The sequence below is a fragment of the Streptomyces sp. NPDC002536 genome (genome assembly GCF_053594995.1).
The window spans coordinates 1-55,364 of sequence record NZ_JBSFWU010000042.1 but is presented as its reverse complement, the minus strand read 5'-3'; the positions used below and the strand labels follow the sequence as shown (position 1 = coordinate 55,364).

Here is a 55,364-nt window from a genome sequence, read left to right as displayed (position 1 = left end):
ATCGACGCACACAGCGTGACGGAACCCGGGGGCCAGTACTGCAGTCGTGCGGCTCCCGCACCCCCCTCCAATGGAATGATTGGACACACGGACATGGGTCCACACCCCGCGGTCGCGGCGATACGCCTGGCGGTCCGCCGCGTACTCCACGACGTCCTCACCCTGACGCCGCCCGCCTCCGTCCCCTCCGCCGCCGGTGACCGGTCGCCGCTCGTCCTGGTCGCCTGCTCCGGCGGCGCCGACTCCATGGCGCTCGCCTCCGCCCTCGCCTTCGAAGCCCCCCGGCTCGGCGTCCGGGCCGGCGGCGTGACCGTCGACCACGGCCTCCAGGAGGGATCCGACCTCCGGGCCTCGGAGGTCGCGATCCGGCTCGCCTCCTTCGGCCTGGACCCCGTGGAGACCGTGACGGTGACGGTCGGCAGGGACGGCGGTCCCGAGGCCGCCGCCCGTGACGCGCGCTACGCCGCCCTCGACGCCGTCGCCGACCGGTACGGCGCCGCCGCCGTCCTCCTCGGCCACACCCGCGACGACCAGGCGGAGACGGTGCTGCTGGGGCTGGCCCGCGGATCCGGCATCCGCTCCCTGTCCGGCATGGCCACCGCCTCCGGCGTCGGCGGCCGCTACCGGCGGCCCTTCCTGGGCCTGGACCGCCAGACGGCCCGCAAGGCGTGCCTGGTCCAGTCGCTGCCCGTCTGGGACGACCCGCACAACGTCGACCCCGCCTACACCCGCTCCCGGGTCCGCCACGAGGCCCTGCCCGTCCTGGAGAAGGCCCTGGGCAAGGGCGTCGTCGAGGCCCTCGCCCGCACCGCCCAGCTCTCCCGGGACGACGCCGACGCCCTCGACTCCTGGGCGGCCGCCGTGGAGCCGTCCGTACGGGACGACGCCGGCGGCCTGGAGGTCGCGGGGCTCTTCGCCCTGCCCCCCGCGGTGCGCCGCCGGGTCATCCGCCGCGCGGTCATCGAGGCGGGCTCTCCGGCCGGTTCGCTCTTCGCCCGGCACATCGAGGAAGTCGACCGGCTGATCACCGGCTGGCGCGGCCAAGGAGCGATCAACCTGCCCGGGCGCGTCGCGGTTCGCAGGCAGGGTGGCAGACTGGTCCTTCGGCAGGGCTGATCCGAACGGTGCCGAGCGGACCTCGGAGCCGGTCTTCCGGAAGCCAGATGAGCCTTAACCAAGCGAGAGTGGCGCGGGTGGACGACAAGGACATGGGCACCGACCTGAAGTCGGTGCTCATCACCAAGGAAGAGATCGACGCGAAGCTGGCAGAGCTGGCCGCGAAGATCGACGTGGAGTACGCGGGCAAGGACCTGCTCATCGTCGGCGTCCTCAAGGGCGCCGTGATGGTGATGGCGGACCTGGCGCGTGCCCTGTCCAACCCCGTCACCATGGACTGGATGGCGGTGTCCTCGTACGGCGCGGGCACCCAGTCCTCCGGCGTGGTGCGCATCCTCAAGGACCTCGACACCGACATCAAGGGCAAGCACGTCCTGATCGTCGAGGACATCATCGACTCCGGCCTGACGCTGTCGTGGCTGCTGTCGAACCTGGGTTCGCGCGAGCCCGCCTCGCTCAACGTCGTGACCCTGCTGCGCAAGCCGGAGGCCGCCAAGGTGGCCATCGACGTCAAGTGGGTCGGCTTCGACATTCCGAACGAGTTCGTCGTCGGTTATGGTCTCGACTTCGCGGAGAAGTACCGCAACCTGCCCTTCGTGGGCACGCTCGCGCCGCACGTCTACGGCGGCTGAACGCGGGCGGCCCCGGCACCACCGGGCCCTGCGGCCGTGCGGGAACCCTTGCCGGGTTCCCGCCGTTGGAGCAGGGCAGGACGGCTTTGTTGACCGTCTCCGGCGGCATCGGGTGACAATGCTGGGGTACCGTCCGAAGGTAAGTCTTTTCTTTTCAAGCTTTCAAGGTCGACTAGGACACCGCACGCACTGGCATCCCGCACCGGGATGACCGTGCCTCACTGTGGCAGGAGGGACGGGGCGCACGCGCCCCGTATGGATGGACGTGAAGCGCTACTTCCGTGGGCCAGTCATGTGGATCGTGCTGGCCGTCCTCGCCGTGGTCGTGTTGATGCAGGTCGTCGGCTCGTCCGGCGGCTACAAGTCGGTGGACACCAGTCAAGTCATCCATGCGATCGACAAGAACCAGGTGAAGTCGGCCGAGCTGACGACCGGCGACGAGAACAAGATCAAGGTTGAGCTCAAAGACGGTGTGAAGGTCAAGGGCTCCAGCAAGATCCAGGCGAACTACATCGGCGACCAGGGCGTCGAGATCTCCAAGGATCTGCAGGCCAAGGCCGATGACGACGACCCGAAGACGCTGCCCGACGGGTACAACGTCTCGACGTCGAAGCAGAACCCGTTCATCGGTGTGCTGCTCTCGCTGCTGCCCTTCGTCCTGATCGTCGTGGTGTTCCTGTTCCTGATGAATCAGATGCAGGGCGGCGGCTCCCGGGTGATGAACTTCGGGAAGTCCAAGGCCAAGCTGATCACCAAGGACACCCCGAAGACCACCTTCTCCGACGTGGCCGGTGCGGACGAGGCCGTCGAGGAGCTCCACGAGATCAAGGAGTTCCTGCAGGAGCCCGCCAAGTTCCAGGCCGTCGGCGCCAAGATCCCCAAGGGTGTGCTGCTCTACGGCCCGCCCGGTACGGGCAAGACGCTGCTCGCGCGCGCCGTCGCCGGCGAGGCGGGCGTGCCGTTCTACTCGATCTCCGGCTCCGACTTCGTCGAGATGTTCGTCGGTGTGGGTGCCTCCCGGGTCCGTGACCTGTTCGAGCAGGCCAAGGCCAACGCCCCGGCCATCGTCTTCGTCGACGAGATCGACGCCGTCGGCCGGCACCGCGGTGCGGGCCTCGGCGGCGGTCACGACGAGCGCGAGCAGACGCTGAACCAGCTGCTCGTCGAGATGGACGGCTTCGACGTCAAGGGCGGCGTCATCCTGATCGCGGCCACCAACCGGCCCGACATCCTCGACCCGGCGCTGCTGCGCCCGGGCCGCTTCGACCGGCAGATCGCCGTCGACCGCCCGGACATGCAGGGCCGTCTGGAGATCCTCAAGGTCCACCAGAAGGGCAAGCCGGTCGCCCCGGACGTCGACCTCGCGGCCGTCGCCCGCCGGACCCCCGGCTTCACCGGTGCCGATCTGTCGAACGTGCTGAACGAGGCCGCCCTGCTGACGGCCCGCAGCGACAAGAAGCTGATCGACAACCACATGCTGGACGAGGCGATCGACCGCGTCGTGGCCGGCCCGCAGAAGCGGACCCGGATCATGTCGGACAAGGAGAAGAAGATCACCGCGTACCACGAGGGCGGACACGCCCTGGTCGCGGCGGCCTCCCCGAACTCCGACCCGGTGCACAAGATCACGATCCTGTCCCGCGGCCGTGCGCTGGGCTACACCATGGTCCTGCCGGACGAGGACAAGTACTCGACCACGCGCAACGAGATGCTCGACCAGCTGGCCTACATGCTGGGCGGCCGCGCGGCCGAGGAGCTGGTCTTCCACGACCCGACCACGGGTGCGGCCAACGACATCGAGAAGGCCACGGCCACGGCCCGTGCGATGGTCACCCAGTACGGCATGACCGAGCGCCTCGGCGCGATCAAGTTCGGCTCCGACAACTCCGAGCCCTTCCTGGGCCGCGAGATGTCGCACCAGCGCGACTACTCGGAAGAGGTCGCCGCGCTGGTCGACGAAGAGGTCAAGAAGCTGATCGAGACCGCGCACAACGAGGCCTGGGAGATCCTCGTCGAGAACCGTGACGTGCTCGACAACCTCGTTCTGGCCCTCCTGGAGAAGGAGACGCTGAACAAGGAGGAGATCGCCGAGATCTTCCGGCACGTGGTCAAGCGCCCGGCCCGCCCGGCCTGGACCGGCTCCTCCCGCCGGACCCCGTCCACCCGCCCGCCGGTGCTCTCCCCGAAGGAGCTCGCGCCGAGCAACGGCGGAGTGACCATGGAGAAGGTCGAGCTCCCGCAGGACGGCCCCGGCACCGAGGGCTGATCCGCCCGGCCCCCCGGGGCCCGGAATGGATGCCGCGTCACCCAGGTTTTAGCCTTGGGGGCGCGGCATCGTGCTTTTCTCCCGATCCGCACGCGTGCACACACGCCGTCGCGCAGTAGAGAACCGAGAGAACGAGGCAACTCCATGACCGACCCGGTGACGCTGGACGCCGAGCACTCCGTCGGCGGATTCGACGAGAAGCGGGCCGAGAACGCCGTCCGAGAACTGCTGATCGCGGTCGGGGAGGATCCGGACCGGGAGGGGCTGCGCGAGACGCCGGCCCGGGTGGCGCGCGCGTACAAGGAGATATTCGCCGGCCTGTGGCAGGAGCCGCAGGACGTGCTGACGACGACCTTCGACCTGGGCCACGACGAGATGGTGCTGGTCCGCGACATCGAGGTCTACAGCACCTGCGAGCACCACCTGGTGCCGTTCCACGGAGTGGCGCACGTCGGGTACATCCCGGCGACGAGCGGCAAGATCACGGGCCTGTCGAAGCTGGCCAGGCTGGTGGACGTCTACGCCCGCCGCCCTCAGGTGCAGGAGCGGCTGACGACGCAGATCGCCGACTCGCTGATGGAGATCCTCGAACCGCGCGGCGTCGTCGTCGTGATCGAGTGCGAGCACATGTGCATGTCCATGCGGGGCATCCGGAAGCCCGGGGCCAAGACGCTCACGTCCGCGGTCCGGGGCCAGCTGCGCGACCCCGCGACGCGCGCCGAGGCGATGAGCCTGATCATGTCGTCCCGCTGAGCGCGGCGGGGCGCCCGGAACCGGGCGCCCCGAGGTGGCCGTCAGGCGGAGAGCCGGCTGCCCATCCACTGCAGCGTGCCGGGGATCTCCCGGCGCCACGTGTTGAAGTTGTGGCCGCCGCTGTCGAGGATCATCGACGAGACCCGGGTCGGCTTCTTGGCCGCCAGGCCGATGAACTTCATCGTGTCCGCGTAGTTGTGCTCGCCCTGCTTGCTGCTGGTCACCAGCAGCGAGACGGGCGGAAGCGGCTCGTTCTTCAGCCGCCAGAACAGGTCGTTCTCCTTCTCCAGCTTCTTGCTGCCGCCGAAGAGGTCACCGGTGGTCGGGTCCTGGAGGGCCTTGTAGTAGCCGGACAGCGCGGCCGCGGCGCCGTAGGAGTCGGGGTGGCGCATGGCGAACTTCAGCGCGCAGTAGCCGCCGGTCGAGTCGCCGATCATGCCCCAGTTGGCGGCCTTGTCGCCGATCCGGTACTGCTGGGACAGCGCCTTGCGCAGGTCCTTGGTGAAGAAGGTCTCGGTCTGGGGGCCGTTGGGTATGTCGATGCACTCCGTGTCCCGGGGCGGGGCGACGGTCGGCCGCATCATCACCAGGATGGTGGGCTGCATCTTCTTCTCTTTGGCCAGCTTCTGCGCGGTCTGCGGGTAGTGCAGGCCCTTGTAGAGCGCCTCCGCGGTGCCCGGGAAACCGGTCAGCACGACCGAGGCGGGAAAGGTCTTGTGGGCGTACTGGGGCTGAAAGTACTCCGGCGGCAGGTAGACGTAGGCCGGGCTGCTGATCTTGGACTCGACGCCCCGGACATTGACCTTCTCGACCTTGCCCGCGATGCGCGGCACCGTGCCGTGGCCCTTGATCTGCGCGACGCCGACGACCTGGACCGGCGTGTGGGCGGCGCTGTGGTCGACGACCACGCCCTCGCCCTTCTCCAGGCCGAAGAGGTCGGCCCAGGAGGCGAAGAAGCCGAAGGACTGGTTCGCCCACAGCCCGATGGCGGCGAACATGGTCAGCTGGGTGGCGAGCAACATGCCGACCCGGCCCAGGACGCCTCCGACGCTCTTCCTGCCCAGGCGGGGCCAGAGCCAGATGGTCAGAGCGAAGAGCAGTACTGCTGCCACGATGGCGAGCAGCAGAACCGCCATGCTGGTGAGACCCATGAGGTGCTTTCTGCCGTTTTCTGCCGAGCGACCCGGTCCCGGGTCGCGGAATGGTTACTTCTTTCCGGGCTTGGCCCCCGGCGGAACCTCAGCCCCGAAACCGTCGTCCTACAGGGCGCACATTGTCCGGGCACAGCCTCCACATGGCGCAGGCCCACTCGACATGGACGACGGGAAGAGATGTCTGTCAGGGTAGATGGCAAAAAGTCCGACGAGGTTCCTCAGGGACCCAAGTGGCTGTCGGGGCTTGCGCGTATCGCCAAGGGGCCGAGGCCGGAGAAGGTACCCGCAGTCGTGGGCACCGTCGCCGCGCTCGTCGGGCTGCTGAACATCGCGTCCGGCGTCGTCCCGCGTTTCCGGTTGAGCCGGGCCCACACCTTTGCCGAGGTGCTGCCCGGCACGGTGACCCAGCTGGCCGCGGCCGGCTCGATCATCGTCGGCATTCTGCTGTTGATGCTCGCCCACGGCCTCAAGCGCGCCAAGAAGCGTGCCTGGCAGGCGGCCGTGCTGCTGCTGCCGCTCGGTGCGGCCGCGCAGCTGATCTACCGCCACAACCGTCCGGGCGCCGTCCTCTCCATTCTGCTGTTCATCTACCTCCTGCGCCACAAGAAGTCCTTCGCAGCGCTGCCGGACCCGCGCAGCCGCTGGAAGTGGGTGGCCAACCTGATCCTCATGGGCGGCGTCAGCTTCGTCCTCGGCTGGATCATCGTCGGCGCGCACCCGGACCAGATGGTCGGTGACCCGTCCGTGCTGGAGCAGGTCGAGCACGTCGTCTGGGGCCTCTTCGGCTTCGAGGGCTCGATCCGCTACACCGACCACGTCGACTACACCGTCGGCTACTCCCTCGGGGCCCTCGGCCTGTTGACCGTCGCCACCACCGCCTACCTGGCCTTCCGCCCCGAGCTGCCGGCTGCCGTCCTGACCGACGCCGACGAGGACAAGCTGCGCGAGCTGCTGGACAAGCACGGCGCCCGCGACTCGCTCGGCCACTTCGCGCTGCGCCGCGACAAGAGCGTCGTCTTCTCCCCGAGCGGCAAGGCCGCCGTCTCCTACCGCGTCGTCTCCGGCGTGATGCTGGCCAGCGGCGACCCCATCGGCGACGTCGAGGCCTGGCCGGGCGCGATCGAGCAGTTCATGGAGCTGGCCAAGAAGTACTCCTGGACCCCGGCCGTCAACGGCTGCAGCGAGACCGGCGGCGAGGTCTGGACCCGCGAGACCGGGCTGGACGCCCTGGAGATGGGCGACGAGGCCATCGTCGACGTGGCCGACTTCAGCCTGAGCGGCCGCTCCATGCGCAACGTCCGCCAGATGGTCAAGCGCATCGAGCGCAACGGCTACACCACCAAGGTGCGCCGCGTCGGCGATCTCTCCGCCGAGGAGCTGGAGATCGTCCAGAAGGCCGCCGGCGCCTGGCGCGACACCGAGGAGGAGCGCGGCTTCTCCATGGCGCTGGGCCGGATCGGCGACCCGAAGGACCTGGACGCCATCATCGCCACCGCCCACCGGGACCCGGAGGAGGGCGAGGAGGCCCCGTTCGGCGACCTCAAGGCCATGCAGCACTACGTGCCGTGGGGCAAGGACGGCTCCTCGCTGGAGCTCATGCGCCGTGACCGCAGCGCGGACCCGGGCATGAACGAGCTGCTGATCGTCGCCTTCCTCCAGGCCGCGCCCGACCTGAAGATCAAGCGGATGTCGCTGAACTTCGCGTTCTTCCGCTCCGCCCTGGAGCGCGGCGGCAAGCTGGGCGCCGGCCCGGTCGTGCGCATCCAGCGCGCGGTGCTGCTGTTCCTCTCGCGCTGGTTCCAGATCGAGTCGCTGTACAAGTTCAACGAGAAGTTCCGCCCCCGCTGGGAGCCGCGCTTCATCGTCTTCCCGAACAGCCGCGACCTGCCCCGCATCGGCTTCGCGATGATGCAGGCCGAGGGCTTCCTGGAGCTGCCGAGGCTGCTGCGCCGCCGCCCGGCCGCGCCGAAGCCGTCCGGCCTGGAGTCGCACGTCGGCGACCCGGAGGAGGTCACCCGCGCGGCGTGACGGCCGTGCGCGCGACGCCATGACGAGGGCGCCTTCCCCACAGCGGGGAGGGCGCCCTCGCCGCATGTCCGGCCCCGGCCCGCGGGCGGACGGCACAGGCCCCGCGGCACGCCCTAGGCTGGGTGCATGAGTACGTTGCGCGGCCGTACCAGGCCGGTCGGACTGCCCGAGTGGGACCGTTGTGCGGTGATGGGCGTGGTCAACGTCACGCCCGACTCGTTCTCGGACGGCGGGCGCTGGTTCGACCCGGCAGCGGCCGTCAAGCGCGGCTTCGACCTGGTGGCGGGCGGCGCCGACCTGGTGGACGTGGGCGGCGAGTCGACCCGCCCGGGCGCCGTGCGGGTCGACGAGAGCGAGGAGCTGCGCCGGGTGGTCCCGGTGGTCCGCGAGCTGGCCGGCGAGGGCGTGGTGGTGTCGGTGGACACCATGCGCGCGAGCGTCGCGGAGGCGGCGATCGAGGCAGGTGCGGTGCTGGTCAACGATGTGAGCGGCGGGCTCGCCGACCCGGCGATGGTGCCCGTGGTGGCGACGGCCGGGGTGCCCTTCGTGGTGATGCACTGGCGGGGCTTCAGCCAGGACATGAACAGCCGGGCGGTCTACCGGGACGTGGTCGGCGAGGTGCTCGCCGAGCTGCGGCAGCGGGTGGACGCGGTGGTCGCGGGTGGCATCGGGCCGGACCGGATCGTGGTGGACCCCGGGCTGGGCTTCGCCAAGAACGCCGAGCACGACCTGGCGCTGGTCGCCCACCTGGGCCGGTTCCGGGCGGAGCTGGAGCTGCCGATGCTGGTGGCCGCGTCCCGCAAGCGGTTCCTGGGCCGGGTGCTGGCCGGGGAGGCGGGCGATCCGCCGCCGCCCGCCCGGGAGCGGGACGCCGCGACCGCCGCGGTCTCGGCCCTCGCCGCGCGCGAGGGCGCCTGGGCGGTCCGGGTGCACGAGGTCGGGGCCAGCGCGGACGCCGTGCGGGTGGTACGTGCCGTGGAGGGAGCCGCGTGACCTCGGTCCCGACGGACAGCGAGCAGGTCGAGCGGGCCAACACCGCGCTCTACGAGGCGGTGGAGCGCGGCGACACGACGGCGATGGACCGGCTGTGGCTGGACGACCCCGAGGTCGAGGTGTCCTGTGTGCACCCGGGCTGGCCGGTGCTGCGCGGGCGGAGCGAGGTCCTCCGGTCGTACGCCCTGATCATGGCGAGCACCGAGTACATCCAGTTCTTCCTGACGGACGTCGAGGTGGCGGTGGCCGGTGACACGGCCCTGGTGACGTGCACCGAGAACATCCTCAGCGGCGGCCCGGCCGAGTCGGAGGGCGAGCTGGGGCCGCTGGTGGGCCAGCTGGTCGTGGCGACCAACGTGTTCCGGCGCAGCGGCGACGAGTGGCGGATCTGGTCCCACCACGGCTCCCCGGTCCTCGCGAGCGAGGACGAGGAGGAGCCTGAGGACGGCGAGGCCCCGGGGCCGTCCGCGGCGTGATGCGGAGCGCTTCGGGGTGTGTCGGGGGCACGTTCGGGGCGTGTTCGAGGCGTCAGTGTGAGGGATATGTGATCACTCGTTCGAGCTGAATGCGGGCCGGGTAAGGGTGGATCACGGGGCCTCCGGGTAAGCGCGGCGGGAGTCGGCTAGCACCGCGCGCGCTCCTTGTCCATAGCCCCCGTGGGCGAGCGCTGTCGGTGCTCGCAGGTAGATTCGAAGTGGGCGACCCGGCCCCGAGGGGATGGGACGCACCCCGTCCCGACGACCAGCAGGAGTGATTCGTGTGGATCGTGTCGCGCTGCGCGGCTTGAAGGCTCGCGGCCACCACGGGGTCTTCCCCCGCGAACGCGAGGAGGGCCAGACCTTCATCGTGGACCTGGTGCTGAGCCTGGACACCCGGCCCGCCGCGGCCTCCGACGACCTCACGAAGACGGTCCACTACGGCATCGTGGCGGAGGAGGTCGCCGCGATCGTCGAGGGCGAGCCGGTCGACCTCATCGAGACGCTCGCCGAGCGGATCGCCCAGCAGTGCCTCAAGCACGATCCGGTGCGGGAGGTGGAGGTCGTCGTGCACAAGCCCGACGCCCCGATCACCGTGCCCTTCGACGATGTGACGGTCACGATCACCCGGAGCCGAGTATGAGCAGCAGCGACCCGACCGTGCAGCCGGTGCCCGCCTCCGTGGTGGAGCAGGTGGATGCCGCCGATGTGACGTTGAGCAATCCCCAGTGGGCCGTGATCTCCCTGGGCAGCAATCTGGGCAACCGCCTGGAGACGCTGCAGGGCGCGGTCGACGCGCTGGAGGACACCCCGGGCCTGCGGGTGAAGGCGGTGTCCCCGGTGTACGAGACGGAGCCCTGGGGCGTGACCCCGGGCTCGCAGCCGTCCTACTACAACGCGGTCGTCCTGGTGAAGACGACGCTCCCGCCGGATTCCCTGCTGGAGCGCGGCCACGCCATCGAGGAGGCCTTCGAGCGCGTGCGCGACGAGCGCTGGGGCCCGCGGACGATCGACGTCGACATCGTCACCTACCAGGACGTGATCTCCGACGACCCCCGGCTGACGCTGCCGCATCCGCGCGCGCACGAACGTGCCTTCGTGCTGGCTCCGTGGTACGACGTGGATCCGGAGGCTGTTGTTCCGGGCCGTGGCCGGGTGGCCGAACTGCTGGACGCGCTCGGCCGCGAGGGCGTCGAGCCCCGGGCCGACCTGGAACTCCGACTGCCCGACTGACCGTTGGGCGTAGTGGTTTTTCCCGTGTACGAGAACGAAGGACGACGAGGGGCGACGGACAGGTGAAGCAGCTGCGGATCGGAGTACTGGCCGGCCTGTTCGTCGTGGCCGGGGTGGTCTCCTGGGGCGGCGCCCGGCTGTGGGACGCCTTCGGCACGCTGCCGAGCGTGCCCGTGGCGGCTCCGATCGTCCTCGCGGTCATCGCCGTGGTCCTCGCGGCGACGGCCCTCTCGCTGCGCGCCCGGCTGCGGGCGCAGCGCGAGCGGCGCCCCGGCGCCAAGGGCGTCGACCCGCTGCTGGCGGCCCGCGCGGTCGTCTTCGGCCAGGCGAGCGCCCTGGTCGCGGCCCTGGTGGCCGGCATGTACGGCGGCGTCGGAGCCTTCCTCCTCATCGACGGCGTCCAGGCCCCGGCCCGCCGCGACCAGGCGATCTACGCCGGCGCATCGGTCCTGGCGGGCGCGTGCGTGATAGCGGCGGCGTTCTTCATGGAGCGCGTCTGCAAACTCCCGGAGGATGAGGACGAGGAAGGCAACGGGGGCGCAACCCGGGCGTAGAACCGCGCCCCGAAGGGGCGCGGGGAACTGCGCGACAAGCCACAGCGCACCCGCACCCGACTACGAACCCGGCACGGTAGCCACATCCACCTCGCTGCGCGCAGCGCCCACGGCATCGGCCCCGATCGACCTCCGCAGCGCCTCGTGCAGCCGGGCAGGGGTGAGCACCCCCACGAAGTGATCGGCACCGTCCCCGCCGAGCACCGCGATCCACCCGGCGTCGTGCTGCAGCATCGTGCTGAACGCCTGCTTCAGCGAAGCTCCCACCGGTACCCAGGCATCCATGCGCCGCGCATGGTCCCGCACCGTGCCGCTGCCCCCGTGGAGCGCCCCCGCGTCCACCCACCCGTGCAGGTGGTCCTGGTCGTCGAGGACCACGGCCCACCGAGCCCCCTCCCGGGCGAGCCGCGCAGCGGCCTCCGGCAGCCGGTCCTCCAGGTGCACCACCGGCGGCTGCTCCAGGTCGCCCGCCTCGATCGCGGTGACGGAGAGCCGCTTGAGCCCCCGGTCCGCCCCGACGAAGTCGGCCACGTACGGCGTGGCCGGCGCCCCCAGCACCGCAGCCGGTGCGTCGAACTGTTCGATGCGCCCGTTCCCGTACACCGCGATGCGGTCGCCCAGCCGGACGGCCTCCTCGATGTCGTGGGTGACGAAGAGCACGGTCTTGCGGACCTGCGACTGCAGCCGCAGGAACTCGTTCTGCAGCCGTTCGCGCACCACGGGGTCGACGGCGCCGAAGGGCTCGTCCATCAGCAGGACGGGCGGGTCCGCGGCCAGGGCGCGGGCCACTCCGACGCGCTGGCGCTGGCCGCCGGAGAGCTGGTCGGGGTAGCGGTCGCCGTAGACGGCCGGGTCGAGGCCGACCAGGTCGAGCAGCTCCGCCGCCCGCTCACGGGCCTTCCTGCGCTGCCAGCCGAGCAGATGCGGCACGGTGGCCGTGTTCTCCAGCACCGTCTTGTGCGGGAAGAGGCCCACCTGCTGGATGACGTAGCCGATGCGGCGGCGCAGCTCGACGGGGTCGACGTCCGCGATGTCCTCGCCGTTCACCAGGATGCGGCCGCTGCTCGGCTCGATCAGCCGGTTGACCATCTTCATCGTGGTGGTCTTGCCGCACCCCGACGGTCCGACGAGCGTGACGAGCTCGCCCTCCGCCACCTCGAAGGACAGGTCGTCCACGGCGGTCGTGCCGTCGGCGAAGCGTTTGGTCACGTGCTCGAAGCGGATCATGACACCCCATTGTGGTCGAACAATGTTGCTGCCGGATGGCAGGAGGCCTCGCCGGAGGCGATTGTCGGTGCCGGAGGTTAGGGTCGCCAGTAACCGACGGTGAATGCCGAGGGGGAGGTGAGCGCACGCATGGCGGCGAACGGGAACTGCCTGATCACCAACGACTGGATCTGCGGTGAGTACGTGCGGACGCGGGGGCAGGAGCTCACGGATGCCGTGCTGCAGCACATCGGCATCACGGTGGCATCGGTCGCGCTGGGGCTGCTGGTCGCCCTGCCGCTGGCCCTGCTGGCGCGCAGACGGCGCAGCGTGGCGGGCCCGGTCCTCGGGCTGACCACGGTGCTCTACACGGTGCCGTCGCTGGCGATGTTCTCTCTGCTGGTGCCGGTGTTCGGGCTGTCGGCGGCCGTCGTGGTGACGGGCCTGGTGCTGTATTCGCTGACGATCCTCGTGCGCAACATCCTGGCCGGCCTGGCCGCCGTCCCGGAGGAGGCCCGTGAGGCGGCACGCGGCATGGGCTACGGGCCGGTCCGGCTGCTGTTCGGCGTCGAACTCCCGCTGGCCCTGCCCGCCTTGATGGCCGGCCTGCGGATCGCCACGGTCTCCACCGTCTCGCTCACCACGGTGGGCGCGATCATCGGATACGGCGGCCTGGGGAATCTGATCTATGACGGCATGCGCAGCTATTTCAAGGCGCAGGTGCTCACGGCCTCGGTGCTGTGCGTGGTCCTCGCCGTCGGGGCGGATGTGCTGCTGCTGCTGGTCCAGCGGCTGCTGACGCCGTGGACGCGTACGCGCAGGCGTACGGGCCGCCGTGCCGGACGGCCCGCCGGCACCGAGGCGGTGGCGGCCTGATGGACGTCGTCACGAAGACCTGGACCTGGCTGTCCACCGGCTCCCACTGGACGGGCGCGGAGGGTGTGTGGCACAGGCTCGGCCAGCATCTCTTCCTCACCGTCGCATGCCTGTTGATCTCGTGTGCGATCGCGCTGCCCGTGGCCGTGCTGCTCGGCCACCTGGGCCGCGGCGGCGCGTTGGCGGTGAACATCTCCAACGCGGGGCGCGCGGTGCCGACGTTCGCGGTGCTGGTGCTGTTGCTGCTCAGCCCGCTGGGTACGCATGGTTCGTGGCCCACCGTCATCGCGCTGGTCCTGTTCGCGATACCGCCGTTGCTCACCAACGCCTATGTGGGCATGCGCGAAGTGGACCGGGGCGTCGTGGAGGCCGCCCGCGGCATGGGTATGACGGGCCGTCAGATAGTGGCCCGGGTCGAACTGCCGCTGGCCTTCCCGTTCATCGTCACCGGCATCCGCTCCGCGGCCGTCCAGGTCGTGGCCACGACGACGCTGGCCGCACTGCCCGGGGGCGGCGGCCTCGGGCGCATCATCACCGCCGGTTTCCGGCTCACCGACACCGCACAGGTGGTGGCCGGCGCCCTGCTCGTGGCCGTGCTGGCCCTGCTGGTCGAGGGCGTCTTCGTCCTCGCGCAGCGCGGGCTGGACCCACTGCGCCGGCGCCACGGCCGCCCCGACGGAATGGAGTACGCATGACCAGGACCCCGCGCAGGGCGCGGACCGCCCGCGCCCTGCCGGCGGCGATAGGCGCCGTGGCCCTGACGGCCGGCCTCGCCGCGTGCGGCGGCAACAGCCTGGAGAAGTCCGGCGAGGGCGGCGGCTCCGGCGGGGGCTCGGGCTCGCTGGTGATCGGATCGGCGTCGTTCACCGAGTCCAAGGTGCTCGCGGAGATATATGCGGGGCTGCTGAAGGACGCCGGATATTCGACCTCGATCAAGACCGTCGATGCGCGTGAGCTGTATGAACCGGCGCTGGAGAAGGGGCAGGTCGATGTCGTCCCGGAGTATGCGGCGACGCTCGCGGAATTCCTGAACAAGAAGCAGAACGGCAAGGACGCCCCCGCCGTCGCTTCCCCCGATGCCGATGCGACGGTGAAGGCCCTGCGCAAACTCGCCGAGCCGCGCGGCCTCAAGGTGCTCGACCCGGGCCGGGCGGTCGATCAGAACGCCTTCGCCGTCACGGCCGAGTTCGCGGAGAAACACCACCTCAAGACGCTTTCCGATCTTGGAAAGTCGGGGGAGGCGGTACGCATCGCGGCCGGTGACGAATGCTCCCAGCGGCCCTTCTGCCGGCCGGGTCTGGAGAAGACCTACGGGATCAAGGTCACCGGCATCGACCCGCTGGAGGTCGGCAGCACCCAGGCCAAGCAGGCGGTCAAGGACGGCAAGGACCAGCTGCTGCTGACCACGACCACGGACGCCACGCTCAAGCAGTTCGGCCTGGTGCTGCTCGCGGACGACAAGAAGCTCCAGAACTCCGACAACGTCCTCCCGGTGGTGAATAACCGGAAGGCGGGTTCGCAGAAGATCGAAGAAGCGCTGGCCAAGCTCACCAGGGTGCTGACCACGGCCGATCTGACCGAACTCAACAAGAAGGTCGACGCCGAGCGGCTCAAGCCCGCGGATGTGGCCGCGAAGTACCTCAAGGACAAGGGCCTGGTGGCCAAGTGACGCAGTGACGGGAGACGGCGGAGAGGGGAAGCCGGGGAACGCGTGAAGTAGGGGAGAAGTAAGATCAAGGGAAGAGTTTGGTGGTGGGGTCACACTCCTGTGGCAACGCACGGTAAGTTTCAGGCCATGCCACGAGGACGCCACCGCCATTCCGCACCCCTGCACCGGCTTCTTCCCGCATCGACGGTCGCCGCGACATCGGTCGCCTGCGCCGCCGGTGCCTGGTTGGTGGAGGAAACGCTCCTCATACGCAGCCTGGCCGTCGCTGCCTCCGCCGCCGCGGTCGTCGGCGCCGTCCTGATGCGCCGTTGGGACCGTTCCGCGGGCAAGCGGGTCGCCCAGCTCACCGCCGCCCGTGCGCGTGACGAGTGGAAGACCGACGAGCGCATCGCCGAGCTGGAGACGGATCTGGAGGAGGCGGGCCTGGCCAAGACCCGCGTCGAGGCCAAGCTCCGCACCAAGCGTGCCGAGCTCGCCCGGCTCCGCACCGAGCACGCCGACCTGCTGCGCCGCTACGCCACCGCCGAGACCGGGCGCGCGAGCGCCCTGGAGGGGCGGCGCCTGCTCGCCCGGGCGAAGACGGCGAACGAGCTGGAGCCCGCGGCCGAGGACCGCCCGGGCGCCGAGGAGGCGCGGTCCGGCGCAGAGGTCTTCCGCAAGGCCGCCGACGCGCTGCGCAACCTGGAGCGCAACGCGGCACGGCAGCAGGCGGCCGCCACCCGCAGCCCGAAGCCGGTGACCGCGCCGGAGTCCACGCCCGAGCCGGAGCCCGCATCCGGGCCCGCGCCGAAGCCCGCGCCGAAGCCGGAGGGGAAGCCCGAGGGGAAGTCCGGGGCGAAGAAGCCGAAGGCCGACGCGGCGGACGAGCCCGAGGCCCCGTCCAAGGCCGCTGCCCCGTCCGGGGCGAAGCCGGCGGCCGGGTCCTCGACGGCCCTCGTCCCGCAGACCCCCGCGCAGCGGCCCGCCTCCCGCGCCCAGGGCGGCTTCGACTTCTTCGGCACCGGCCGCGTCCCGGCAGCCTCCTCGAAGCCGGTGGAGGAGCAGGATCTGGCCGATGTCGTCGGCGAGGAGGCGCTCGCCGAGGCGGAGGCCGAGGCCGGGGCCGACGCGGACGGCAAGGTCATCGACCTGACCGTGCACGACGAGACCGAGCAGATCGACGTCGCGGAACTGCGCAGCGCGATCTCGTAGCGGCCGTGGGGCCCCGCCCGGGGCCCTACTTGTCGATGTCGCCCACGACGAAGAACATCGAGCCCAGGATCGCGACCATGTCCGCGACCAGGGTCCCCGGGAGCAGCTCGATCAGCGCCTGGATGTTGTTGAACGACGCCGAGCGGAGCTTCAGCCGGTACGGCGTCTTCTCGCCCTTGGAGACGAGGTAGTACCCGTTCAGGCCGAGCGGGTTCTCCGTCCAGGCGTAGGTCGCGCCCTCGGGTGCCTTGAGCACCTTGGGCAGCCGCTGGTTGACCGGGCCGGGCGGAAGCTCCGCCAGCCGCTCCAGGCAGGCGTCCGCCAGCTCCAGGGAGTTGTGCGTCTGCTCCAGCAGGCACTCGAAGCGGGCCAGGCAGTCGCCCTCCTCGCGGGTGACGACCTTCAGCACGTCGCCCAGCTCGGCGTAGGCCAGGTACGGCTCGTCGCGGCGCAGGTCGAAGTCGACGCCGGAGGCACGGGCGATGGGCCCGCTGACCCCGTAGGCGTGCACCGCCTCCGGGGCGAGCACGCCCACGCCGCGCGTCCGGCCGCGGAAGATCTCGTTGCCGAGGACCAGCCGGTCGTAGACGTCCATCCGGGAGCGGACCTCGGCCACCGCGTGCCGGGCCCGGCCGAGCCAGCCCGCGGGCAGGTCCTCCTTGAGGCCGCCGACGCGGTTGAACATGTAGTGCATCCGGCCGCCGGAGACCTCCTCCATCACCGTCTGGAGCTCCTCGCGCTCGCGGAAGGCGTGGAAGACGGGGGTGATGCCGCCGAGCTCCAGCGGATACGAGCCCAGGAACATCAGGTGGTTGAGCACCCGGTTGAGCTCGGCCAGCAGCGTGCGCAGCCACACGGCGCGCTCGGGCACCTCCATGCCCAGCATCCGCTCCACGGCCATCACCACGCCGAGCTCGTTGGAGAAGGCCGACAGCCAGTCGTGGCGGTTGGCGAGCATGATGATCTGCCGGTAGTCGCGCGCCTCGAACAGCTTCTCCGCGCCCCGGTGCATATAGCCGATGACCGGCTCCGCGCTGCGGACCCGCTCCCCGTCGAGAACGAGGCGCAGCCGCAGCACACCGTGGGTGGACGGGTGCTGAGGGCCGATGTTGAGCACCATGTCGGTGCTCTCCGCCGCGCCGCCGATGCCGACTGTCGTCTCCGTCATGGGGACAGTTTCTCAGCTGTCCCCGGCACCCGCGCCCAGCACGTCCGCGCAGGCCGGCCCGACCGGCTGGAGCAGCCAGCCGAAGCTGCCCAGGCCGCCGGGGGAGGTCAGCTCCGTCGCCTCGCCGGCCGCGCCGAGCGCCCGTACGTAGGCGGCCGGGTCGGACGAGGCGAGCGAGAGCGGCGGGCGGCGGCCGTCGACGCCGAGCGCGCGCAGCGCCTCGCGCTGGCTGAGCACCGAGGCGCCCGGGCCCGCGCAGGCGTCGAGCGCCACGTGCGCGGTGATGTCGCACGAGCCGTCGGGCACCGGCCGCACCTCGCGGCCCTCGCGGAAGCCGGCCAGGGTGCCGAACGGCGGCCGCGCGGCGCGCTCGTGGGCGTAGTCCACGGCGACGGCCAGCCCTGCCCGCAGTCCGCCCACGGCCCGGGCCCAGGCGGCGTCGCGGGGGCGGCCGATCTCGGCCCGGCTGCCGGGCGGGGCGCCCTCCAGCGGCCACCAGCGCTCCAGCCAGGCGGCGTCCTCCCCGGCGACCGGGTCGCCCAGCAGCTCCTCGCCGTCGGGGCGGACCAGGACCCGGCGGGCCGTGCCCGCGCCGTCCGCCTCGGCGACGTCGAGCGGCACGTTGTCCAGCCACTCGTTGGCGAACAGCAGGCCTTCCGTCCCCGTCGGGGGTTCGTCCAGCCAGGTGATGCGCCCGTCCAGCCCGGCGGGCCGGTCCGCGAGCTCCACGGCGTACGGGCGCAGCCGCCCGGCCAGCTCCGGCGGGCACCGGTCGAGCACGCTCGTGACGAGCTCCCCGCGCCCCGCGCCCATATCGGTGAACGCCAGCTCCGCCGGGTGCCCGAGCGCGGCGTCGACGCGGCGCAGCAGCTCCACGACCGCGCCCGCGAAGAGCGGGGAGGCGTGCACCGAGGTGCGGAAGTGACCGGCCGGGCCCTCGGGGCGGCGGTAGAAGCCGCCGGGGCCGTACAGTGCGGCCTCCGCCGCCTCCCGCCACGGCAGCCACGACGGGTCGGGCCTGGTCCTCTCGCTTCCCATAGGCACACCGTATGCGCGCACGGCGGTCCCGGTGCCTCCACCTTGGGGAGTAGAGGAGGAGTCGACGGATCGATCGTCCGGTTGACCCCGGCACGTACCCGACGTGCCTACGCTGGGTGACGTGCAGCGCCTCTACGACTTCCTCCGCAGACACCCCACGGGGGTGGACAGCTTCTGGGCTCTCCTGCTGTTGATGTTCAGCGCCCTGTCCATCGCAGAGGGGGGCAGCAAGGGGCCGACCGCCGCCAAGATCGTCGCGGCGTTCGCGCTGTGCACGGTGATCGCCCTGCGGCGGCGGGCGCCGGAGAAGATGCTGCTGCTGGCGGCCGCGGTCGGCGTGGGCCAGGTGGTCACCGGTGCCTCGGCGGACGTCTCCGACTTCGCGATGCTCGTGATCGTCTACACCGTGGCGTCCGGCGGCACCCGCTGGGCCTCCCGGTTCGCCCTGATCGCGGGCCTGCTCGCGCCCACGATCGCCGCCCTCCGCTGGCCGGAGCCGCACCAGTCGGTGCCCGGCCAGGTGATAGGGACGGTCTTCGTCACCGTGCCCTTCCTGCTTGCCTGGGTGCTGGGCGACTCCATGCGGACCCGGCGCGCCTACTGGGCCCAGCTGGAGGAGCGCGCCGAGCGGCTGGAGAAGGAGCGCGAGCAGCAGTCGCGGATGGCCGTGACCGCCGAACGCGCCCGCATCGCCCGTGAACTGCACGACGTGGTCGCGCACAACGTGTCCGTGATGGTGGTCCAGGCGGACGGCGCCGCCTACGTCCTGGACTCCTCGCCCGAGCAGGCCAAACAGGCACTGGAGACGATCTCCGGCACCGGCCGCCAGGCGCTGACGGAGATGCGCCGACTGCTGGGCGTGCTGCGCACCGAGGAGGGCTCGGGGGAGGGCGGCGAGTACGTCCCGCAGCCCGACGTGGAGCAGATCGGCGATCTGGTCGAACAGGTGCGGGGCGCCGGGATGCCGGTGGAGTTCAAGGTCGAGGGCGCGCCCCGCCCGCTGCCCAGCGGCGTGGAGCTGACGGCCTACCGGATCGTGCAGGAAGCGCTCACCAACACCCGCAAGCACGGCGGACCGGGCGTCGGGGCGAGCGTGCAGCTGACCTACTTCGACGACGGGCTGGGGCTGCTCGTCGAGGACGACGGCCGGGGCGCACAGCACGAGCTCTACGAGTCCGGGGGCGCGGACGGCATGGGCCACGGCCTGATCGGCATGCGCGAGCGGGTCGGCATGGTCGGCGGCACCCTGGACGCGGGGCCGCGGCCCGGCGGCGGCTTCCGGATCAGCGTGCTGCTGCCGATCAAACCGGGCGGCCGGTGACGGCAGGATTCTGTGAACGTGTCAAAGAGCAATGATCCGAATGATCTGAACGGCAGAGAAAAGGAACCCGCATGTCGATCCGCGTGATGCTCGTCGACGACCAGGTGCTGCTGCGCACCGGCTTCCGCATGGTGCTGGCGGCCCAGCCCGACATGGAGGTCGTCGCCGAGGCCGGGGACGGCGTGGAGGCGCTCGAGGCGCTGGTCGGCACGGCCGTGGACGTGGTCCTGATGGACGTCCGGATGCCGCGGCTGGACGGGGTCGAGGCGACCCGCCGCATCTGCGCCCAGGAGAACCCGCCGAAGGTGCTGATCCTCACCACCTTCGACCTCGACGAATACGCCTTCTCCGCTCTCAAGGCCGGTGCGAGCGGCTTCATGCTCAAGGACGTGCCGCCGGGCGAACTGCTGGGCGCCATCCGGTCCGTGCACAGCGGCGACGCCGTGGTCGCCCCGAGCACCACCCGCCGGCTGCTGGACCGCTTCACACCCATGCTGCCGAGCACCGCCAACGAGCCGACGAGCGCCGAGCTGGGCCGGCTGACCGAGCGCGAGCGCGAGGTGATGCTCCTGGTGGCCCAGGGGCTGTCCAACGGCGAGATCGCGGCGCGGCTGGTGCTGTCGGAGGCCACCGTGAAGACCCATGTGGGCCGCATCCTCACCAAGCTGGGGCTGCGGGACCGGGTCCAGGTCGTGGTGATGGCCTACGAGAGCGGCCTGGTACGGGCCGGGGGCGGCGGGCTGCAGTAGCGGTCAGCGCAGCACCCCCTCCAGGAAGTCGCTGCCCAGCCGGGCCACCACGGTCAGGTCCAGCTGGTGCAGCACGTAGCGGCCGCGGCGGCGGGTGGTGATCAGCCCGGCCTTCTTCAGCACGGCCACGTGCCGCGAGACCTCGGGTGCGGTGATGCCGTTCGCCGCCGCCAGCTCGCTCGTGGTGAAGGCGGCGCGGGCCAGGTAGCGGCACATCCGCATGCGCATCGGGTGGGCCAGGGCGTCCAGCCGCCGCTGGAGCAGGTCCAGCGCGGCGGGGCCGGGGAGCTCGGGCGCGGCCACCGGGTACTGGACGACCGGGCGCCAGCCGGGCGCGTGCAGCACCAGCAGGTGCGGCCAGCCGACGGAGGACGGGACGAACGTGACACCCGCGCCGACGGCCGGGTCGAGGGCCGTGGTGCGCCCGCTGCCTATCTTGTCGACGCTGATCCGGCTGCCGTCCGCCTCCAGGGACACCGCCGCCGAGACCTGGGCCATCGCCTCGGCGAGGCCCTTGTGGCGGAGGACCTCCGCCTTGTGCCGCGCGTCGGCGGCCAGTTGGACCCGCACCCGCTGCCACAGGTCGTCGAAGAACGCCTCCGCGCAGTCCTCGAACAGGCGGCGGATCCAGGCCCGCACCGTCGGCGGATCCTCCAGGAGCCGCCGGGCGAAGGCCAGTTGCCGAGGGCCACGTGCCGTGGCCCGCTCCAGGGCCTCCGCACGGGCCGCGGGGTCGGACAGCGGCGACGGGCCGCCCTGGCTGTACCGCTGGGTGCAGGAGATCTCCAGGGCGGCGTTGACGTAGATGTCGTCGTCGAGCCGGTCGAGGATGTCCAGGTCCTCGGCGAGCGTGGCGCCGGGCCTGCCGTGCGTGCCGGGTACGGCCGCGAACGGCATGGAGATGTCCGAGAAGGTCGAGCTCCACAGGAAGTCGGCCTCGCACAGCCGGTCCGCGAGGTCCGGTTTCAGGGAGGCGTTCGTCGCGGTCGTCCAGCCGTGCAGCCCGGGGTGGTGCCCCGGCTCGGCCAGAGCGTGCAGCGAGGCGCACAGCTCGGCCAGGGGCGACGGGCCGAACACGAGGCGCTCGGGCGGCAGCCCGGCGATGTCGATCGTCACGCTCATGAGCTCATCGTGCCTCTCTTCTCCGCAGGTCGGGCCGTCGATTGACGGTCCTGGTCAATCCAGGTGCGGGGGCTTTCCGGGCGCCGCACGGTGGAATGCATGAACGCGATCCAGCAGCACATGCTCGACCTCCACCGCGCCGCCCGCCACCACGAGCCCGCACCGCCCGCGCCGGGCACCGGCGAGGCGCAGGCCGTCCGCGAATTCCTCACCTGGCGGCGCTTCCGGGCCGTCGTCGACGAGCGCACCGCCGCCCGCCGCGCACGGTGGTCCGCTCTGCTCGGTCTGCTGCGGCCGGGCCGGCGCGCCGCCGCTGCCGTCGTGCACCGCCCGTCAGCCGCGCAGCCCGTCCGCCCGCTCCAGCAGGGCGCAGACCGCGTCCCGGACGTCTGCGGGCGTCCAGTCCAGCGCTGACGCGGCGACCGTGACCTCGGTGACCGCCATGCCGGGTACCGGCGCTCCGGACCAGCGGTTGAACACCCAGGTGCCGGTCTCCTCCGCGAACCGCACCCCGGCCTCCTCCAGCACCTCGGCCGGATACGGCAGCCACACCTGGAACTGGTGGGTGTGCGGCTCCTCCGGATGCACCCGGAACCAGGGCACTCCGGCGGCGCGGAAGGCCTCCTCCAGGGCCCGGGCCACGACCTTCGCGTGCGCCACGTACGACGGCAGCCGCGGCAGCTCGCGGTCCAGCCCGGCCAGCGCGGCGAGCGCCGCGGGCCACTGCTGGAACAGCTGCCCGCCGTACCGGTGCCGCCAGGCGACGGCCTCCTCGATCAGCGAGGCCGGGCCCGCGAGCGCGGCTCCCGATATGCCGCCGAGCGACTTGTAGAAGGACACGTACACCGAGTCGGCCAGGCCCGCCAGCTCCGGCAGCCCGACCCCGAAGTGCTCCGCGCACTCCCACAGCCGCGCCCCGTCGAAGTGGACCACCGCGTCCCGCTCGCGGGCCGCCTCCACGACCTCGCAGAGCTCCTCCCACGTGGGCAGCAGGAAGCCGGGCTCGCGCAGCGGCAGCTCCAGGGCAAGGGTCCCGAAGGGCTCCTCCAGCTCCCGCACCTCCGCCGCCGTGGGCGGCCGGGGCTCCTGCGTGGTGTGCACCGCGCGCAACCCGCTGAGCTGCGCATACGCTCTCCGCTCGTGCATCTCCAGATGGGACAGCGGATGCATGGCCACCGCATTGCCGCCCGTGCGCCCCGCCCAGCAGCGCAGCGCCACCTGCTGGGCCATCGTCCCCGTGGGGAAGAACGCGGCCGCTTCCGTGCCCAGCAGCTCCGCCACCCGCCGCTCCAGCTCGGCGACCACCCCGTCCCCGTAGATGTCCGGCCATTCGGCCAGGTCGTACGCGTCCGGCGCTTCGGCCGCCAGCCGCGCCAGCCGCTCGCCGAGCCGTTCCTTGAACGGGCTCGCCGAGAGCATCCGCTCCGCGCCGTGCAGCGCCGCCAGTCTGCGGGCGCGGTCCACACCCGCGCCCGTGCTGTCCCCGCCCGCGCCGTCCGTACTCGTACCGTCCGTACTCGTACCGTCCGTCTTCGCACCGTCGTCGGTCATGGGCCGATCATCGCGCACCGGCCCGACACCCGGCCGGAGTTATCCACAGGGCCGCCCCGGTCATCGGATAGTCGGACCGGAGGGGCGCGGGGGCACTCGCGTAGCATGACAAAGGAATCGTCCGGTACCCCCGCGGACTGGAACGGAAGGCATCCCGCCGCGTGAACGCACACCTTTCCTCGGAGCACCCGAGCCCCCAGGACCGCCCCGCCCGGCTCACCGTCGGCGTCGTCGGCGCGGGCCGGGTCGGCCCCGCACTGGCCGCCTCGCTCCAGCTCGCCGGGCACCGCCCGGTCGCCGTGTCCGGCGTCTCCGACGCCTCCCGGCGGCGCGCGGAGGCCATGCTCCCCGGCGTCCCCGTGATGACGCCCGCCGAAGTACTGGCGCACGCCGAGCTCGTCCTGCTCACCGTCCCCGACGACGCCCTGCCCGGCCTCGTCGCCGGCCTCGCCGAGACCGGCGCGGTCCGCCCGGGGCAGCTCCTCGTGCACACCTCGGGGCGGCACGGCACCGCCGTCCTGGACCCCGCCCGGCGGGCCGGCGCCCTGCCGCTGGCCCTGCACCCGGCGATGACCTTCACCGGCACCCCGGTCGACGTCCAGCGGCTGGCCGGGTGCTCCTTCGGTGTCACGGCCCCCGAGGAGCTGCGGCTGGCCGCCGAGGCGCTGGTCATCGAGATGGGCGGCGAGCCCGAGTGGATCGAGGAGGCCGCGCGCCCGCTCTATCACGCGGCCCTCGCCATCGGCGCCAACCACCTCGTCACCCTGGTCGCCCAGGCCATGGAGCTGCTGCGCACGGCCGGCGTGGAGCACCCCGACCGGATGCTCGGCCCGCTCCTCGGCGCCGCCCTCGACAACGCCCTGCGCAGCGGCGACGCCGCCCTCACCGGGCCCGTCGCCCGCGGCGACGCGGGCACGGTGGCCGCCCACGTCGCGGAGCTGCGCGCCCACGCGCCCCAGGCCGTCGCCGGGTACCTGGCGATGGCCCGCACCACCGCGGACCGCGCCCTCGCGCACGGCCTGCTCAAGCCGGAACTGGCGGAGGACCTGCTCGGCGTCCTCGCGGACGGAGGCAACAAGTGACCACCCCCCGACTCGCCCGTACGGCAGCGGAGCTCCACGGGCCGCCGCGCAGCGGCCGTCGCGCCGTCGTGATGACCATGGGTGCCCTGCACGAGGGCCACGCGACCCTGATCCGCACCGCCCGCGAACTGGTCGGCGCGGACGGCGAGGTGGTCGTCACGGTCTTCGTCAACCCGCTGCAGTTCGGCCCCGGCGAGGACCTCGAGCGCTACCCGCGCACCCTCGACGCCGACTTCGCCGTCGCCGGAAAGGCGGGCGCGGACGCCGTGTTCGCCCCCGCCGCCGACGAGGTCTACCCCGGTGGCGAGCCCCAGGTCCGCGTCACGGCAGGGCCGATGGGCGAGCGGCTCGAAGGCGCCTTCCGCCCGGGCCACTTCGACGGCATGCTCACGGTCGTCGCCAAGCTGCTGCACCTGACGCTCCCGGACGTCGCCCTGTTCGGTCAGAAGGACGCACAGCAACTCGCCCTGATCCGCCGCATGGTGCGCGACCTGAACTTCCCCGTCGAGATCGTGGCCGTCCCCACGGTCCGCGAGGCCGACGGGCTGGCCCTCTCCAGCCGCAACCGCTATCTCTCCGACGCCGACCGCGCCTCCGCGCTCGAGCTGTCGCGCGCCCTGCTCGCCGCCCACAACGTCGTCGAACTCGGCCCGGGCGCCGTCCGGCACGCTGCTCACGTCGTCCTGCACGCGGCCGCGCAGATGACGCCGCCGGTCGACCTCGACTACCTCGCCCTCGTCGACCCGGCGGACTTCACCGAAGTCCCCGACGACTACACCGGCGAGGCCGTCCTCGCCGTCGCCGCCAAGGTGGGCACCACTCGTCTGATCGACAACATGCCTCTCGTCTTCGGGGCGTTCGGAGAAGACCGATGACCGGTATACGCCTGCATGCGCCCCGCCCCGGCTGGTCGGTCGACGCCGACGTCGTCGTGGTGGGCTCCGGCGTCGCCGGACTCACCATCGCGCTGCGCTGCGCAGCGGCCGGGCAGAAGGTCACCGTCGTCACCAAGGCCCGCCTGGACGACGGTTCGACGCGCTGGGCGCAGGGCGGCATCGCGGCCGCCCTCGGCGAGGGCGACTCCCCCGGGCAGCACTTGGACGACACCCTCGTCGCCGGTGCGGGCCTGTGCGACGAGGACGCCGTGCGCACGCTGGTCACCGAAGGCCCCGACGCCGTCCGCAGACTCATCGCCACCGGCGCGCAGTTCGACACCGACGACGTCACCGGCGAGATCCTGCTGACCCGCGAGGGCGGTCACCACCGCCGCCGCATCGCCCACGCAGGCGGCGACGCCACCGGCGCGGAGATCTCCCGGGCACTGGTCGAGGCCGTGCGGGCCGCGGGCATCAAGACCATCGAGCACGCGCTGGTCCTCGACCTCCTCAAGGACGTGGACGGCCGGGCCGCGGGCGTCTCCCTGCACGTGATGGGCGAGGGACAGAACGACGGCGTCGGCGCCGTACGGGCCGGAGCGGTCGTCCTGGCGACCGGCGGCATGGGTCAGGTGTTCTCCGCGACCACCAACCCGGCCGTCTCCACGGGCGACGGCGTGGCGCTCGCCCTCCGCGCCGGCGCGGAGATCTCGGACCTGGAGTTCGTCCAGTTCCATCCGACCGTCCTGTGGCTCGGTCCCGGGTCCGAGGGCCAGCAGCCGCTCGTCTCGGAGGCAGTGCGCGGCGAAGGCGCCCACCTCGTCGACGCCGACGGCCACCGCTTCATGGTCGGTCAGCACGAACTCGCCGAGCTGGCACCGCGCGACATCGTCGCCAAGGGCATCATGCGGCGCATGCAGGAGACCGGCGCGGAGCACATGTTCCTCGACGCCCGGCACTTCGGCGCGCAGATGTGGGAGCACCGCTTCCCCACCATCCTGGCGGCCTGCCGGTCGCACGACATCGACCCGGTCACCGAGCCCATACCGGTGGCCCCGGCCGCGCACTACGCCTCCGGCGGCGTGCGGACGGATCTGTACGGGCGGACGACGGTTCCCGGGCTGTACGCGTGCGGCGAGGTGGCGTGCACCGGCGTGCACGGTGCGAACCGGCTGGCGTCCAACTCCCTGCTGGAAGGGCTGGTGTTCGCCGAGCGGATCGCCTCCGACATCGGCACGTCCGCCGTCGCCGCGGAGGGCCGGGAGCCGGCGGACGAGGCCGTCCCGGCGTCGTGCCTCGTCACCCCCGAGGCCCGTCGGGCCGTCCAGCGCATCATGACCGCCGGCGCGGGCGTCCTGCGCTCCGCAGAGAGTCTGAGCACGGCGGCGGAGCAGCTGGAGCGGCTCCACGCCGACTGCGCCGCCCCGCCGGAAGCCGCCGGCACCGAGAGCTGGGAGGCCACCAACCTCCTGCTCGTCGCCCGCGTCCTGGTCGCCGCTGCGCTCCGCCGGGAGGAGACCCGCGGCTGCCACTGGCGCGAGGACCGGCCCGACCGCGACGACCCCGCCTGGCGCCGCCACCTGCTGGTGACGCTCGGCCCCGACCGCACCCTCGCGGTCTCCACCACCGGGACGGCCGCCTTTCCGCCCGTAACCTCCGCTGCCACCGAGGAGAAGCACGTGAGCACCATGTCCGGCACCCCCGAGGAACTTCCGCTGCACCAGATCGGTGAGGAGGCGGCCGGCTGCGGCGCCGGCTGCGCCTGCGGCGAGGCGGACGCCGAGGCCATGGAGTGCGGCCTCGACCCCGACCTCTCCGCGCTCCTGGCCGCTGCAGGACTGGACCCGCTGCAGATCGAGGACATCGCCCACCTCGCCATCGACGAGGACCTGGACGGCGGCAAGGACATCACCACCTTCGCCACCATTCCCCACGACGCCGTCGCCGCCGCCGACTTCACCGCCCGGGAGGCGGGCACCGTCGCCGGGCTGCGCATCGCCGAGGCGATCCTGTCCGTCGTGTGCACCGAGGAGTTCGAGGTCGAGCGGCACGTCGAGGACGGCGACCGGGTGGAGGCCGGCCAGAAACTTCTGACCGTCCGGACGCACACACGCGACCTGCTGACCGGCGAGCGCAGCGCGCTCAACATCCTGTGCCACCTGTCGGGCATCGCCACCGCCACGAGCGCCTGGACCGACGTGCTGGAGGGCACCAAGGCCGCCGTCCGCGACACCCGCAAGACCACGGTCGGCCTGCGCGCCCTGGAGAAGTACGCGGTGCGGTGCGGCGGTGGCGTCAACCACCGCATGTCGCTGTCGGACGCCGCACTCATCAAGGACAACCACGTCATCGCCGCGGGCGGCGTCGCGGAGGCGTTCAAGGCCGTGCGGGAGCAGTTCCCGGACGTGGCGATCGAGGTTGAGGTGGACCGGATCGACCAGATCCCGCCGATCCTCGCCGAGGGCGCGGAGCTGATCCTGCTGGACAACTTCACCCCCGAGCAGACCCGCGAGGCCGTCGAACTCGTCGCAGGGCGCGCCCTCCTGGAGTCCTCCGGGCGGCTCACCCTCGACAACGCCCGCGCCTACGCCGAGGCGGGCGTCGACTTCCTCGCCGTCGGGGCGCTCACCCACTCCTCCCCGATCCTCGACATCGGGCTGGACCTCCGGGAAGAAGCCGTCTGATGCTGCTCACCATCGACGTCGGCAACACCCACACCGTCCTCGGCCTGTTCGACGGCGAGGACATCGTGGAGCATTGGCGCATCTCCACGGACGCCCGCCGCACGGCCGACGAACTGGCCGTGCTCATCCAGGGACTGATGGGCCGGCACCCGCTGCTCGGCGACGAACTGGGCGAGGGCATCGAGGGCATCGCCATCTGCTCGACCGTCCCGTCCGTCCTGCACGAGCTGCGCGAGGTGACCCGCCGCTACTACGGCGACGTGCCGGCGATCCTCGTCGAGCCGGGCGTGAAGACGGGGGTGCCGATCCTGATGGACAACCCCAAGGAGGTCGGCGCCGACCGCATCATCAACGCGGTCGCCGCCGTCGAGCTCTACGGCGGGCCGTGCGTGGTCGTCGACTTCGGGACGGCCACCACGTTCGACGCGGTGAGCGCGCGCGGGGAGTACGTCGGCGGCGTGATCGCCCCCGGCATCGAGATCTCGGTGGAGGCGCTGGGCGTCCGGGGCGCCCAGCTGCGCAAGATCGAGCTGGCCCGGCCGCGCAGCGTCATCGGCAAGAACACCGTCGAGGCCATGCAGTCGGGCATCCTCTACGGCTTCACGGGCCAGGTCGACGGGGTCGTGAACCGGATGGCGCGGGAGCTGGCCGACGACCCGGACGACGTGACGGTCATCGCGACGGGCGGACTCGCACCGATGGTGCTGGGCGAGGCGTCGGTGATCGACGAGCACGAACCGTGGCTCACGCTGATCGGTCTGCGCCTGGTCTACGAGCGCAACGTCTCGCGCACGTAATCCGCTCCGGAGCGGATCCGGAGCCGATCCGGATCCTGTCCGGGAACGTTCCGGGCGCTGCTCGGCATTCGAGGGTATTCGGCGGCATTCGCGCCCGGGACATTTGCGGGGGAACCCGGCTCCGGCCGGGTTCCGGCGCATGCCACGCCGAAATGACGGAATATGCCAAAATTGTCCGTTTAGCACTTAAAGTCGGTCCATGCCCACGCCTTATGGATCCCGCGGCGGCATGGCGTTCAGCGCGGACGAGCTGCGCATTGTGCGTCGTGCCCTCGCCATCGCACTCCGGCCCCACTCCGTCCTCCGGCACCCCGGCCCCGCGCGGGCCGAGGAGGTGCGGGACTGCCTCCGGCTCGCCGAAGCCGTGGACGAGGCGGCCCACGAGGGCGACAGGCTGCGCGCCTTCCTCCTCGCCGACCTCGCCCGCTACCGCTCCGCCCTGCCCGGGGCCGCTCCCGGCTATCTGGAGCGCCTCCAGGACGCCCTGGCGGCGGGCTGCCGGCCCGGCGCGGAGGACGTCGCCGCACTGCGCACGCTCTGCGCGGCCGCGTCCGGCAGGGCCGAGGCGGGCCGCCGCACGGCGCTGCTGCAGCGCTGCGAACGTCTGACGCAGGCCGCCGTGCCGGCCTCGCGCACGGACGGCGCGCCGGTGGCACGGCGCACCCGGCTGCTGGCCCTGCCGGGCGGGCGGGCGGCGCCGCAGGAGGCGGACGGGCCCAAGCCCGGCGCCCGGCCCGCCGCGCCGGAGAAGCCTGCGGAGAAACCCGCGGCGCCACCGGCCCCGTCCCGCCCCGACCGCCCCATTCCGACCCCCGGCGAGGTGTTTCCGCCGCGCCGCAAGCCCGCCCCTCCGCCGACGGGCCTGACGGCCCGGCTCGCCTGAGGGGCCTCGCGGAGATCTCCGCGGCCGTGCGCGTAATCTGGACGGGTCGCTCAGCAACCGGAGCATTCCAGACCCATCAGAAGGAGCCGACGGCCATGGACTATGTCGCCGCGCTGGTCCCGCCCGTGGTGATGGCGGTGGCTTTCATCGCGCTGATCGTGACGATCGTCAAGAGCCAGGGCGGTGCGAACAAGGCCAAGGAGGACGCCGCCGTCGACGCCGCGTTCGCCCGTGCCGAGGCCGCACGACAGCCGGCCGAGGGCTCCGGGGCCTGAGGGCCCCGGCCCGCACGGGCCTCCGCTCTGCACAGGGCGTACGTTCCGGGAGGGAATTTCCCGGAACGTACGCCCTTTTTGCTGCCGCGATAAACCGGCATTCGAGACATCTCCCACTATTATTCGCGTGTGGTTCGACGCCTGGGTGAACTGGAAGACGCCGTGATGACGCGCGTGTGGGAGTGGAACCGGCCGGTCACTGTTCGGGAAGTCCTCGAGGACCTTCAGCAGGAACGGTCCATCGCCTACACGACCGTGATGACCGTAATGGACAACCTGTATCAGAAGGGCTGGCTGCGGCGGGAAGCCGAAGGCCGGGCCTATCGATATGAGGCGGTCTCGAACCGGGCGGCGTACTCGGCCGCACTGATGAACGAAGCCTGGTCGGTCAGCGACAACCCGGCGGCCGCCCTCGTCGCCTTCTTCGGCATGATGTCGGCCGAACAACGCGAGGCCCTGCGCGATGCGATCCGGGTCGTCCAACTCGACGGGCCCGGCGAGACCCCCGGCACGCCGGGACGATAGCGTCCGGCTGTGTCCACTGCATCTGTCAAGGCTGCTCTATCAAATGCCGTCACCGTCCGTCGGGCCCGGACCAGCGATGTGCCCGCGGTGCGCGAGCTCATCAACACCTACGCCCGCGACCGCATCCTCCTCGACAAAGCCACGGTGACGCTTTACGAGGACATCCAGGAGTTCTGGGTCGCCGAGCGCGACGAGGACGGTACTGTCATCGCGTGCGGTGCACTGCATGTGATGTGGGAAGACCTCGCCGAGGTCCGCACTCTCGCCGTCGACCCGGACGTCCGGGGTGCGGGAGTCGGGCACCAGGTACTGGACAAGCTGTTGCGGACGGCCCGCTGGATCGGCGTGCGGCGCATTTTCTGCCTCACCTTCGAAGTCGACTTCTTCACGAAGCACGGCTTCGTCGAGATCGGTGAGACCCCGGTGGACGGTGATGTCTACAGCGAGCTGCTGCGTTCCTATGACGAGGGCGTTGCCGAGTTCCTGGGTCTCGAACGAGTGAAGCCGAACACCCTTGGCAACAGCCGGATGCTTCTGCATCTGTGAAGCGCGGTCCCTATGTCCGAATCGCGCCCCTATCGTGCGGGCCCGGAAGGCATCGTTCCCGCCGGGAAGGCGGGCTGAACCTTCCCCGGGGGTTTGTGTTTTTCCGGGAAAGGCGGTTTGCTATTCCTTCGTAATCCCTTTTCCGCTGATGAAAGGAATCCCCGTGGCGCAGAAGGTTCAGGTCCTTCTTGTCGATGACCTCGACGGCGGCGAGGCGGACGAGACCGTGACGTTCGCCCTGGACGGCAAGACCTACGAGATCGACCTCAACACGGCCAACGCGGACAAGCTGCGCGATGCGCTCGAGGACTTCGTGAAGGCCGGCCGCCGCACCGGTGGCCGCTCCGCGGGTGCTCGCGGGAAGGTCCGCGCCGCGTCCGTCGGCAGCCCGGACACCGCGAAGATCCGCGCGTGGGCCAAGGAGAACGGCTACAACGTCAACGACCGTGGCCGCGTCCCCGCCGACATCCGTGAGGCGTACGAGAAGGCCAACGGCTGATCAGGCCGATCTCCCGACGGCTGACGCCTGCGTGCCGCACCGGCGCGCAGCAGCCGGGCCCGGTGGCACTCCGTGGCCGCCGCGCTCACGAGCCGTACGAGACCGGGGGCGGCACCTTCGCCCCCGAGGCCGGTCGCCGGCAACGTCGGCTCGACCTCGCACCCCGGCCGGGGAGGCCGCAGCCAGACGGCCTCCTGTGAGGCTCCGGGGCCGCCCCCCGGTACGCCGTGACCCCCGCCCGCCGGCGCGGGAGCGGCGATCCGGCCGCCGGACCCCTGTGCGGTCAGATCCAGGGCGACCCCGCCCCATTCCAGCCATTCGATCAGCCCCGGCAGCTCGTCGGCACTGCCCGCCGCGGTCAGGAACCAGACCTTCCGGGCCCGGGGATCGAAGGCGGCGGGACCGGCCGGCGGCAGCCGCTGCAGCACCGCGAGACCGGCGTCCACGGGCAGCCCCAGGGCATCGAACCGCACCCCGGTGAGCAGCTCCACGGGCGGCCCGTCCGCGACCGGCCAGCCGAGGGCCTGCTCGTACCACCGGCGCCGGGAGACCGGCGCGGGACCATGGAGGTGCGAAGGGGCCGCCGTCATGGACGGTGCAACTGTGAAAGCCCCAAGAAGTTACGCAGAGTGGGGAGTTGGGCACGCTGTGTGTAAGGAATATGGGGCGCACAAGCGCTCCCGGTGGCGCGAGGGTGTTCGCCCGTAGCGGAGGGCCGGTGCCCGCGCTGCATGGAGCGTCCGTGCCCGCGGGTAGGACATTCCCCGTGGGGAGAGGCGGTATAGCAGCGCGCTCGGCGTATCACCGAGGTGGTGCGCGGGTCCGGGGCGGGCGTGTCGGGCCAAGCGGGCGTTCGCCATGGGCGTAGTGGTGGTGGGCGTATATGCCTGGCCTGCGGGAACATCGTCTCCCAACATCGGGTTGGAGCAGATGTCGGCTGTTCGGGGCAGGAGGCCAAGGACGGGTGTCGGCAGTTGGAATGAGCTGTCCCGCCCAGCGGGACTAGCATGCGGAAGGACAGGGAGGGGACCGACCCCTAACTGCCTGACCGCTCTGAGGAGCGATTAACGATGTTCGAGAGGTTCACCGACCGCGCGCGGCGGGTTGTCGTCCTGGCTCAGGAAGAAGCCCGGATGCTCAACCACAACTACATCGGCACCGAGCACATCCTCCTGGGCCTGATCCACGAGGGTGAGGGTGTCGCCGCTAAGGCCCTGGAGAGCCTCGGGATTTCGCTCGAGGCGGTCCGCCAGCAGGTGGAGGAGATCATCGGCCAGGGCCAGCAGGCCCCGTCCGGCCACATCCCCTTCACCCCCCGTGCCAAGAAGGTCCTGGAGCTGTCGCTCCGCGAGGCCCTCCAGCTCGGCCACAACTACATCGGCACCGAGCACATCCTGCTCGGCCTGATCCGCGAGGGCGAGGGCGTCGCCGCCCAGGTCCTGGTCAAGCTGGGTGCCGATCTGAACCGGGTGCGGCAGCAGGTCATCCAGCTGCTCTCCGGCTACCAGGGCAAGGAGGCCGCCACCGCCGGCGGCCCGGCCGAGGGCACGCCCTCGACCTCGCTCGTCCTGGACCAGTTCGGCCGCAACCTGACGCAGGCCGCCCGCGAGTCCAAGCTCGACCCGGTCATCGGGCGCGAGAAGGAGATCGAGCGGGTCATGCAGGTGCTGTCCCGCCGCACCAAGAACAACCCGGTCCTCATCGGCGAGCCCGGCGTCGGCAAGACCGCCGTCGTCGAGGGGCTGGCCCAGGCCATCGTCAAGGGCGAGGTGCCCGAGACCCTCAAGGACAAGCACCTCTACACCCTCGATCTCGGTGCCCTCGTCGCGGGCTCCCGCTACCGCGGTGACTTCGAGGAGCGCCTGAAGAAGGTCCTCAAGGAGATCCGCACCCGCGGCGACATCATCCTGTTCATCGACGAGCTCCACACCCTGGTGGGTGCGGGTGCCGCCGAGGGCGCGATCGACGCGGCCTCGATCCTCAAGCCGATGCTGGCGCGGGGCGAGCTGCAGACGATCGGCGCCACCACGCTCGACGAGTACCGCAAGCACCTGGAGAAGGACGCCGCCCTGGAGCGCCGCTTCCAGCCCATCCAGGTCGCCGAGCCGTCGCTGCCGCACACGATCGAGATCCTCAAGGGCCTGCGCGACCGCTACGAGGCCCACCACCGGGTCTCCATCACGGACGAGGCCCTGGTCCAGGCCGCCACCCTGGCCGACCGCTACATCTCGGACCGCTTCCTGCCGGACAAGGCGATCGACCTGATCGACGAGGCCGGCTCCCGGATGCGCATCCGCCGGATGACCGCTCCGCCGGACCTCCGCGAGTTCGACGAGAAGATCGCCGACGTGCGCCGCGAGAAGGAGTCCGCGATCGACTCGCAGGACTTCGAGAAGGCCGCTTCCCTCCGCGACAAGGAGAAGCAGCTGCTGGCCGCCAAGGCCAAGCGGGAGAAGGAGTGGAAGGCCGGCGACATGGACGTCGTCGCCGAGGTCGACGGCGAGCTGATCGCCGAGGTCCTGGCCACCGCCACGGGCATCCCGGTCTTCAAGCTCACCGAGGAGGAGTCCTCCCGCCTGCTGCGCATGGAGGACGAGCTGCACAAGCGCGTCATCGGCCAGAAGGACGCCATCAAGGCGCTCTCCCAGGCCATCCGGCGCACGCGTGCGGGCCTCAAGGACCCGAAGCGCCCCGGCGGATCGTTCATCTTCGCCGGCCCCTCGGGTGTCGGTAAGACGGAGCTGTCCAAGACGCTCGCCGAATTCCTCTTCGGCGACGAGGACGCCCTGATCTCCCTCGACATGTCGGAGTTCAGCGAGAAGCACACCGTCTCGCGGCTCTTCGGTTCCCCGCCCGGATACGTGGGTTACGAAGAGGGCGGCCAGCTCACCGAGAAGGTGCGCCGCAAGCCGTTCTCCGTCGTCCTCTTCGACGAGGTCGAGAAGGCCCACCCGGACATCTTCAATTCGCTGCTGCAGATCCTGGAGGACGGTCGCCTGACCGATTCCCAGGGCCGCGTGGTCGATTTCAAGAACACGGTCATCATCATGACCACCAACCTCGGCACCCGGGACATCTCCAAGGGCTTCAACCTGGGCTTCGCCGCCCAGGGCGACGTCAAGACCGGGTACGAGCGGATGAAGGCGAAGGTCAACGAGGAGCTCAAGCAGCACTTCCGGCCGGAGTTCCTCAACCGTGTCGACGACACGGTGGTCTTCCACCAGCTCAGCCAGGAAGACATCATCCAGATCGTCGACCTGATGATCGCCAAGGTGGACGAGCGCCTCAAGGACCGCGACATGGGCATCGAGCTCAGCGCGGACGCCAAGCAGCTGCTCGCGAAGAAGGGCTACGACCCGATCCTGGGTGCCCGGCCGCTGCGCCGCACCATCCAGCGCGAGATCGAGGACATCCTCTCCGAGAAGATCCTCTTCGGGGAGCTGCGTCCGGGCCACATCGTCGTCGTCGGCACCGAGGGCGAAGGCGAGGAGAAGAAGTTCACCTTCCGTGGCGAGGAGAAGTCCGCGCTTCCCGACACCCCGCCGGTGGAGTCGGCGACGGGTGGCGGCGCCGGGCCCAACCTGTCCAAGGACGCGTAACGGCGCCATAGGCGCCTGCTGTACCGGGTGAGCGGCCCCGGAACCGTGAAAGCGGTTCCGGGGCCGCTCTCTTTTGCCCCGTCACCGCCTGCGGGCCGTGACAAGCCGCACAGCCCGATTCCCCGGTACTAGGCGGGATAGCAGGAGGGGATCGCCGCAGCGGCCTGCCGTGCGCCGAGTTCCCGGCCCTGCCGCTACGGCCCTCCTTAGGAGATGCCCGCTTTGGTCCGGCATACGGAAACGCGCTACCAAGGGAGACCGCCCCCGGCCTGTGGCCGGGGCTTGTTCATGTCCGGGATCCTTGGAGGCTCTGTCCGTATGCCGAAGCGCACCGTTCTCTGCAACGTCAGCACGTCCGTCCGCACCCGTGCAGCCCTCGCGGTGGCCGCCGGGCTGGGGGCGTCGCTGGCATGCGGGCCGGGTGCGGCGCTGGCGGCGGATTCGGAGCCGAACGAGATTCCGGCGTACGCGGCCACGGCTGCCGTCGGCGACGCCCTGCAGGCGCAGGCCGCCACGCAGCTGCGGGCCGCGGAGAAGGAGAAGCGAGCCGCCGAGACCGAGCGGGCCGGCCGTGCCGCGGAGGAGCGCCGCCGGATCGAGGCGTGGGTCGCCCCGGTCGACGGGTACGCCATCGGCCAGCCCTTCGGCATCGACGGCAGCCACTGGGCCAACAAGCACAGCGGCCAGGACCTCGTGGTCCCCACCGGCACCCGGGTCAAGGCCGTGCACGGCGGCACGGTCGTCAAGGCCGGCCCGAACGGCGGCGGCGACGGGCCCGCGTACGGCAACGCCATCGTCGTCAAGCACGCTGACGGCACGTACTCGCAGTACGCCCACCTGTCGGCGGTCGAGGTGAGCGTCGGGCAGACCGTGGGGACCGGCCAGGAGATCGGTCTGTCCGGCTCTACCGGGAACTCGACCGGGCCGCATCTGCACTTCGAGATCCGTACGACGGCGGATTACGGCTCCGCCGTCGAGCCGGGTCGCTTTCTGCGGGATCACGGGGTCGGGCTTTAGGCCGTCGATCGGCTGCGGGTCCGTTTCGGCTGGTCGCGTCCACGCGGCGGAGCCGCTGATGTCACAGCCCCGCGCCCCTTCGGGGCGCGATGGTTCTCAGTCCGGGACCTGGATGATCGGGAATGTTCCCGTGTCCGTCGGGGACGACTCCGGGAGCCAGAGCACCGCGATCGCGCCCCCGCCGCCCGGCCCGGCCGGGTCCGCGTTGCGGAAGGTCAGGCGGGCGCCCAGGACGCGGGCCTGGCCCGCGGCGATGGTCAGGCCCAGGCCGTGGCCCTTGCCGGCGCGGTCCGCGCTGCCGGTGCGGAAGCGGCTCGGGCCCTCCTTCAGCAGCTCCTCGGGGAAGCCGGAGCCGTGGTCGCGGACCCGGACGACCCGGCCCTCGACCGTGACCTCCACGGGGGTCCTGCCGTGCTTGGCCGCATTGGCCAGCAGATTGCCGAGGATGCGCTCCAGGCGGCGCGGGTCCGTGGAGACGTAGGCCTCGCGCAGCACCCGCACCCGGGCCTCCGGCAGGAACGCCCGCACCCGGCGCAGCACGAACTCGCCCAGCTCGATGTCCTGCATCTCGGCCCGCTCGGCGAAGCCGTCCAGCCGGGCGACCTCCAGGACGTCCTCGACCAGGGTGCGCATGGCCTGCGCCCGGTCCCGGACGAGCTCGGTGGGGCGGCCCGGGGGCAGCAGTTCGGCGGCGGTGAGCAGACCGGTGACGGGGGTGCGCAGCTCGTGGGCGATGTCTGCGGTGACGCGCCGCTCGGCCTCCAGTCGGCTGCGGAGGGCCTCGGCCATGCCGTCGACGGCGCGGGCCAGGTCGTCGGTCTCGTCGCGCACCCGGCCGCCGATGGCGTCGCGGACCCGCACGTCGGTCTCGCCCTCGGCGAGCCTGCGGGCGGCGACGGAGGCCTTGCGCAGCCGGCGCGAGAGCTGGCCGCCGATGAGGATGCCGAGCGCGGTGCCGCCGAGCACGACGGAGACCGAGCCGATGATCAGGGCCCGGTCGAGGTCGTCGAGGATGTCGAAGCGGTCGTCGAAGCGGTTGTGGATGGAGAGGATCTTGCCGTTGCGCAGCGGCACCGAGGCCCACACCTCGGGGGCGCCGCTGCCGCTGTCCTGCAGATACGTGGCCCGCTGGCCCAGGTCGGCGGCCTCCCGCAGGGGCTTGGGCAGGGCCGGGTCGTCCAGCTTGGCGCGGAGCATCAGCTTGCCGCCCGAGGACTCGTAGAAGCGCTGGGCGATCTGCACCCGGGAGTCCATGACGTCGCGCGCGCTGTTGAGCATGGAGACGCGTGCCGCGTTGTGCACCACGAGGCTCAGCGCGACGGCGACGAGCGCGCCCACGGCAGCGATGGCCAGGCTGACCTTCCAGCGCAGGCCACTGCGGAGGGCGAGCTTCACCACGGGACCACCGGACGCTCAGCCTCTGAGCTTGTAGCCGAAGCCGCGGACCGTCTCGATCCGGTCCTGGCCGATCTTGCCGCGGAGTCGCTGGACGTGGACGTCCACGACCCGGGTGTCGCCGCCCCAGCCGTAGTCCCACACGCGCTCCAGCAGCCGGTCGCGGGAGAGGACGGTGCCGGGGGCGGCCGAGAACTCCAGCAGCAGCCGCATCTCGGTCGGGGTGAGGGCGACGGGGTCGCCGGCCTTGCGGACCTCCATGCCGTCCGTGTCGACCTCGAGGTCGCCGAAGCGCAGCACACCGCCGTCGATGGTCTCGGGGGCGCCGTCCGCCGTGCCCGTGCCGTTGCCGCTGGCGTGGCCGAAGCGGCGCAGCACGGCGCGGATGCGGGCGACGAGCACGGCGCCGTCGAAGGGCTTGGTCACGTAGTCGTCGGCGCCGGCCTCCAGGCCGAGGACGACGTCGATGGAGTCCGCGCGCGCCGACAGCATGATCACGGGGACGGTGGACTCGTCGCGGATCCGGCGGCACAGGCTGACCCCGTCCAGTCCCGGCACCATCACGTCGAGCAGGGCGATGTCGGGCCGCTGGGCGCGGAAGCGCTCCAGGCCCGTCAGCCCGTCCGGCACCGCGGTCACCATGAAGCCGTCGCGCTCCAGCGCGAGCTGCGTCGCCTCGCGGATGACGTCGTCGTCCTCGACGAAGAGCACATGCGTATCGGCCACGCCGCTCTCAGCCCTCCGTTCCCGTACTCGGCACCTTGCCGGTGTTGCCCACCTTGCTGTAGTCGGTGTGCGTCCGGCCGGTTTCCTTGAATTCGTCGTTCGCCCACTGGTACATCAGCACATCCTGCCCCGAAGGACAGCACACCGCGTCGCCCGGAGCGTAGACCTGTCTGGTGACCTGGAGGTCCTTGCGGTCTATGTCGGCGTAGACGGGCGACTGCTCGGCGGTGAAGACGTTCTCGTAGGCGTCGCCGGACTCGTCCTTCGCACGGTACACATACGACCCCACGCCGAACGAATCACCGCAGGTCAGGATGTTGACGACGACATCGGGCCGGGGGCCGCCGGTGAGATTGCCGTACGTCACGTCGACCGGGTACTGGTCCTTCGTGCACGGCTTGAGGTTCTTCTTGATCTGATCGCTGACCTTGGGGTCGTTCTTGATCAGCTTGACGGCGTCGACCTTCTCCTGGACGGGAGCGGCCGACGCCGAGGGGATCCGCGTCGCCTTGGCGGCGGACTGGGTCTGCGCGGGGCCCTCCTTGCGCACACCCTCGCTGCTGCCACTGCATCCGGCCAGCAGAAGACCGGCGGCAGCGGCCATTGCGGCGACCGCGCCACCGGTGATCAGTGCCGGCTTGTTCTCAGCCGCCTTTTTCAGGCCGCGCACCGTTCCTGCCCCCGCTCGTTGCGCTCCAGGGCGTGGAAGTCGAGGTCCCGGGCCTCCAGCTCCTGGCGCAGCCGGGCCAGGGCCCGGTGCAGCGTGCTCTTGACCGTGCCGGTCGACATGCCGAGCGCCTCCGCGGTCTCCTCGGTGCTCATCTGCTCCCAGTGTCGCAGCACGACCACGCTGCGCTGCTTGGGCGCCAGGACTCCGAGGACGTCCATCAGCAGGGCGCGGTCGGCGTGCTGCTCGGTGCCGTCCTCGACGCTGGCGTCGGGGAGCTGCTCGGTGGGCACCTCGTCGAGCTTCCGGGCGCGCCACCACTCCGTACGAGTGTTGATCATGACACGGCGCAGGTAGGCGTCGGCCAGCGACTTGTCCGCTATGCCTTCCCAGCGGCCGTAGGTGCGGACGAGGGCGGTCTGGAGCAGGTCCTGCGCGTCGATGGGGTCCGGGACGAGGCGGCGGGCGCTGCGCAGGAGAGCGTCCTGACGGTTGCGCACGTACTCTTCGAAGTCCAGAACCTTGCCGCTGCTGGCCATACTCGCAGCCTCCATTCCGCTTGCGTCCCCGTGCCTCGCTGGTGGTCCTCCAGCACGAGAAGGACGCTACGGAGACGCTGTTGCGGCGTGATGTGCGAGAGCCCGTCGGCTGGAGCACAGCTATCCATAGGTTGTGTAACAGCGGGACCCGTGGGGCGGGAAAGAACGCGGAAACAGCTGCTCTGTCCCATTCCGCACTGTGTTCCCGGGCGGGCTTCCGTAACGGTCCCGGCGTACCGCCCGTGGGACTCCCGTCAGGTCAGCGGCAGCCGGTACGTGCCGTCCGGCAGCGGCTCCACCAGGCCGTCGGACACCAGCCCGTCCAGCGCCCGGGCGCGCTGCACCGGCTCGTCCCACACCGCGTCCAGCGCCCGCTGCGGCACGGGCGCGACCGCCTCCCGCAGCACGGCCAGGAGCTTGCCGCGCACCTGCCGGTCCGTACCGGCGTACGTCTGGCCGCGGCGCGGCGGGCCGTCGTGGGCCGGGGAGCCCGCCGCCCGCCATGCGCAGCGGTCCGCGATCGGGCAGCGCATGCATGCGGGCGTGCGCGCCGTGCACACCAGCGCGCCCAGCTCCATGGTCGCCGCGGCCCAGAGCGCGGCCACCGGCTCCTCGTCCGGCAGCAGGGCGCGGGCCAGCCTGCGCTCGGCGGCCGTCGTGGCGTTCGGCGGGTACTGGGCCCCGCTCACGGCGCGCGCGAAGACCCGGCGGACGTTGGTGTCCAGCACTGCGTGCCGCTGCCCGTACGCGAACGACGCCACCGCCGCGGCCGTGTACTCGCCGACTCCCGGCAGCGCCAGCAGCTGCGCGTGGTCGCTCGGCACCTCGCCGCCGTGCTGCTCCGCTATGGCCGCCGCGGCGGCGTGCAGCCGCAGCGCGCGCCGCGGATAGCCGAGGCGGCCCCAGGCGCGCACCGCCTCGCCCGGCGGCTCGGCGGCCAGCGCCGCGGGCCGCGGCCAGCGGGCCAGCCACTCCTCGTACACCGGCAGCACACGGCTGACCGGCGTCTGCTGGAGCATGAACTCGCTCACCATCACGCCCCACGCACCGGCCTCCGGGCGGCGCCACGGCAGGTCGCGGGCGTGTTCGTCGAACCAGTCGATGACGGGCGCGTGCAGCAGGGACGGGACGACGGCGGGGGTTTCGGGCATGGCAGTCATGGCGTTCCCGATCCTGGCACGGGTGGGCGTGCGGGCGAAACGCGCGGGGGCGGCGGGCCTTCCCGTTCGGGTGATCGTCCTCGTCAACCCGTGCGTGCGGAAAGTGCGTTCGGCGACGATGGGCGGCATGGAAACCGGCCGTGACGCCCCGCCCGTGGTCTGCTGCAGGGTGTGTGCGAACCCGCTGTGGTGGGACGTCACACCCGTCCCCGGACTTGCGCCGGGCTGGTACTGCTCGACCTGCCGGCACCCGCCGGAGCGGTTCCTGAACTCCGCGGCCGCACCGCCCGTCTGCCCCGAAGGGTGCCCGAGCTCGATCGTGGAGGCGGGACCGGCCGGGGGAGCCCGGAAGTTCCTCTGCCACCGGAGCTGACCCGGACCGCGGGAGGCCGCGGGGCCCGAGGGGATGCGGTGATGGAATGGGATCATGACGTCGCACACCCCCGGCCCGTCGCTGCCGCCCGACATCCGGGCCGCCCTGGACGCGCACACGACCATGACCCTGGCGTACGCCGACGAGGACGGGCCGCAGGCCTGCGCCGTCCTCTACGCCGTCGCGTCCGGCTCCGCCGGGCCCGCTCTCGTCTTCGTCACCTCCGTCACCACCCGGCACGGCCGTTCCCTGTCGGGCGGGGAGGGCCGCGTCGCCTTCACCGCCCAGCGCGACGGACAGGAGTGGTCCGCCCTGACCGGCCTTCAGGGGCGCGGCACCTGCCGCCGCCTGGAGGGCGAGGAGCGCGCAGCCGCGTGGGAGGCGTACCGCTCCCGCTACCCCTACGTCGAGCAGACGGAGCGGCTGCGGCAGGCGATGGAGCGCACCGACCTCTGGGAACTGCGGCCGGACTGGCTGCGTTTGATCGACAACGGGAAGCGTTTCGGCCACAAGGCCGAGTGGAATGTGACGACGCATCACTGACCGTGACCGGTAACAGCCCTCTGTTACCGGGCAGATGATGAGAAAAGCAGGCACTCCTACGGCGGGTACTGGCTGGTGCCCCGCCCGATCTCTCGTAGAGTTTTCGCGTGGGATCACTGCGCAATCCGATCGGGCCGCTTCCCTCCTCCATCTATTGGCGGCGGAGGGGAGTTGCGCTGGGCGTGCTCGCCCTTCTCGCCCTGCTGGCGTTCTGGCTGTTCTCCTTCGGGGGTGGCGGCGGGTCCAAGGACTCCTCCGACGGCTCCTCCGACGGCAAGGGCGGGCCCGCCGAGACCACCATCACCCCCGGGCCCACCCCGTCGGGGCCGCACTACAGCCAACGGCCGGGCGGGCGCGGTGATTCGGGTGGCGGCGGTGACACCGGGGGCGGCAGCGGCGGTGCCGCGGGCCGCAGCGGTGGCGGTGGCGGCGTCGTCGCGGGCGGCTTCGGCGGCGGGCCGGGCCTGGCGGTGACCGCGGACGGCAAGGCCGTGCTGTCCGAGTCGAAGCTGCCGGACTGTGCCTCCGGTTCGGTCAAGCTGGCCGTGCGCAGCGTCAAGGACTCCTACGGGCCGGGCGAGAAGCCGAAGTTCGAGGTCGTGGTGGAGAACACCGGGGGCAGCGCCTGCAAGGTCGACTTCGGTGCGGCCGCCGCCCAGCTGAAGATCACCAACACCGGCGGCGACGACCACGTCTGGGCCTCCGACGACTGCCCGCGCGGCACCTCCTCCCTGTTCGTCGAGCTCCCGGGCTCGGGCGAGACCAAGCGCACGCTGGAGTGGGACCGCAAGCGGAGCGCCCCGCAGTGCGCGACCCCCTCCGGCAGCCAGACCGCCGGGCCCGGCACCTACCGGGTGGAGGTCAAGGTCGCGGGTGTCACCGAGAAGGTGGATTTCAAACTGGAGCAATGACGAAAGGGGCGCGAGACCGCGCCCCTTTCGCGTACGCACTTCTGCGTATGCCATTTACGTATGCCTTCGGCGGCGCCCCGCGCCCCTGACGGGGCGCACCTCCTGGACGTAGCCGGACGTAGTTAGACGTAGCGCTCCAGGATCGAGGACTCCGCCAGCCGCGAGAGGCCCTCGCGGACCGAGCGGGCGCGGGCCTCGCCGACACCGTCGACCGTCTGCAGGTCGTCCACGCTGGCGGCCAGCAGCTTCTGCAGCCCGCCGAAGTGGTCCACGAGCCGCTCGATGATGGCCCCGGGCAGCCGGGGCACCTTGGCCAGCAGCCGGTAACCACGCGGGGAGACGGCCGAGTCGAGCGTCTCGGGGGAGCCGCTGTAGCCCAGGGCCCGGGCCACGATGGGCAGTTCGAGCAGCTCGGCGTGGGTGAGGGAATCCAGCTCGGAGAGCGCCTCGGGGACCGTGCGGGTGCGCTTCGCCGTCGGCTCGGGCACGTAGTCCCGCACGACCAGCTCGCGCTCCGGCTCGACGCCGGCGATCAGCTCGTCCAGCTGGAGCGACAGCAGCCGGCCGTCGGTGCCCAGCTCGACCACGTACTCCGCGATCTCGGTGGCGATGCGGCGCACCATCTCCAGGCGCTGGGAGACGGCGGTGACGTCGCGCACGGTCACCAGATCCTCGATCTCCAGGGCGGAGAGGGTGCCCGCGACCTCGTCGAGGCGGAGCTTGTAGCGCTCGAGGGTGGCCAGCGCCTGGTTGGCGCGGGAGAGGATGGCGCCGGACTCCTCCAGCACGCGCCGCTCACCGCCCACGTACAGCGCGATCAGCCGCATCGACTGGCTCACCGAGACCACCGGGAAGCCGGACTGGATGGACGCCCGCTGCGCCGTGCGGTGCCGGGTGCCCGTCTCCTCGGTGGGGATCGAGGCGTCCGGATAGAGCTGGACGCCGGCCCGCACGATCTTGGTGACGTCCTTGTCGATGATCAGCGCACCGTCCAGCTTGCACAGCTCGCGCAGGCGGGTGGCGGTGAACTCCACATCGAGGACGAAGCCGCCGGTGCACATCGACTCGACGGTCTTGTCCATGCCGAGGACGATGAGCCCGCCGGTGTTGCCGCGAAGGACTCGCTCCAGGCCGTCGCGCAAGGCCGTGCCGGGCGCGACGGCGCTCAGCGAAGCGCGCATCAGACCGTCGGAACCGGAGCCACCCCCGGCCCTGCCGGGGCCCGATGCCCGGTCGTTGGCTGCCACTGCACTCCTCCGGTCGCAAGGTCAACGGTGCCGCAGGCCGCCCTGCTGTCGCGTACGTGACGGGACCGCTGTCGGAACGATGCCGTGTACGTACGGGCGGGACCAGGGCAAAGTCTACTGGCGCCCAGCCTATTAAAGGGGGCTCTCGTCCGGTCGGGCCTGCGCCCCCGCCTCCGGCCTCTCCGCCCGGCGGCTCTCCCGGCGCGGACGCCCCGGCAGCACCCGGAGCGCATCGCCTATGTCCGCCACCTCCTGGACCCGCATGCCCGGCGGGATCTTCCCCGGGTCGGACGGGACCAGGGCATGGGTGAAGCCCAGCCGGGCCGCCTCGGCCAGCCGCCGCTGGACGCCCGTGACCCGGCGGACCTCGCCCGCCAGGCCCACCTCGCCGATGGCCACCAGGTTCTTCGGCAGCGGGGTGTCGCTCGCTGCGCTGGCCAGGGCGAGCGCGACGGCCAGATCGGCCGCGGGCTCGGAGAGCTTCACGCCGCCGACCGTCGCGCTGTAGATGTCGCGCTTGCCCAGCGCGCTGATCCGGCCGCGCTGCTCCAGGACGGCGAGCATCATCGAGACGCGGGACGTCTCCAGGCCCGAGGTGGTGCGCCGCGGGGAGGGGATCTGAGAGTCCACCGTCAGCGCCTGGACCTCGGCCACCAGCGGGCGGCGGCCCTCCAGGGTGACCGTGAGGCAGGTGCCGGGGACGGGCTCGGCGCGCCGGGTCAGGAAGAGGCCGGAGGGGTCGGCCAGGCCCGTGATGCCCTCGTCGTGCAACTCGAAGCAGCCGACCTCGTCCGTCGCCCCGTAGCGGTTCTTCACGCCGCGCACCAGGCGGAGGCGGGCGTGCCGGTCGCCCTCGAAGTGCAGGACGACGTCGACCAGGTGCTCCAGCAGGCGGGGGCCCGCGATGGCGCCGTCCTTGGTGACGTGGCCGACCAGGAGCGTCGACATGCCGCGCTCCTTGGAGGCCCGGATCAGGGCGCCGGCCACCTCGCGCACCTGGGCCATGCCGCCCGGGGCGCCGTCGATCTCCGGGGAGGCGACCGTCTGCACCGAGTCCAGGACCAGCAGCGCGGGCTTGACCGAGTCGAGGTGCCCGAGCACCACGGACAGATCCGTCTCGGCCGCCAGGTACAGGTGCTCCGAGAGGGCGCCGATGCGGTCGGCGCGCAGCCGCACCTGGCTCGCCGACTCCTCGCCCGTCACATAGAGCGTGCGGTGCTCCTCGGAGGCCGCGCGGGCGGCCACGTCCAGCAGGAGCGTCGACTTGCCGACGCCGGGCTCGCCCGCGAGCAGCACCACCGCGCCGGGGACGAGCCCGCCGCCCAGCACCCGGTCCAGCTCGGGCACGCCCGTGCCGCGGGCGGTGGCCTGCCGGCCGTCGACCTGGGCGATGGGCAGCGCCGCCGAGGTGACGCGGCCGGGCGCCGTCGTGCGCACGGCGGGCGCGCCGTACTCCTCGACCGTGCCCCACGCCTGGCACTCCGGGCAGCGGCCGAGCCACTTGGCAGTGGTCCAGCCGCACTCGGTGCAGCGGTAGGAGGGCCGGTCCTTGGCGGACGAGCGAGAGGTACGGGCAGCCATGCGAGCCACCGTAGCGGTGGCCACCGACAGCGCGGTGCCGCGGGCGCCCCCTGCCCCGGGCACAGGGCGAGCCTCCCGGGCACGCGGTGGTGTCTGTGCCGTGGTTCGCGCCCCGCGCGCCGGAGTCCTCCCGCCGAGTGCGCCACCTACGCAACTCGGGACGGAATGAACAGTTCCTGTCCCCTTTCGAGGGAGCGATTCACCTGAACGGCGTAATCCTCAGTGAGCCAGGCGGACGAGGCCGCGGGGCCGCCCTACCGTCGCCGGGATGACGAGCAGGCCCGAGCCCCCCACGCATGCCACCGGCGCGCTCCGCGCCTCCCGCCGTGCGCCGCGCGCGGCCCAGCCCACGGTCGTCGCCCCGGACCGCGCCGCCGCGCCGGACGGCCCGCCCCGCCGGCCGCTGCCCGGCGACGGCCGGCGCGCCGCCCCCCAGGGGCCGGCCGCGCGCCACGAGCCGTACCTGGACGGCCTGTTCACCTACTGTCTGTCCGTCCTGTGCGAGCACGACGCCGCCACCGCCGCCCTCGGCGAGGTCCTCGCCCTCGCCGAGCGCCGCGCCGACCGCGCCCCCGCCGCCGAGGAGCTGCACCGCGCCTGGCTCTACGCCCTCGCCCGCTGGGAGTGCCTGCGCCGGCTCGCCGGGCCGGGCCCCGGCCGTGGCCCCGACGGCACCGCCGACCCCCGGCGCCGGGCCGAACTCGCCCTGCTCGCCTGGCCCGAGGCCGCCGGCACCACGGCCGAGCAGCGCGAGGCGCTCGAACTCGCCGTCCGCCACGGGCTCGCCCCGCACGAGGTCGCCGTCGTGCTGCGGCTGGACCCCGACGCCGCCCGGACCCTGCTCTCCACCGCCGCCTGCGAGGTCGAGCGCACCCGCACCGCGCTCGCCGTCGTGGAGTCCGGCCGCTGCCCGGTCGTCTCCCGGTTCGCCGAGGGCACCGAGGTCCTGCTCGGCGCGGCCCTGCGACGCGAACTCGTGCGGCACGTCGACGAGTGCGCCGACTGCCGCCGCACCGCCGAGCGCGCCACCGCCGGGGAGCCGTGGCCCGGCACCGCGGCCTCCTCGGCCACGCTGCCCGTGCTGGAGGCGCCGCGGGCGGCGGCGTGCGCCGCCATGCTGCACGCCCTCGACCCGCGCCTGCAGCGCCAGCGCGTGACGCCGCGCTTCGACCGCGGCGGTTTCCCCCTCGCCCCCAAGGACCGTGCCGCGCGGCGCAGCCGGCTGCGGAGCGGGGCGGTGACGACGACCGTCGTCGCGACCGTCGTCGCCGCGCCCGTGCTGGCGCTGTGGGCCGCGTACCGGGGGGAGGAACAGGGGGCGGCCTCCGTGTCGGCCACCGAGACCGACAGCCTGGGCGGGCATCCCTACGAACAGGAGCAGGAGCCGTACGAGGAGGCGTCCGCGCGGGAGTCGGTCGGCCACCGGATCTCCGACCTCTCGGTGGCGGTGACCGGTCCGGACGGACGCACGGCCGCCCGCGGCCCCGGCCGGCTGACCGTGGAGGCCCAGCCGAGCGGCGGGGCCACGCTCATCACGCTCGCCGCGAGCGGGGGAGAACCGGTGAGCTGGTCGATGTCGGCGAGCGCCCCGTGGCTCCGCCTGAGCCAGCCGGGCGGGGTCCTCCGCCCGGGCCAGTCGATCACGGTCACGGTGACGGTGGACCGCACGAGGGAGCCTGCGGCGCACTGGCGGGCGCGAGTGGCGATCGCCCCCGGTCGTTCAACGGTGACGATCGAAGGGGGCGGCTCCCGGTAGCGCCCCTACGAGGCGCGAAGACCGGTCTACCGCACCGGATCAGCCGGATGCGGAGCCATCGGCAGCGCCGCTGCCATCCGCTCCTCGCACAACTCCACCAGCCGCCCGTACCCTTCCTTGCCCATCAGCTCCATCAGCTCGGCCCGGTACGACACGAACACCGGCTCCCCGGCGCCGTGCGCGGACTTCGCCGACGTGCACCACCAGTGCAGGTCGTGGCCGCCGGGGCCCCAGCCGCGACGGTCGTACTCGCCGATCGTGATGCGGAGCACCTGTGTGTCGTCCGGCCGGTCGATCCAGTCGAACGTCCGCCGCACCGGCAGCTGCCAGCACACGTCCGGCTTGGTCTCCAGCGGCTCGCGGCCCTCCTTGAGGGCCAGGATGTGCAGGGAGCAGCCCGCGCCGCCGGCGAAGCCGGGGCGGTTCTGGAAGATGCACGAGCCCTTCCAGCGCCGCGTCTGCCGCTCGCCGTCGTCGTCCGTCTGGGTCCAGCCGGAGTCGGTGCCCACGTCGTGGAACTGCCAGATGTCCGGCGTGAGCCGGGCCACGTGCCCCGCGACACGCTTCTCGTCGTCCTCGTCGGAGAAGTGCGCGCCCAGCGTGCAGCAGCCGTCGTCGGCGCGCCCGGCCTTGATGCCGTGGCAGCCGCTGCCGAAGATGCAGGTCCAGCGCGACGTGAGCCACGTCAGGTCGCAGCGGAAGAGCTGTTCGTCGTCGGCGGGATCGGGGAATTCCACCCATGCCCGGGCAAAGTCGAGCCCGACCTCGTCGGAGGCCCTGAGGGCCTTGGCGGCCTTCTCGGCGAGCTTCGCCTGCTTCTTGGCGGCTTTGTCCCGCGCTTTGTCCGGGTCGGCCTTCTTCGTCTTTGCCACCCCTCAAGCCTATGCGGCCCCCGACCCCGCAGTAGCGTTCAGGCCATGAGACTCGGTGTCCTCGACGTGGGTTCCAATACCGTCCATCTGCTGGTGGTCGACGCGCACCCGGGTGCGCGCCCCCTGCCCGCCCACTCGCACAAGGCCGAACTGCGCCTGGCGGAGCTGATCGACGACGAGGGAGCCATAAGCGATGCCGGGGTCGAACGGCTCATCGCCGTGATCAAGGACGCGCTGGAGGCGGCCGAGGACAAGGGCGTCGAGGAGGTCCTCCCCTTCGCCACCTCCGCCGTCCGCGAGGCCCCCAACGCCGACGACGTGCTGGCCCGCGTCCACCACGAGACCGGCGTCACCCTCCCCGTCCTCACCGGCGACGAGGAGGCCCGGCTCACCTTCCTGGCCGCCCGCCGCTGGTTCGGCTGGTCGTCCGGAAAGCTCCTTGTCCTCGACATCGGCGGCGGCTCCCTGGAGGTCGCCTACGGCATGGACGAGGACCCCGTCGTCGCCTCGTCCGTCCCGCTCGGCGCCGGCCGGCTCACCACCGCCTGGCTCCCCGGCGACCCTTCCGACCCCGCGGACGTCCGGGCGCTGCGCCGGCACGTCCGTACCGAGATCGCCCGCACCGTCGGCGACTTCGCCCGGCACGGCGAGCCGGACCGCACCGTCGCCACGTCCAAGACCTTCAAACAGCTCGCCCGCATCGCCGGCGCCGCCCGCTCCGCCGAGGGCCTCTACACCCAGCGCACCCTCAGCCGGAAGGCCCTGGAGGACTGGGTGCCCCGGCTCGCCGAGATGACCTCCGCCCAGCGCGCCGCCCTGCCCGGTGTATCCGAGGGGCGGGCGTCCCAGCTGCTCGCCGGGGCCCTCGTCGCGGAGGCGGCCATGGACCTGTACGGCGTGGACGAACTGGACATCTGCCCCTGGGCCCTGCGCGAGGGCGTCATCCTGCGCCGCCTGGACCACCTGCCCACCGGATGACCCGGTGCCGGCCCCTGCCCGCCGGGTGACGTGCCGCACGCCCGGACCACCTGCCCCCGGCGGGAGGGGCGGGCATACGCTGTCCCTCGTGACAGAGCCAGTGGTGCGCATTCCGGATGCGAAGGTCGCGCTGTCCACGGCTTCGGTCTACCCGGAGTCGACGGCGACGGCCTTCGAGATCGCCGCCCGCCTCGGCTACGACGGCGTCGAGGTCATGGTGTGGACCGACCCCGTCAGCCAGGACATCGACGCCCTGCGCCGGCTGTCGGACTACCACCAAGTGCCCATCCTGGCCGTTCACGCCCCCTGTCTGCTGATCACCCAGCGCGTGTGGTCGACGGACCCCTGGGTCAAGCTGCAGCGCGCCCGCACGGCCGCCGAGAAACTCGGCGCGAGCACCGTCGTCGTCCACCCGCCGTTCCGCTGGCAGCGGTCCTACGCACGCGACTTCGTGCGCGGCATCTGGCGCATGGCGGACGAGACCGACGTCCGGTTCGCCGTGGAGAACATGTACCCCTGGCGCTACCGCGACCGCGAAATGCTCGCCTACGCGCCCGACTGGGACGTCACCAAGGACGACTACCGGCACTTCACCGTCGACCTCTCCCACACCTCGACCGCCCGGACCGACGCCCTTCAGATGATCGACCGCATGGGCGACCGCCTGGCCCACATCCACCTCGCTGACGGCAACGGCTCCGCCAAGGACGAGCACCTCGTCCCCGGCCGCGGCAAGCAGCCCTGCGCCGAGCTCCTGGAGCGGCTGGCCGTCAGCGGCTTCGACGGCCACATCGTCATCGAGGTCAACACCCGCCGCGCCATGTCCGCGGCCGAGCGCGAGGCCGACCTCGCCGAGGCCCTCGCCTACACCCGCCTCCACCTCGCCTCCCCGACGGGCGTGCCCCGGCCGTGACCGACACCCCCGCCACCCCGGCCCCGCGCAGACGCGGCCGTCCCGCCCGCGCGGACGCGGACGGCGGCCCCGGCGCCCGCGAGCGCATCGTCGCCGCGGCCCGCGCCGAGTTCGCCGAGCACGGCTACGACAAGGCGTCCATCCGCGGCATCGCCCGCGGCGCGGGCGTCGACCCCGCTCTCGTCCACCACTACTTCGGGCCCAAGGAACAGGTCTTCGCGGCCGCCGTGGAAGTGGTCGCCGCGCCCGTGCTCGAAGCCCCGGACATCGTCCTGGCGGGCGGCCGGGACGAGGTCGGGGAGCGGCTGACGCGCTTCTTCCTCGGCGTGTGGGACAACCCCGTCAGCCGCGCGCCGATCCTCGCCGTCGTCCGCTCGGCCATCGCCAACGAGACCGCCGCCGCGATCTTCCGCGACCTGCTCAGCACCCGGCTGATGGCCCGGATCGCCGACGGCCTGGACGTCCCGGACGCCCGGCTGCGGGCGGAGCTGGCAGCGTCCCAGCTGGTCGGGGCGGCGCTGCTGCGCTACGTCATCAGGATCGAACCGCTGGCGTCGGCGGACATCGAGCAGGTCGTCGCCATGCTCGCACCGGCCGTCCAACGGCACCTCACGGGGGACTGAGCACCCCCGTCCCGTCTCACATTTCGGAGACCCCGTCCGGATCCCGGATCACGGGCGTAGGCTCGGGAGACAGGACTGCGACGACGAGTGGAGCAGCGCAATGCCCGAGCTGAGGTCCCGTACCGTCACCCACGGCCGCAACATGGCGGGCGCCCGAGCCCTTCTCCGGGCAGCAGGCGTAGCGCGCGAGGACTTCGGCAAGCCGATCATCGCGGTGGCGAACAGCTTCACCGAATTCGTCCCGGGCCACACCCACCTCCAGCCCGTCGGCCGGATCGTCTCCGACGCGATCAAGGCGGCGGGCGGCGTGCCCCGCGAGTTCAACACCATCGCCGTCGACGACGGCATCGCCATGGGCCACGGCGGCATGCTCTACTCGCTGCCCTCCCGCGACCTGATCGCCGACTCCGTCGAGTACATGACCGAGGCGCACTGCGCCGACGCGCTGATCTGCATCTCCAACTGCGACAAGATCACGCCCGGCATGCTGATGGCCGCCCTGCGGCTGAACATCCCCACCGTCTTCGTCTCCGGCGGCCCCATGGAGGCCGGCAAGACGACCCTGGTCGACGGCACCGTCCGCACCAACCTCGACCTCATCAGCGCCATGTCCGAGGCCGTCTCCGAGAGCGTCTCCGACGAGGACCTGGCCCGCATCGAGGAGGCCGCCTGCCCGACCTGCGGCTCCTGCTCCGGCATGTTCACCGCCAACTCCATGAACTGCCTCGTCGAGGCCCTCGGCCTGGCCCTGCCGGGCAACGGCTCGACGCTCGCCACCCACACCGCCCGCAAGGACCTCTACGAGGCCGCCGGCCGCACCGTCGTCGAGATCACCAAGCGCTGGTACGAGCAGGACGACGCCACCGTCCTCCCGCGCTCCGTCGCCTCCCGCGCCGCCTTCGAGAACGCCATGGCCCTCGACGTGGCCATGGGCGGCTCCACCAACACCGTCCTGCACCTGCTGGCCGCCGCCCAGGAGGCCGGGCTCGACTTCGGCATGCCGCACATCGACGCCGTCTCGCGCCGCGTCCCCTGCGTCTGCAAGGTCGCGCCCAACGGCTCGTACCACATGGAGGACGTCCACCGGGCCGGCGGCATCCCTGCCATCCTGGGCGAGCTCCAGCGCGCCGGGCACCTCCACGAGGAGGTCCACAGCGTCCATGCCGACTCGCTCGCCGAGTGGCTCAAGCGCTGGGACGTGCGCGGCGGTTCCCCGAGCACGGAGGCCGTCGAGCTGTTCCACGCCGCCCCCGGCTGCGTCCGCTCGTCCCAGGCCTTCTCCCAGTCCGAGCGCTGGCAGTCCCTCGACCTCGACGCCGCGGGCGGCTGCATCCGCGACACCGCACACGCGTACTCCGCCGACGGCGGCCTGGCCGTCCTCCACGGCAACCTCGCGGTCGACGGCTGCGTGGTGAAGACCGCCGGCGTCGACGAGTCGATCTGGACCTTCGAGGGCCCGGCCGTCGTGGTCGAGTCCCAGGAGGAGGCGGTCGACGCCATCCTGAACAAGCGCGTCAAGGAGGGCGACGTGGTCGTCGTCCGCTACGAGGGCCCCAAGGGCGGCCCCGGCATGCAGGAGATGCTCTACCCCACCTCCTTCCTCAAGGGCCGCGGCCTGGGCGCCAAGTGCGCCCTGATCACCGACGGCCGCTTCTCCGGCGGCACGTCGGGCCTCTCGATCGGCCACGCCTCGCCCGAGGCGGCGTCGGGCGGCACGATCGCCCTCGTCGAGGACGGCGACCGGATCCGCATCGACATCCCGGCCCGCTCGATCGAACTCCTCGTGAGCGACGAGGAACTGGCCGCCCGCCGGGACGCGCTCGGCGGCACGTACGCGCCGAAGGCCCGCGACCGCAAGGTCTCGCAGGCCCTGCGCGCCTACGCGGCGATGGCCACGAGCGCCGACAAGGGCGCGGTCCGGGACATCAGCCGGCTGGAGAGCTGAGCTCCGGAGAGGCGAGCTCCGGTGGCGGTGACGGGCCCCGTCACCGCCACCCCGCCGGATTCAGCCCGTCCACCGCGAACACGGTCCCGTCCGGCGCGGTCCCGAACACCTTCCCCTCCGCCACCACCGGCGCCGGCACCAGGTCCACCAGACCCCCGGCCGCCCTGCCCGGACGGGCCCCCGTCTGACCCAGCAGCGCACCCTCGCTGCTGTCCACGGCCAGCAGCCGCCCGTCCGCGGCAGAGAAGTACAGCCGGTTGCTCTCCGAAGCCACCAGCTGCGACGCATTGGAGACGGACGTCTCCAGCCGCCACAACCGCCCCCACTGCCTGCTCCCGCCCGCCTGCTCCGTCCCGACGGCCGTCAACCCGCCGTCCGCCGACAGCAGATACACCTGATCGCCCTGTGCCACGGCGCTCGCCACCTGCAGCCGCGTCGGCAGCGGCACCCGCACCTCCCGCGCCCCGCCCGGCTCGTAACGCACCACGGACGTGACGCGCTGCTCGACGTCGTTCTCGGTGAAGAACACCGCGTCCTCCGGCCCCGTGCCCACGGTCGACAGGTTGCCCATGCCCGACCAGTCCCACAGCGTCCGGCCGGTCACCGGGTCGACGGCCACGACCCTGGTGCGCCGCCCGTCCGGTGCCGGGGCCACCGCATACGCGGGCCCGTTCCCGTAGAAGGAGAAGACCGGCTTGATGCCGTCGGGAAGCCCGTGGCTCCACCGCTCCTTGTTCGTCGCACCGTCGATCGCCGTGACCGTACCGCCCGCCCCGACCAACAGCACCGTGTCGCCCGCGTAGAAGATCCGGCCCCCGTACGCGGACACGTCGCGCGTCCAGCGCGGTTCGCCGCTCCGGGGATCGAGCGCGGACAGCTCCCGCTTGTCCGGCGACAGCGCATGCACCAGCCCGCCGGACACGTGCGGCGCACTCGGTGCACCCCGGCCCGGCAGCGTCGCGACGGCCGCCCGCCGCCAGGCCACCTTGCCGCCCGTGACGTCCACCCGCGCGGCGTGCACACCCCGCGCCGCGCAGTACAGCGCACCGTCCCCGTACGTGCAGAACCCGGCGCGCACCTCACCGTCCTTTCCGTCGCCGCCGTCCGGGACGGTCGTCTCCCAGGGCTGCCACGAGGAGTCGGCGGCATGCGGCTGCGACTGCTTCGGGCGTTGAGGGTCGTCAAGTTTGTCTATCTCTTCGCTCAACACCCACGTGCCACTGGCCGTGAGCGCCACGATGGCCACGGCAGCGGCCGCGAGCCACCGTCCGCGAGGACCCCGGCGGGACGCGGGTGAGGGAGCGGACGCAGGAACGGGCGCCGGCACGGGCTCTGCTGCGACCGGCACGGGCGCAGGCACGACCGCCGCCTCCGTCGCCACTGGCCGGGACAGCCGGGCCATCAGCACGTCCGGCGTCGGCCGCTCCGCCGGTTCCTTGGCCAGACAGTCGCGGATCAGCGGTACGAGATCGTCGGGCACGCCGGTCAGATCGGGATCGTCGTGCACGACCTGGTACGCGACGATGTACGGACTGTCCGACTCGAACGGCCCCCGCCCCGTCGCCGCGAACACCAGCAGCGACGCCAGCGCGAACACATCCGCCGCAGGCCCCACCTCGCGCGGCCGCTGGAACTGCTCGGGCGCCATGAAGGGCGGCGTACCGATCAGCTTCCCCGTCTCGGTGCGCAATTCGCTGTCGTACGGGCGGGAAATGCCGAAGTCGATGACCTTCGGCCCGTCGTCCGCGAGCAGCACATTGCTCGGCTTGAGATCGCGGTGGACCACTCCTGCACGGTGAATGTCCCGCAGCGCCTCCGCCAGACCAGCCGCCAGACGCCGAAGTTCGCCGGGCGCAAGCGGACCGTTCCGCTTCACCCGGTGGGCCAGCGTGGGACCGGGGATGAAGACCGTGGCCATCCAGGGCCGCTCGCCGTCCGGGTCCGCGTCCACCACCGACGCCGTGAACGCCCCGCTCACCCGCCGCGCCGCAGCGACCTCCTGCCGGAACCGCGCCCTGAACTCGGGGTCCACCGCGTACTCGGCGTGCACCACCTTCACCGCGAGGCGTCGCCCCGAAGCGGAACGGGCCAGGTGCACCACCCCCATGCCCCCTGAGCCGAGCCGGCCCTCCAGGCGGTACCGACCCGCGTACTCGGGATCGTCCGCTTCCGGGCGCATGGTCCCCACCCCCGTGTTGTTCGGCCGTAGACGGCGGCGCGAGCCTAATCGATGACACCCGTCAGACCCGGGAGCGCGTACGGCGGGTTGTAGCCTGCCGTTGCATTTACATACGTCTACATACGTCTCACGTGCCCCAGGCCTCCCGGACGCCTCTCGTACGCCGCCGGAGCCCTGAGCACTCTCACGGGGGAGAGCCGCGATGGCCGACACCTACCCGATCGCACCCGGCTACCAGGTCAACGTCCGCCGCGGTCCGAGCACCGACAGCGAGCTTGTGAAGGTCCTCCCGCAGGGCTCCCGGATCCCGATCCGCTGCCAGACCTACGGCGAGACCGTCTCCGGCCCCTGCGGCACCTCGAACATCTGGGACAACATCGGCCCCGGCCAGTACGTCGCGGACGCCTATGTGAAGACGGGCAGCAGCGGCTTGGTGGCGGACCGCTGCTCGGGTTGAGAGCGGGACGGACCGTAATAATCGAGCCATGAGCGGCGAGCACACGGCAGCGGACGGTCCCCGTCCCGAGCCGATCCGGTTCTTCGGCACGACCTGGCTGCACCACGACGGCGGCTATGCACTGCGGCGCGCGGGCGTGGGCCTCGGCGCCCTGCTCGCAGGGGCGGCGGGCGCACTCGTCCTGCGCTTCGGCTACGAAGGGCTGACGATCGCCAAGGTCGGCAGCCTGGTGAACGTGCTGGTCGTGGCGGGCTTCGCGATCTGTAGCGCGCTCGCCTTCCGCCGCACCTGGGAAGGCTTCGTCCGCCGCCGGGACCCCGCGGCGGACGCGGCGGCCGAGCGGTCCATGCAGAACCTCCTGCTGATCGGCTTCGTGGGCACGCTGCTCGCCTACGCCGTCCGCTGCCTCGTCGAGGCGCCCGGGGAGCAGCTGCACCGCAGGGAGTACGAGGAGGCCTGCGCCCGGCATGACCGCCGCAAGCGGAAGGGGCGGCGCAAGCACCCCTGAACCTCGTGTAGAGTTCTCCGAGTTGCCACGGGGTCCGCAAGGAAGCCGGGGCAGCGGTTCGAGCCGCATCGGCGGCGATCCACCACTTGTACGGCCCTTGAACGGGATGGATT

At 72.0% G+C, this 55,364-nt stretch carries 54 protein-coding genes and 1 pseudogene; 39 read left to right on the top strand and 16 right to left on the bottom strand.

The window, feature by feature from the left end; genetic code table 11:
• Positions 1-93 precede the first annotated feature (93 nt).
• The 4 genes from tilS (at position 94) to folE (ending at position 4,767) form a co-directional block, all read left to right on the top strand.
• Positions 94-1,116, top strand: a complete 1,023-nt coding sequence (gene tilS / locus ACWD4B_RS17585) for a tRNA lysidine(34) synthetase TilS (protein ID WP_336410732.1) — start codon at positions 94-96, stop codon at positions 1,114-1,116.
• A 92-nt stretch (positions 1,117-1,208) separates the two neighbouring features.
• On the top strand, positions 1,209-1,748 hold the full coding sequence (gene hpt / locus ACWD4B_RS17580; protein ID WP_171083878.1) for a hypoxanthine phosphoribosyltransferase: 540 nt from the start codon (positions 1,209-1,211) through the stop codon (positions 1,746-1,748).
• Between the two features lie 259 nt (positions 1,749-2,007).
• Positions 2,008-4,014 (top strand): ATP-dependent zinc metalloprotease FtsH, encoded by a 2,007-nt coding sequence (gene ftsH, locus ACWD4B_RS17575; protein ID WP_390776860.1) that lies wholly within the window; start codon positions 2,008-2,010, stop codon positions 4,012-4,014.
• Positions 4,015-4,158: 144 nt separating this feature from the next.
• Positions 4,159-4,767, top strand: a complete 609-nt coding sequence (folE, locus tag ACWD4B_RS17570) for a GTP cyclohydrolase I FolE (protein ID WP_451421564.1) — start codon at positions 4,159-4,161, stop codon at positions 4,765-4,767.
• Between the two features lie 41 nt (positions 4,768-4,808).
• Here the strand turns inward: folE and ACWD4B_RS17565 are convergent, their stop codons facing one another.
• The gene (locus ACWD4B_RS17565; RefSeq protein WP_451421563.1) at positions 4,809-5,918 is read right to left on the bottom strand and encodes an alpha/beta hydrolase; all 1,110 of its coding nucleotides are present in this window, start codon (positions 5,916-5,918) and stop codon (positions 4,809-4,811) included.
• 180 nt (positions 5,919-6,098) lie between these two features.
• Between ACWD4B_RS17565 and ACWD4B_RS17560 the strand changes: the two genes are divergently transcribed.
• From ACWD4B_RS17560 to ACWD4B_RS17535, 6 genes are all read left to right on the top strand, one after another.
• On the top strand, positions 6,099-7,949 hold the full coding sequence (locus tag ACWD4B_RS17560; RefSeq protein WP_451421562.1) for a phosphatidylglycerol lysyltransferase domain-containing protein: 1,851 nt from the start codon (positions 6,099-6,101) through the stop codon (positions 7,947-7,949).
• Positions 7,950-8,075: 126 nt separating this feature from the next.
• Complete coding sequence (folP, locus tag ACWD4B_RS17555; protein WP_451421561.1) at positions 8,076-8,942, top strand: dihydropteroate synthase; 867 nt, start codon at positions 8,076-8,078, stop codon at positions 8,940-8,942.
• Positions 8,939-9,418 carry a nuclear transport factor 2 family protein gene (locus ACWD4B_RS17550; RefSeq protein WP_451421560.1) on the top strand — a complete coding sequence of 160 codons (480 nt, stop codon included), beginning with the start codon at positions 8,939-8,941 and terminating at the stop codon, positions 9,416-9,418. The genes folP and ACWD4B_RS17550 overlap by 4 nt, the downstream gene beginning before the upstream one ends.
• A 283-nt stretch (positions 9,419-9,701) precedes the next feature.
• Entirely contained in the window at positions 9,702-10,061 is a 360-nt protein-coding gene (gene folB / locus ACWD4B_RS17545) for a dihydroneopterin aldolase (protein ID WP_390776855.1), read from the top strand.
• A complete protein-coding gene (gene folK / locus ACWD4B_RS17540) occupies positions 10,058-10,651 on the top strand; it encodes a 2-amino-4-hydroxy-6-hydroxymethyldihydropteridine diphosphokinase (RefSeq protein ID WP_336410740.1) in 594 nt (197 codons plus the stop codon). Before folB ends, folK begins: the two co-directional genes overlap by 4 nt.
• A gap of 62 nt (positions 10,652-10,713) precedes the next feature.
• Positions 10,714-11,205, top strand: a complete 492-nt coding sequence (locus tag ACWD4B_RS17535) for a DUF3180 domain-containing protein (protein ID WP_451421559.1) — start codon at positions 10,714-10,716, stop codon at positions 11,203-11,205.
• A gap of 60 nt (positions 11,206-11,265) precedes the next feature.
• Here ACWD4B_RS17535 and ACWD4B_RS17530 read toward each other — a convergent pair whose 3' ends face one another.
• Positions 11,266-12,432 (bottom strand): ABC transporter ATP-binding protein, encoded by a 1,167-nt coding sequence (locus ACWD4B_RS17530; protein WP_451421558.1) that lies wholly within the window; start codon positions 12,430-12,432, stop codon positions 11,266-11,268.
• Between the two features lie 129 nt (positions 12,433-12,561).
• On the opposite strand from ACWD4B_RS17530, the gene ACWD4B_RS17525 reads away from it, so the two are divergent.
• From ACWD4B_RS17525 to ACWD4B_RS17510, 4 genes are all read left to right on the top strand, one after another.
• Complete coding sequence (locus tag ACWD4B_RS17525) at positions 12,562-13,287, top strand: ABC transporter permease (RefSeq protein ID WP_451421557.1); 726 nt, start codon at positions 12,562-12,564, stop codon at positions 13,285-13,287.
• Positions 13,287-13,982 (top strand): ABC transporter permease, encoded by a 696-nt coding sequence (locus ACWD4B_RS17520; RefSeq protein ID WP_451421556.1) that lies wholly within the window; start codon positions 13,287-13,289, stop codon positions 13,980-13,982. The genes ACWD4B_RS17525 and ACWD4B_RS17520 overlap by 1 nt, the downstream gene beginning before the upstream one ends.
• Entirely contained in the window at positions 13,979-14,956 is a 978-nt protein-coding gene (locus ACWD4B_RS17515) for an ABC transporter substrate-binding protein (protein WP_451421555.1), read from the top strand. Before ACWD4B_RS17520 ends, ACWD4B_RS17515 begins: the two co-directional genes overlap by 4 nt.
• A 126-nt stretch (positions 14,957-15,082) precedes the next feature.
• Positions 15,083-16,147 (top strand): hypothetical protein, encoded by a 1,065-nt coding sequence (locus ACWD4B_RS17510; protein ID WP_451421554.1) that lies wholly within the window; start codon positions 15,083-15,085, stop codon positions 16,145-16,147.
• Positions 16,148-16,172: 25 nt separating this feature from the next.
• Here ACWD4B_RS17510 and ACWD4B_RS17505 read toward each other — a convergent pair whose 3' ends face one another.
• On the bottom strand, positions 16,173-17,315 hold the full coding sequence (locus ACWD4B_RS17505; RefSeq protein ID WP_336410746.1) for an NADH-quinone oxidoreductase subunit D-related protein: 1,143 nt from the start codon (positions 17,313-17,315) through the stop codon (positions 16,173-16,175).
• Positions 17,316-17,327: 12 nt separating this feature from the next.
• Positions 17,328-18,353: an SAM-dependent methyltransferase gene (locus tag ACWD4B_RS17500; protein ID WP_451421553.1), complete on the bottom strand. Its 1,026-nt coding sequence runs from the start codon at positions 18,351-18,353 to the stop codon at positions 17,328-17,330.
• Between the two features lie 121 nt (positions 18,354-18,474).
• Between ACWD4B_RS17500 and ACWD4B_RS17495 the strand changes: the two genes are divergently transcribed.
• Positions 18,475-19,674, top strand: coding sequence for a sensor histidine kinase (locus tag ACWD4B_RS17495; protein ID WP_451421568.1), 1,200 nt, complete (start codon positions 18,475-18,477; stop codon positions 19,672-19,674).
• Between the two features lie 71 nt (positions 19,675-19,745).
• Positions 19,746-20,423, top strand: coding sequence for a response regulator (locus ACWD4B_RS17490; protein ID WP_451421552.1), 678 nt, complete (start codon positions 19,746-19,748; stop codon positions 20,421-20,423).
• A gap of 3 nt (positions 20,424-20,426) precedes the next feature.
• On the opposite strand, the gene ACWD4B_RS17485 is transcribed toward ACWD4B_RS17490, so the two are convergent.
• Positions 20,427-21,545, bottom strand: coding sequence for a DUF5937 family protein (locus ACWD4B_RS17485; protein ID WP_336410750.1), 1,119 nt, complete (start codon positions 21,543-21,545; stop codon positions 20,427-20,429).
• Between the two features lie 99 nt (positions 21,546-21,644).
• Here ACWD4B_RS17485 and ACWD4B_RS17480 point away from each other — a divergent pair, with 99 nt between their 5' ends.
• Complete coding sequence (locus ACWD4B_RS17480; RefSeq protein ID WP_451421551.1) at positions 21,645-21,959, top strand: hypothetical protein; 315 nt, start codon at positions 21,645-21,647, stop codon at positions 21,957-21,959.
• Here the strand turns inward: ACWD4B_RS17480 and ACWD4B_RS17475 are convergent.
• Positions 21,879-23,096: a threonine aldolase family protein gene (locus ACWD4B_RS17475; RefSeq protein ID WP_451421550.1), complete on the bottom strand. Its 1,218-nt coding sequence runs from the start codon at positions 23,094-23,096 to the stop codon at positions 21,879-21,881. The genes ACWD4B_RS17480 and ACWD4B_RS17475 overlap by 81 nt on opposite strands.
• 161 nt (positions 23,097-23,257) lie before the next feature.
• On the opposite strand from ACWD4B_RS17475, the gene ACWD4B_RS17470 reads away from it, so the two are divergent.
• The 10 genes and pseudogenes from ACWD4B_RS17470 to ACWD4B_RS17425 all read left to right on the top strand — a co-directional run bounded on the left by ACWD4B_RS17470 (position 23,258) and on the right by ACWD4B_RS17425 (position 31,262).
• The gene (locus ACWD4B_RS17470; protein WP_451421549.1) at positions 23,258-24,178 is read left to right on the top strand and encodes a Rossmann-like and DUF2520 domain-containing protein; all 921 of its coding nucleotides are present in this window, start codon (positions 23,258-23,260) and stop codon (positions 24,176-24,178) included.
• Positions 24,175-25,053: a pantoate--beta-alanine ligase gene (gene panC, locus ACWD4B_RS17465; RefSeq protein ID WP_451421548.1), complete on the top strand. Its 879-nt coding sequence runs from the start codon at positions 24,175-24,177 to the stop codon at positions 25,051-25,053. Before ACWD4B_RS17470 ends, panC begins: the two co-directional genes overlap by 4 nt.
• Positions 25,050-26,729: pseudogene (locus ACWD4B_RS17460) on the top strand (L-aspartate oxidase); the annotation flags it as partial. The gene panC and the pseudogene ACWD4B_RS17460, both read left to right, overlap by 4 nt.
• A 12-nt stretch (positions 26,730-26,741) precedes the next feature.
• Positions 26,742-27,737 (top strand): carboxylating nicotinate-nucleotide diphosphorylase, encoded by a 996-nt coding sequence (gene nadC / locus ACWD4B_RS17455; protein ID WP_451421567.1) that lies wholly within the window; start codon positions 26,742-26,744, stop codon positions 27,735-27,737.
• Positions 27,737-28,534: a type III pantothenate kinase gene (locus tag ACWD4B_RS17450; RefSeq protein WP_171083702.1), complete on the top strand. Its 798-nt coding sequence runs from the start codon at positions 27,737-27,739 to the stop codon at positions 28,532-28,534. Before nadC ends, ACWD4B_RS17450 begins: the two co-directional genes overlap by 1 nt.
• A gap of 199 nt (positions 28,535-28,733) precedes the next feature.
• Complete coding sequence (locus ACWD4B_RS17445) at positions 28,734-29,417, top strand: hypothetical protein (protein ID WP_451421547.1); 684 nt, start codon at positions 28,734-28,736, stop codon at positions 29,415-29,417.
• A gap of 95 nt (positions 29,418-29,512) precedes the next feature.
• The gene (locus ACWD4B_RS17440) at positions 29,513-29,692 is read left to right on the top strand and encodes a hypothetical protein (protein ID WP_227723055.1); all 180 of its coding nucleotides are present in this window, start codon (positions 29,513-29,515) and stop codon (positions 29,690-29,692) included.
• 129 nt (positions 29,693-29,821) lie between these two features.
• Positions 29,822-30,217, top strand: coding sequence for a BlaI/MecI/CopY family transcriptional regulator (locus ACWD4B_RS17435; RefSeq protein ID WP_390776840.1), 396 nt, complete (start codon positions 29,822-29,824; stop codon positions 30,215-30,217).
• Positions 30,218-30,226: 9 nt separating this feature from the next.
• Complete coding sequence (locus ACWD4B_RS17430; RefSeq protein ID WP_451421546.1) at positions 30,227-30,763, top strand: amino-acid N-acetyltransferase; 537 nt, start codon at positions 30,227-30,229, stop codon at positions 30,761-30,763.
• 163 nt (positions 30,764-30,926) lie between these two features.
• Positions 30,927-31,262 (top strand): histone-like nucleoid-structuring protein Lsr2, encoded by a 336-nt coding sequence (locus tag ACWD4B_RS17425; RefSeq protein WP_451421545.1) that lies wholly within the window; start codon positions 30,927-30,929, stop codon positions 31,260-31,262.
• Here the strand turns inward: ACWD4B_RS17425 and ACWD4B_RS17420 are convergent.
• A complete protein-coding gene (locus ACWD4B_RS17420; protein WP_451421544.1) occupies positions 31,193-31,852 on the bottom strand; it encodes an SCO3374 family protein in 660 nt (219 codons plus the stop codon). The genes ACWD4B_RS17425 and ACWD4B_RS17420 overlap by 70 nt on opposite strands.
• 480 nt (positions 31,853-32,332) lie before the next feature.
• On the opposite strand from ACWD4B_RS17420, the gene ACWD4B_RS17415 reads away from it, so the two are divergent.
• Together ACWD4B_RS17415 and ACWD4B_RS17410 are read left to right on the top strand one after the other, a co-directional pair.
• Positions 32,333-34,861 carry an ATP-dependent Clp protease ATP-binding subunit gene (locus ACWD4B_RS17415; protein ID WP_336410759.1) on the top strand — a complete coding sequence of 843 codons (2,529 nt, stop codon included), beginning with the start codon at positions 32,333-32,335 and terminating at the stop codon, positions 34,859-34,861.
• A 318-nt stretch (positions 34,862-35,179) separates the two neighbouring features.
• A complete protein-coding gene (locus tag ACWD4B_RS17410) occupies positions 35,180-35,878 on the top strand; it encodes a M23 family metallopeptidase (protein ID WP_451421543.1) in 699 nt (232 codons plus the stop codon).
• Between the two features lie 96 nt (positions 35,879-35,974).
• On the opposite strand, the gene cseC is transcribed toward ACWD4B_RS17410, so the two are convergent.
• From cseC to ACWD4B_RS17385, 5 genes are all read right to left on the bottom strand, one after another.
• Positions 35,975-37,276: a two-component system sensor histidine kinase CseC gene (cseC, locus tag ACWD4B_RS17405; RefSeq protein ID WP_451421542.1), complete on the bottom strand. Its 1,302-nt coding sequence runs from the start codon at positions 37,274-37,276 to the stop codon at positions 35,975-35,977.
• A 15-nt stretch (positions 37,277-37,291) separates the two neighbouring features.
• Positions 37,292-37,999, bottom strand: a complete 708-nt coding sequence (gene cseB, locus ACWD4B_RS17400) for a two-component system response regulator CseB (protein ID WP_336410762.1) — start codon at positions 37,997-37,999, stop codon at positions 37,292-37,294.
• Positions 38,000-38,006: 7 nt separating this feature from the next.
• The gene (locus ACWD4B_RS17395) at positions 38,007-38,669 is read right to left on the bottom strand and encodes a hypothetical protein (protein WP_336410763.1); all 663 of its coding nucleotides are present in this window, start codon (positions 38,667-38,669) and stop codon (positions 38,007-38,009) included.
• On the bottom strand, positions 38,657-39,205 hold the full coding sequence (locus ACWD4B_RS17390; RefSeq protein WP_336410764.1) for a SigE family RNA polymerase sigma factor: 549 nt from the start codon (positions 39,203-39,205) through the stop codon (positions 38,657-38,659). The genes ACWD4B_RS17395 and ACWD4B_RS17390 overlap by 13 nt, the downstream gene beginning before the upstream one ends.
• A 254-nt stretch (positions 39,206-39,459) precedes the next feature.
• The gene (locus tag ACWD4B_RS17385; RefSeq protein WP_451421541.1) at positions 39,460-40,365 is read right to left on the bottom strand and encodes an A/G-specific adenine glycosylase; all 906 of its coding nucleotides are present in this window, start codon (positions 40,363-40,365) and stop codon (positions 39,460-39,462) included.
• 127 nt (positions 40,366-40,492) lie between these two features.
• Here ACWD4B_RS17385 and ACWD4B_RS17380 point away from each other — a divergent pair, with 127 nt between their 5' ends.
• The 3 genes from ACWD4B_RS17380 (at position 40,493) to ACWD4B_RS17370 (ending at position 42,192) form a co-directional block, all read left to right on the top strand.
• Positions 40,493-40,738, top strand: coding sequence for a hypothetical protein (locus ACWD4B_RS17380; RefSeq protein WP_451421540.1), 246 nt, complete (start codon positions 40,493-40,495; stop codon positions 40,736-40,738).
• A gap of 54 nt (positions 40,739-40,792) precedes the next feature.
• Positions 40,793-41,281: a pyridoxamine 5'-phosphate oxidase family protein gene (locus tag ACWD4B_RS17375; protein WP_451421539.1), complete on the top strand. Its 489-nt coding sequence runs from the start codon at positions 40,793-40,795 to the stop codon at positions 41,279-41,281.
• A 107-nt stretch (positions 41,282-41,388) separates the two neighbouring features.
• Positions 41,389-42,192, top strand: a complete 804-nt coding sequence (locus ACWD4B_RS17370) for a hypothetical protein (RefSeq protein WP_451421538.1) — start codon at positions 41,389-41,391, stop codon at positions 42,190-42,192.
• A gap of 122 nt (positions 42,193-42,314) precedes the next feature.
• Here ACWD4B_RS17370 and disA read toward each other — a convergent pair whose 3' ends face one another.
• Entirely contained in the window at positions 42,315-43,439 is a 1,125-nt protein-coding gene (gene disA, locus ACWD4B_RS17365) for a DNA integrity scanning diadenylate cyclase DisA (RefSeq protein WP_336410768.1), read from the bottom strand.
• Positions 43,440-43,571: 132 nt separating this feature from the next.
• Entirely contained in the window at positions 43,572-45,020 is a 1,449-nt protein-coding gene (gene radA, locus ACWD4B_RS17360) for a DNA repair protein RadA (protein ID WP_451421537.1), read from the bottom strand.
• Positions 45,021-45,288: 268 nt separating this feature from the next.
• Between radA and ACWD4B_RS17355 the strand changes: the two genes are divergently transcribed.
• Complete coding sequence (locus ACWD4B_RS17355) at positions 45,289-46,776, top strand: BACON domain-containing protein (protein ID WP_451421536.1); 1,488 nt, start codon at positions 45,289-45,291, stop codon at positions 46,774-46,776.
• A 26-nt stretch (positions 46,777-46,802) separates the two neighbouring features.
• On the opposite strand, the gene ACWD4B_RS17350 is transcribed toward ACWD4B_RS17355, so the two are convergent.
• Entirely contained in the window at positions 46,803-47,648 is an 846-nt protein-coding gene (locus ACWD4B_RS17350; protein ID WP_451421535.1) for a hypothetical protein, read from the bottom strand.
• Positions 47,649-47,693: 45 nt separating this feature from the next.
• Between ACWD4B_RS17350 and ACWD4B_RS17345 the strand changes: the two genes are divergently transcribed.
• The 4 genes from ACWD4B_RS17345 to ilvD all read left to right on the top strand — a co-directional run bounded on the left by ACWD4B_RS17345 (position 47,694) and on the right by ilvD (position 52,107).
• Positions 47,694-48,626, top strand: a complete 933-nt coding sequence (locus ACWD4B_RS17345; protein ID WP_451421534.1) for a Ppx/GppA phosphatase family protein — start codon at positions 47,694-47,696, stop codon at positions 48,624-48,626.
• Positions 48,627-48,714: 88 nt separating this feature from the next.
• The gene (locus ACWD4B_RS17340; RefSeq protein WP_171083662.1) at positions 48,715-49,539 is read left to right on the top strand and encodes a sugar phosphate isomerase/epimerase family protein; all 825 of its coding nucleotides are present in this window, start codon (positions 48,715-48,717) and stop codon (positions 49,537-49,539) included.
• Positions 49,536-50,162: a TetR/AcrR family transcriptional regulator gene (locus ACWD4B_RS17335; protein WP_451421533.1), complete on the top strand. Its 627-nt coding sequence runs from the start codon at positions 49,536-49,538 to the stop codon at positions 50,160-50,162. Before ACWD4B_RS17340 ends, ACWD4B_RS17335 begins: the two co-directional genes overlap by 4 nt.
• A gap of 100 nt (positions 50,163-50,262) precedes the next feature.
• Positions 50,263-52,107: a dihydroxy-acid dehydratase gene (gene ilvD / locus ACWD4B_RS17330; protein ID WP_451421532.1), complete on the top strand. Its 1,845-nt coding sequence runs from the start codon at positions 50,263-50,265 to the stop codon at positions 52,105-52,107.
• Positions 52,108-52,147: 40 nt separating this feature from the next.
• Here the strand turns inward: ilvD and ACWD4B_RS17325 are convergent, their stop codons facing one another.
• Positions 52,148-54,286 carry a serine/threonine-protein kinase gene (locus tag ACWD4B_RS17325; protein ID WP_451421531.1) on the bottom strand — a complete coding sequence of 713 codons (2,139 nt, stop codon included), beginning with the start codon at positions 54,284-54,286 and terminating at the stop codon, positions 52,148-52,150.
• Positions 54,287-54,488: 202 nt separating this feature from the next.
• Here ACWD4B_RS17325 and ACWD4B_RS17320 point away from each other — a divergent pair, with 202 nt between their 5' ends.
• Positions 54,489-54,743 carry an SH3 domain-containing protein gene (locus ACWD4B_RS17320; RefSeq protein ID WP_336417362.1) on the top strand — a complete coding sequence of 85 codons (255 nt, stop codon included), beginning with the start codon at positions 54,489-54,491 and terminating at the stop codon, positions 54,741-54,743.
• 28 nt (positions 54,744-54,771) lie between these two features.
• Positions 54,772-55,251 carry a hypothetical protein gene (locus ACWD4B_RS17315; RefSeq protein WP_451421530.1) on the top strand — a complete coding sequence of 160 codons (480 nt, stop codon included), beginning with the start codon at positions 54,772-54,774 and terminating at the stop codon, positions 55,249-55,251.
• Positions 55,252-55,364 lie beyond the last annotated feature (113 nt).

Bases quoted from the DNA above. Each gene is read 5' to 3' on its own strand.
- tilS (WP_336410732.1), top strand. From the start codon at position 94: ATGGGTCCACACCCCGCGGTCGCGGCGATACGCCTGGCGGTCCGCCGC.
- hpt (WP_171083878.1), top strand. From the start codon at position 1,209: ATGGGCACCGACCTGAAGTCGGTGCTCATCACCAAGGAAGAGATCGAC.
- ftsH (WP_390776860.1), top strand. From the start codon at position 2,008: ATGGACGTGAAGCGCTACTTCCGTGGGCCAGTCATGTGGATCGTGCTG.
- folE (WP_451421564.1), top strand. From the start codon at position 4,159: ATGACCGACCCGGTGACGCTGGACGCCGAGCACTCCGTCGGCGGATTC.
- ACWD4B_RS17565 (WP_451421563.1), bottom strand. From the start codon at position 5,918: ATGGGTCTCACCAGCATGGCGGTTCTGCTGCTCGCCATCGTGGCAGCA.
- ACWD4B_RS17560 (WP_451421562.1), top strand. From the start codon at position 6,099: ATGTCTGTCAGGGTAGATGGCAAAAAGTCCGACGAGGTTCCTCAGGGA.
- folP (WP_451421561.1), top strand. From the start codon at position 8,076: ATGAGTACGTTGCGCGGCCGTACCAGGCCGGTCGGACTGCCCGAGTGG.
- folK (WP_336410740.1), top strand. From the start codon at position 10,058: ATGAGCAGCAGCGACCCGACCGTGCAGCCGGTGCCCGCCTCCGTGGTG.
- ACWD4B_RS17530 (WP_451421558.1), bottom strand. From the start codon at position 12,432: ATGATCCGCTTCGAGCACGTGACCAAACGCTTCGCCGACGGCACGACC.
- ACWD4B_RS17525 (WP_451421557.1), top strand. From the start codon at position 12,562: ATGGCGGCGAACGGGAACTGCCTGATCACCAACGACTGGATCTGCGGT.
- ACWD4B_RS17520 (WP_451421556.1), top strand. From the start codon at position 13,287: ATGGACGTCGTCACGAAGACCTGGACCTGGCTGTCCACCGGCTCCCAC.
- ACWD4B_RS17515 (WP_451421555.1), top strand. From the start codon at position 13,979: ATGACCAGGACCCCGCGCAGGGCGCGGACCGCCCGCGCCCTGCCGGCG.
- ACWD4B_RS17510 (WP_451421554.1), top strand. From the start codon at position 15,083: ATGCCACGAGGACGCCACCGCCATTCCGCACCCCTGCACCGGCTTCTT.
- ACWD4B_RS17505 (WP_336410746.1), bottom strand. From the start codon at position 17,315: ATGACGGAGACGACAGTCGGCATCGGCGGCGCGGCGGAGAGCACCGAC.
- ACWD4B_RS17500 (WP_451421553.1), bottom strand. From the start codon at position 18,353: ATGGGAAGCGAGAGGACCAGGCCCGACCCGTCGTGGCTGCCGTGGCGG.
- ACWD4B_RS17490 (WP_451421552.1), top strand. From the start codon at position 19,746: ATGTCGATCCGCGTGATGCTCGTCGACGACCAGGTGCTGCTGCGCACC.
- ACWD4B_RS17485 (WP_336410750.1), bottom strand. From the start codon at position 21,545: ATGAGCGTGACGATCGACATCGCCGGGCTGCCGCCCGAGCGCCTCGTG.
- ACWD4B_RS17480 (WP_451421551.1), top strand. From the start codon at position 21,645: ATGAACGCGATCCAGCAGCACATGCTCGACCTCCACCGCGCCGCCCGC.
- ACWD4B_RS17475 (WP_451421550.1), bottom strand. From the start codon at position 23,096: ATGACCGACGACGGTGCGAAGACGGACGGTACGAGTACGGACGGTACG.
- nadC (WP_451421567.1), top strand. From the start codon at position 26,742: ATGTCCGGCACCCCCGAGGAACTTCCGCTGCACCAGATCGGTGAGGAG.
- ACWD4B_RS17450 (WP_171083702.1), top strand. From the start codon at position 27,737: ATGCTGCTCACCATCGACGTCGGCAACACCCACACCGTCCTCGGCCTG.
- ACWD4B_RS17445 (WP_451421547.1), top strand. From the start codon at position 28,734: ATGCCCACGCCTTATGGATCCCGCGGCGGCATGGCGTTCAGCGCGGAC.
- ACWD4B_RS17440 (WP_227723055.1), top strand. From the start codon at position 29,513: ATGGACTATGTCGCCGCGCTGGTCCCGCCCGTGGTGATGGCGGTGGCT.
- ACWD4B_RS17420 (WP_451421544.1), bottom strand. From the start codon at position 31,852: ATGACGGCGGCCCCTTCGCACCTCCATGGTCCCGCGCCGGTCTCCCGG.
- ACWD4B_RS17415 (WP_336410759.1), top strand. From the start codon at position 32,333: ATGTTCGAGAGGTTCACCGACCGCGCGCGGCGGGTTGTCGTCCTGGCT.
- ACWD4B_RS17410 (WP_451421543.1), top strand. From the start codon at position 35,180: ATGCCGAAGCGCACCGTTCTCTGCAACGTCAGCACGTCCGTCCGCACC.
- ACWD4B_RS17390 (WP_336410764.1), bottom strand. From the start codon at position 39,205: ATGGCCAGCAGCGGCAAGGTTCTGGACTTCGAAGAGTACGTGCGCAAC.
- ACWD4B_RS17385 (WP_451421541.1), bottom strand. From the start codon at position 40,365: ATGACTGCCATGCCCGAAACCCCCGCCGTCGTCCCGTCCCTGCTGCAC.
- ACWD4B_RS17380 (WP_451421540.1), top strand. From the start codon at position 40,493: ATGGAAACCGGCCGTGACGCCCCGCCCGTGGTCTGCTGCAGGGTGTGT.
- ACWD4B_RS17375 (WP_451421539.1), top strand. From the start codon at position 40,793: ATGACGTCGCACACCCCCGGCCCGTCGCTGCCGCCCGACATCCGGGCC.
- radA (WP_451421537.1), bottom strand. From the start codon at position 45,020: ATGGCTGCCCGTACCTCTCGCTCGTCCGCCAAGGACCGGCCCTCCTAC.
- ACWD4B_RS17355 (WP_451421536.1), top strand. From the start codon at position 45,289: ATGACGAGCAGGCCCGAGCCCCCCACGCATGCCACCGGCGCGCTCCGC.
- ACWD4B_RS17345 (WP_451421534.1), top strand. From the start codon at position 47,694: ATGAGACTCGGTGTCCTCGACGTGGGTTCCAATACCGTCCATCTGCTG.
- ilvD (WP_451421532.1), top strand. From the start codon at position 50,263: ATGCCCGAGCTGAGGTCCCGTACCGTCACCCACGGCCGCAACATGGCG.
- ACWD4B_RS17325 (WP_451421531.1), bottom strand. From the start codon at position 54,286: ATGCGCCCGGAAGCGGACGATCCCGAGTACGCGGGTCGGTACCGCCTG.
- ACWD4B_RS17320 (WP_336417362.1), top strand. From the start codon at position 54,489: ATGGCCGACACCTACCCGATCGCACCCGGCTACCAGGTCAACGTCCGC.
- ACWD4B_RS17315 (WP_451421530.1), top strand. From the start codon at position 54,772: ATGAGCGGCGAGCACACGGCAGCGGACGGTCCCCGTCCCGAGCCGATC.